This window comes from Prescottella subtropica (genome assembly GCF_005434945.1).
GTDB lineage: Bacteria > Actinomycetota > Actinomycetes > Mycobacteriales > Mycobacteriaceae > Prescottella > Prescottella subtropica.
In genome coordinates, this window is sequence record NZ_SKCH01000030.1 from 1 (window position 1) to 42,651 (window position 42,651).

A 42,651-nucleotide genomic window follows, 5' to 3' on the forward strand; every position below is an offset into this window, starting at 1 on the left:
GGTCGTAGCCGAGTCCGATCATCCGGCGGGCGGCGGTTTCGGTGAGTCCCAGGATGCCGGCGACCTCGACGTGCGCGGACTCGCCTTCCCGGGATTCGTTGCGGCCGGCCTGCTTGTCCTCGGTGCAGCGGGCTTCGAACAGGTCGGTGACCGCGTCGATTTCGGTGAACTGTTCCCGCGCGATCCGCGCATGCAACACGCGTAACGCGTCGGCTGCATCCGTAGCGTCGGGAACCACCCCTTGTTCGAACATAGTTTCGATTCTAGGGCACGCCACCGACAGGCATCGGTGAATCCGCGGATAGGGATGCGACGATGACCCGCATGGTCCTCGAGCATGCGCTGCTGAACGTCCGAGCCGGCCTCGAAGCGGACTTCGAGTCGGCGTTCGAGGAGGCGAAGTCGATCATCTCGACGATGCCGGGGTTCGAGCGATTGACGCTGTCGCGCTGCGTCGAGCGGCCGGGAACGTATCTGCTGCTCGTCGAATGGGAGACGCTGGACGACCATGTCGAGGGCTTTCGTGGCTCACCGGAGTACGAGCGGTGGCGTCGACTGCTGCATCACTTCTACGATCCGTTCCCACTCGTCGAGCACTACGAACGGGTGCTCACTGAGCCCATGCCCGATGCGGGTAGGGCGGGGGAGGGTGAGGCGGAGTCGCGCTCCTGACGGGTGACTACCTCAATACCACTTGCCCGGCTGCTCGCCGGTGTCGAAATCGCCTGCGCGGACGCGTAGTTCGGTGAGGATGCGGATGAGGGCGTCGAGTTTGTCGGGGGCGAGGCCGGGTTCGGCGAACACGGTTGCGTTGAGGGCTTCGGTGGCGCGGCGGGACAGGTCGCGGCCGGCGTCGGTGATTTCGACGAGCGTCGTGCGACGGTCGGTGGGGTGCGGGACGCGGCGGACCAGGCCGGCTTTCTCGAGGCGGTCGACGGCATTGGTGACGCTGGTGGGATGCACCTGGAGGCGGGCGCTGGCTTTCGCCATGGGCAGTGCGCCGCTGCGCGTGAACGTCAGCAGTGTGAGTAGTTCGTAGCGGGAGAACGTGAGCCCGAACGGTTTGAGGGCCTCGTCGACGCGGGCCATCATGATCTGCTGCGCCCGGACCACCGATGTCACCGCGGCCATACCGTCCGCGACTGCGCCCCAACCGTGGCCGGTCCACTGGCGGTGCGCTTCCTCGATCGGATCCAGCGGCAACGGTGACGGCATGGCTCGATCATCCCACGCGGGTGAACCCGGGCGTAATCACGCGTACGGGCCGGGTTCCCGAAGGAGACCCGGCCCGGACGAAGCGTTATCGGATCAGCTGAAGGTGCTGACCTGCTCGAAGAGCTTGTAGGCGATCGACACGATGTTGATGACGGCGCTGAGCATTTCCATGTTCAATCCTTCAGGGTGATGCGATGAAGTGGTGGCGGACGGCCACCGCAGGAAAAACTAGCATTCCGGACAACCGGTCGGATGCGGCGACTCGCCCGAATGTTCGTTCAAATGTGTGACGTGCGTGACGCCGCGACCAGCGCCCGCCCGTCCTCGAAACGCAGGAAGCCCGCTGCGACAGCCCGATCGGCGGCCGCCGTCACCGCGGTGACGTAGTCGTCCGGGCTCGGGTACAGCGCCGCGAGCGTGTCCGCGTCCAGACGTACCGTCGCACCGTTGTGCGGTACCTGCACCGTCTCACCGGTCAGCGTCGCGGTCGGTGCGTCCACGGCCGGTGTGCGGACGCCGCCGACGGCGTTGCCGAACCGGTCCCGCACGATCGTGCCGTCGACGGACTCGATCGGATCCGCGGTGGCCGGCGCGACACCGTCGGCCACCCATGCCCGCAGCGCCCGTAGCGCCGCCGACACGACCTGCGCCTGCTGGCCGTCGTTGACGATCGGGATCACCGCCGACAGGTCCCGGATCGTGCCGAACTGGGCCGTGTACTGCGGGTACAGGATCCGCAGCGCATGTGCGTCGGAATGGGCGGCGCCGGCGATCTCCCACGTCCGGAGCAACTCGGTGTCCGGTTGCCGGGCGGCGACGAACGACCGTTCGGGTGTGCCGCCGAGTTCGAACAGTTCGGTCTCGGTGACGATCTGGAACACCGGCACATCCAGATCGGTGCGGATCCGGGCGGGGGAGACCACGGCGGGCCCGTCCGGCCCGTCGAGCATCGGGACCCCCGTGCCGGAACCGAGGGGCGCCCCGAAACCGGCACGGCTGTGGATCACGATGCCGTCGAACACCTCGTCCAAAGGTTGGATCGCGTTGGCGTACGTGAGCATCCGCATCGCCGACTGGGACTGCCCGGTGGCGAGCAGATACTCGACGTCGAGCCCGGCGAGGGGATCGGCGCCCCGCGGCGCCCGCAGCGCGGTACCGGCCTGGGAGAAGATGTCGTACGAGTAGGCGTCACCCGGATGGTGCAGGGGACCGTACCGCAGCGGATTCCACGCCTTGTGTCCCACCGCATTCGGCCCGAGTGGGCTGCCGCCGGTGCTGTTCACACCGGCGGCCTGCGCCGACACCCCCACCCATGCGTATCCCTGCAGCAACTCCGAATGCATGTATCCGAAGTCCACGTCCACGTCGACGCCGCCGCTGATGTTGAGCCACTCGACGACGACGGTGCCGTTGAACCGCTCCGGATCGGCCGGCCGCCGCACCAGTAGTCGGGTCCGGTACGGGGCCTGCCCGGCCTCGGTCGCCGACCACCGCCCGTCCGGGCCCCACTCGCCGTCCTCGCGGTACGCCGTGGCCGTACCGCTGAGGAAGAACTCCTGCTCGAGGTAGCCGGCGGCCGTCAGATCGACGGACGTTGCGGTGGCCGGTGTGCCGTGGATCCCGGTGGTCGAGGGATTGTCGGTGTCGAATCGTCGTGCGTGCAGGAACATTCGGATCGAGCCTCTCTACCCGGGGCTGCGCCGCCCGCATCCCCATCCATGAAATCTAACGCTAGATGTGGTGCCGATCACACAAACTCTCGTTGGATGGGACGTCCGGATCGGTTCAGCTGCCGAAACGCTCGTTCACCTCCGCGGCGGTGAGCCCGTAGTCCTCGAGGGTGTACCGGTGCGCCGGCGCGCGGCCACCGGTCCGGCTCTCCGCATGCATGGCCTCCATCGACGCCCGGGCCTGCTCGGAGAACGGAATCGAGAACTGCGAGTAGATCTTCTCGACGGTGCCGAGCGGATCGCCGACGAAGTCGCCGTACTCGACGTCGACGAACTGCGCCGGGTCGTACTTCGCGCGGGCCGCGGTGAAGTCGTCGAGGCCCCGGGCCCACAGGTCCAGCTGGCTGCGGCCGATCACCTCGCCGCGGAACCGGTTCGACCACCCGTCGGTCGCGTGCTCGGCGAGACTGCACATCGACGGGATGATCGTGGTCGGCGGGCGGTGCGTCTGCACGACCAGTGCATCCGGGTACACCGCCATCAACTCGTCGAGTGCGAACAGGTGACTCGGATTCTTGAGTACCCAGCGGCGGTCCCGATCGGGCAGGCCGATCAGCTGCAGGTTCTTCTTGTGCCGCGCATACGCGTTGGTCCAGTCCTGACCCTCGAGCCACGTCGAGTACGTCGGCAGGTGGGCCAGGCACTCGTACGACACCGACTTGAACGTCTGCCGCAGCAACTGCCAGCACTCCTCGACCTCACCGGCCGACATGTAGTGCACGCCCATGAACTCGGGGTGCTCGACGTGATGCTGCCCGAACTGCTTCTCGATCGCCGCGAACACCGGGTTCGACTCCCACGTGTCCCGCGGCGGACGTGGCTGCGGCATCTCCGTCAACCACATCTCCAGACCCTGATGGCCCGGGTCCGCGGTGAGCAGACGGTGCAGCGCGGTGGTGCCGGTGCGCGGCAGTCCGGTCACGAAGATCGGACGGTCGATCGCGACGTCGGCGTGCTCGGGGAACTGCTTCCACGCCGCCTCCGACAGCAGACGGGCGACCAGAGCGCCACGCAGGAAGACGCGGGAGATCTTACTGCCGAACGGCGTCAGATCCTCGTCCCGCGCATACGATTCCAGCAGGACACCGAGGGCCTCGGTGTAGTCGTCGACACCGAAATCGGTCAGGCCGGTCATCTTCGTCGCGGACGCGTGCAGGTCCTCGACGGTACCGACAGTCGTGCGTTCGGTCATTATTCCCTCTCAGTGTTGTCCGGTCGTTCCGCAGGCTCCACTCCTAGTGATGGAATTCGCCGCAGTTGACGTCGAGGCACTGCCCGGTGATCGCGGACGCCATCGGCGACGACAGGAAGATCACCGCGTCGGCGACCTCCTCGGTGGTCGGCAGACGCTTGAGATCGCTGGCCGCGGCGGTGTGTTCGTAGATCTGCTCGATCGTGATCCCGAACTTGTTCGCCTGATGTTCGAAGTACTGCTTCAGGGTGTCACCCCAGATGTAGCCGGGAGCAACGGAATTGACGCGGATACCCTGCGGGCCCAGTTCGGTGGCCAGGGACTGCGACATCGCGAGCAGCGCCGACTTCGCCAGCTTGTAGCTGCCGTACCGTTCCTGGGAGTGCCGCACCACCATCGAATTGACGTTCACGACGGAGCCCTTCGACTCGGCCAGTGCCGGCGTGAACAGTTGCGTGAGCCGCAGTGCGCCGAGGACCGTCAACTCGACGGCGTCCCGGATGTGCTGGAAGTCGGTGCGCGCGAACGGCTTCATCGACGGCACCCTGAATGCGTTGTTGATCAGACCGTCGACCCGGCCGTAGGCGTCGAGTGCGGTGGCCGCCAGGTTCTCCGCCGACGCCTGATCGGTGATGTCGGTGGACACCGTCACGGCGCGGCGGCCCAGGTCGGCGACCTCCTTGGCGACCTCGTCGAGGCGTTCCTGGGTGCGGGCGGCGAGTACCAGGTCGGCGCCGGCTTCGGCACAGCGCAGCGCGAGGGTGCGGCCGAGTGCCGGTCCCACGCCGGAGACGACGACGATCTTGTCCTGCAACAGATTCGACATGTGTTTACCCCAGCATTCGGTCGGCGACGGCGGCTCGGCGCGCCGCGATGCGGGCGGCGTAGTCCTCCGGCGTGATGGTGTTGTGATCGTGGAACGGCAGGGCCGCGGCGACGTCGTCGACCTTGACGACCTCGACGGTCGGGCCGTCGGCGGGCGTGAACGCGCGCGACGTGCGCTGCCACCGGAACTGCAGGTAGCCGCGGGGGTGGCCGAGGGCCTCGAGCCAGTTGGTGACACCGGGATTGCGTTCGGACAGGACCATCCGGATCATGCCGTCCGGATCGACCTGGGCCTGAGCGTTGTTCAGCGACGTCTGGTGGTCCAGGTAGTCCAGCGAGATGTACCACAGGCTACCCAGCTGGAAACCCTGGTACGGCGCATCGGATTTCGGGACGGTGATGATCATCGCCTCGTCGTCGGCGAGTTCGTAGTGGCCCACCGACGAGTACTGTGTGGCCAGCCCTCCCGGCGTCAGGCGCGGCGCGGTCATGGTGTTGACCGGCAGGGTGTCGTAGAACCACTGCGGGAACTGCAGCCATGTCTTGACCCGTCCGACCAGTGCCTTCCCGGCGCGGGCGAACCGCTTCTCGGTCTCCTCGCGGGTGAGCGCCGGCGGCGGCACCCCGATCCGGTCGGCGCGTTCGATGCGGATGGTGCCGCGCCGCTGGCTCCAGTCGCTGTACACCTCGCGGACCACGAGCTGCGACGATCCGGGCGCGAGCGTGAAGTGGTTGCGGCGGCCGTCCGCCGGACCCGGGCCGAACGTGGCGACGAAGCTGCCGTCGTCCTCGAGGTGCAGTTCGCGGTCGTCGAACGCGATCTCGCTGCCCGGCACGTTGGCGTTGGTGTAGTTGCCGCTGAGTACCTGGAAGCTCAGATCCGCGGTGGTGCCGCGGGTGCCGGTGACGATGTACTCGGCGTCGTCGTTGATCCGGGTGCCGAAGTACAGCGTGTCCGGGTTGTCGAGTCCCATCTTCGTGAACGGGCCGGTCCCGGAGAGGAAACTCGGATGGGTCTTCTCCGTCGCCCACGCGGCGTGCACGGTCGCGAGGATGCCGCCGGCGAGGTACTGCATGCCCTCGAGGAGGTCCTGTTCGGACCGGATGTGGGGGGCGTCCGCCACGAGCTTCTCGGCCTCGGCGATCGCCTCGGCGAGTGGATCCGTCAGCACATCGTGCTCCTTCGATCAGGTGGTACAAATATGTACCCAAGTGGTAGATCGCGTCGTGATCCGACGATAGAACGTGTTTCAAGGAGTGGTCAATGATCTCTGCAGAATCCACCGGTGCCGCCGAACCCGGCGGCCGCCGTTCCCCGCCCACCGCGCGGGTCGTGCAGGTGATCGACTACCTGGTCGCGCGCCCCGACCAGCGGTTCGGGCTGTCCGAACTCGCCCGCACCCTGGGGATCAGCAAGCCGACATGCCTGGGCATCGTGTCCGAACTGGCCGCGGCCGGGTACCTCACCCGCGACCCGCGGGAGAAGACGTACGGCCTCGGACCCGCGCTCATCGCGGCCGGTCGGGCCGCGCAGCGCGGCTTCGCGGTCGGTGCGATCGCCCGCGCCCACCTCGAGGGGCTCGCCGCCGAGTACGGCGCGGTGTGCACGGCGTCCACCGTCGTCGGCGACCAGGTGACGATCCTCGAGAACGTCACCCCGCCCGGAGTGGCGCTGGGGCGCACCGCCGCCCGGGCCGGACAGTCCTACCCGTTCGCGCCGCCCGTCGGACTCATGTACGTGATCTGGGACGGCGACGACGACCTCGAGGCGTGGCTGCGCCGCGAACCGGCCCTGCCCGTCGTGCTCGACCGGGATCTGCTCGCCCGTGTCGTCGACGACTGCCGTCGCGCCGGCTATCTCGTCGAACGGCTCACCCCGGTCGGCCGCAAACTGTTCTCGCTCATGGCCGGGGTCGCCGGGCGGGACCTGCCGGCGGAACTGAAGGAGTTGATCGGCGAGGTCGTCTCCAGCCTCGGCGAGCGCGTCTACCTCGCCAGCGAGACCGCGGCCGACGTCGACTATCCGGTCAGCCTCGTCGCCGCACCCTGCTACGACAGCGACGGGCGTCAGGCGCTCGTGCTCACTCTCGACGTCGGCGGATCCGTCAGTGGTGCCGAGATCGCCCGGCGCGGCGCGGCCCTCGTCGCGGCCGCCGATGCGGTGACCGCGGAGATCGGGGGCCGCCCGCCGGTGCGTGCGTGAACCATTGACCGCGGGTGGAACGCGTTCTATTCTCGGCGCACAGGAGCATTATGAACCGAATCGGTACAAATATGAACCGAATCTCCGTGGAGGAGTTGCGCGTGACATCCCCGACATCCCCGCCCGCCTACGAGCTGACGCACCTGCAGGCGCTCGAGGCCGAGGCGGTCCACATCTTCCGTGAGGTCGCCGCGACGTTCGAGCGTCCCGGCCTGCTGTTCTCCGGCGGCAAGGACTCGGTCGTGATGCTGCATCTCGCGGCCAAGGCGTTCTGGCCGGCGCGCGTGCCGCTGCCGGTGATGCACGTCGACACCGGCCACAACTTCGACGAGGTCGTCGAGTTCCGGGATCGGACCGTCGACCGTCTCGGCCTGCGCCTCGTGGTCGCGAGTGTCGAGGACGACATCGCCGCCGGCAACGTCGTCGAGGAGACGGGTCCGCGGGCGAGCCGCAATCGGCTGCAGACGCATTCGCTGCTGCGCGGTATCCGGGAGAACCGGTTCGACGCGGTGTTCGGCGGGGCCCGCCGCGACGAGGAGAAGGCCCGCGCCAAGGAACGCGTCTTCAGTTTCCGGGACGAGTTCGGGCAGTGGAATCCCAAGGCCCAGCGCCCCGAACTGTGGAGCCTGTACAACGGCCGGCACCGCAAGGGTGAACACATCCGGGTGTTCCCGCTGTCCAACTGGACCGAACTCGACATCTGGCAGTACATCGCGGAGGAGAACATCGAGCTGCCGGACATCTACTACGCGCACCGGCGCCGGGTCGTCGAACGTGACGGAATGCTGTTGGCGCACACCCGGTTCCTGACGCTCCTTCCAGGCGAAGAGTCCCGGGAGGAACTCGTCAGATTCCGCACCGTCGGCGACGCCACCTGCACCGGCTGCGTCGAATCGAGTGCAGCGACCGCCGACGAGGTCGTGACCGAGGTCGCGGCCAGTCGCATCACCGAACGGGGCGCCACCCGCGCCGACGACCGGATCTCCGAGGCCGGCATGGAAGATCGCAAGAAGGAGGGGTACTTCTGATGGTGCACACCCGGCAACTACTGCGCGTCGCGACCGCGGGCAGCGTCGACGACGGCAAGTCCACCCTCATCGGACGGCTGCTGTACGACTCCAAGTCGATCTTCGAGGACCAGCTCGAGGCTGTCGAACGCAGCAGCCGTGACCGCGGCGCCGAGCACACCGACCTGGCGTTGCTCACCGACGGGCTGCGTGCCGAACGCGAGCAGGGCATCACGATCGACGTCGCGTACCGCTACTTCGCGACGCCGCAGCGCAAGTTCATCATCGCCGACACCCCCGGCCACGAGCAGTACACCCGCAACATGGTCACCGGGGCGTCGACGGCGGACCTCGCGCTGATCCTCGTCGACGCCCGCAAGGGCATCCTCGAGCAGACCCGTCGGCACGCGTTCCTGTCCACGCTGCTCGGCATCCCGCACCTGGTGCTGTGCGTCAACAAGATGGACCTCGTCGACTGGTCGCAGGAACGGTTCGAGGAGATCAAGGACGAGTTCGCGCAGTTCGCCACCAAGCTCGACGTCCGTGACCTCACGTTCGTCCCGGTGTCGGCGCTCGAGGGCGACAACATCGTCACCCGCACCGAGAACATGCCGTGGTACGAGGGGTCGTCGCTGCTGCACCACCTCGAGGAGGTGCACATCGGCTCCGACCGCAACCTCATCGACGCCCGACTGCCCGTGCAGTACGTGATCCGCCCGCACCAGCAGACCGATGCCGACCTGCACGACTTCCGCGGCTACGCCGGCACCGTCGCGAGCGGCGTGTTCAAGCCGGGCGACGAGGTGGTCGCGTTGCCGTCCGGGTTCACCTCGACCATCTCGGCGATCTGGGGGCCGGGCGGGCAGCCCGTCACCGAGGCGTTCGCGCCGTCCGCGGTGTGCGTGCAACTCGCCGATGAGATCGACATCAGCCGCGGCGACACCCTGTGCCGGCCGAACAACCGGCCGCTCGTCGGGCAGGAACTCGACGCGATGGTGTGCTGGCTCACCGAGGCGTCGTCGCTGCGACCCGACGCCCGCTACACCGTCCTGCACACCACCCGTGCCACCAAGGCGCAGGTCGCGCGGCTCGACTACCGGCTCGACGTCAACACCCTGCACCGCGACGAGACGGCACAGTCGCTGTCGCTCAACGAGATCGGACGCATCCAGCTGCGCACTCAGCAGCCGCTGATGTTCGACCCGTACCGACGCAACCGGGTCACCGGCAGTTTCCTGCTGGTCGACGACGCCACCGGCAACACCGTCGCCGCCGGCATGATCACCGGGCCGACCCTGTCGGACTCGAAGGTGGTGTGGCACGCGGCCGCCGTCTCCCGCGACGAACGCGCCACCCGCGGCACGACGGTGTGGCTGACGGGACTGTCCGCGTCCGGGAAGTCCACGGTGGCAGTCGAACTCGAACGACGCCTCATCGCCGCCGGGGTACCCGCCTACCGGCTCGACGGCGACAACCTGCGGCACGGGCTCAACGCCGACCTCGGGTTCGGGGCACAGGATCGTGCCGAGAACGTCCGCCGGGTCGGGGCCGTCGCGCACCTGCTCGCCGACGCCGGACTAGTCGCGGTCGCGTCCCTCATCAGCCCGTACCAGGAGGATCGGGAGAAGGTGCGACGCCTGCACGAGGAGGCCGGACTGCCGTTCGTCGAGGTGTTCGTCGACACCCCGCTCGCACAGTGCGAGGCCCGCGACCCCAAGGGCATGTACGCCAAGGCGCGCGCGGGGGAGATCACCGGGTTCACCGGTGTCGACGACCCGTACGAGGCCCCCGGGAACGCCGAGGTGGTGCTGCGCCCCGACGATGGCGATCCGGTCGCGCAGGCCGCGAAGATCATGGAGTATCTGGGGCTGTGCTGACCGACACCGAACTGGCCGCCGACCTCGCCGCCCGCGCCGGCACCCTGCTGCTCGAGTTGCGGTCCCGCGAACTGGGGGAGACGCCGCTCGACCCGGCCGCAGCCAAGGCACTGAGCCGCCACGGCGACCACGCCGCGAACACCCTGCTGCTCGCGGAACTCGCGGCGGCCCGCCCCGGCGACGCCGTCCTGTCCGAGGAATCCGCGGACGACGCTGCCCGCCTGGACAATCCGCGGGTATGGATCATCGATCCGCTCGACGGGTCCCGCGAGTACGGGCTGCCCGGACGCGCCGACTGGGCCGTGCACGTCGCGCTGTGGGAGCGTGACGGGGAACGGGGCAGCGGCATCACCGCGGCCGCCGTCGCGCAACCCGCACGAGACGAGGTGTACGTCAGCGGCGTCACCCGGGCAGCGACCACATACAGGGACCGCCCGCGGATCGTGGTGAGCGACAGTCGTCCCCCCGACTTCGCGGCCGAACTGGCCCGGAAAGTCGACGGCGAGATCGTGCCGATGGGATCGGCGGGGGCGAAGGCGATGGCCGTGGTGCGCGGCGACGCCGACGCCTACGTGCACGCCGGCGGGCAGTGGGAGTGGGATTCGGCGGCCCCGGTCGGGGTCGCCCTCGCCGCCGGACTGCACTGCTCCCGCATCGACGGCACCCCGTTGCGCTACAACGAGGCCCACCCGTACCTGCCGGACCTGCTGATCTGTCGCCCCGACCTGGCGCAGCCACTGCTCGACGGGATCGCCGAGCTCACCGGCACGGCACCGCAGGACAGCCCCCGGGTCGCGATGGCCCGCGAATACGTCCGCGCCCTCGTCACCCACGACGCGAGCAAGGTGCGACTCGCCCGGCACTGCCGCCGCTTCGAGAACGGGCAGGCCACCGGCGAGTCCGGCGACGAGATCCGCGGAATGCTCGAGACCGGGGCGCAGTACCGGCCCATCACCGGTGTCCGCGACCTCGAGTTCCACGAGTGGGGCACGGACGTCGTCGCCCGCTTCCTGCTCGACATGACCGCCGGCCACGACACGCTGACGGTCGCGATCACGGAGCACTTCGCGATCGGCGGCGCCGAGATCGACGCGGTCACCGCGGTCATCGAACCACCGCGGTGACCGCCGACGTCAGAACCGCAGCGTCATCGGCCCCGGATTCCACAGGCCCGACCGGGATTCGGTGACGGTGGTGAGCTCCGCCGGCACCGCCGACTCGTGGCGCGGCGTGAACTGTTCGAGCTGACCCCAGTCGCGGCGCCAGTCGTGGTTCAGGTACGACGGGATCGTTCGTGCCTCGAGCAACTGGTCGGTCCAGCCGAGCGGGCCGCCACCGAAGTGGTCCTGCCACAGGTTCGTCGAGATCGCGCCGGCACGGTCCGGCATGATCCGGAACTGCGGGACCTCCGCGACCCCACCGTGGTGGGTGAACGGCTGCTGGCACGGGAACTGCAGGCCCACCGCCCAGTCCGCGAGGACCGGGGTGTCCGAGCCGACGACGTCGTTCAGGATCTGCGTCTGCGGCACCCGCGGGGGAGTGACGGCCAGCCACTGATCGGGGTCCCGGTTGTCGTCGGACGCGACGATACGGACCGCATCGGCCTCGATCGGCAACTGCTCCAGCGGGACCCGCAGGTTCCGCCACGACGGTGCCGGACCGATGTCGAGCGGGGCGACCTGTCCGAGGACGGTCACCGAGCCGCCCGGCTGCCGGACCCCGTACTCGACGGCCAGCTCCTGACCGGGGGTGACGATGCCGTCGGGATCGACGGTCCGGATGCGTCCGGCCGCGGCGATCGACACGAGATCGCCGCGGGTGCCGTTCTCGCCGACCGCCGGCAGCCCGTACCAGCCGCTGACGAGGGTCGCCGCCGTCTGGTCGCCGCGGCTGTAGCTGCCGAGGACCGGGGTGGTCGCGGGATCGAGGCCGTACGGCAGGGCCACACTGCTGCGGTTGACGCCGGTCGCGCCCTCGCCGCCGCCGGTACCGGCCGAGGAGTCGGTGGCGGTGGTGTTGTCGTTCGTGTCCACGAGGTTCGGTGCCGCCGTCGACTCGTCGCCGGCGTCGGCCTTGAGGTCGGAGGCCACACCGTTCGGGGTGAACCCGGTCGACTCGGAACCGGCCAGCGCGAGCGCGACCTCCCCCGACAGGGGACGCAGCATCGACGCATTGGGGTCCATCTCGAGCAGGACGTCGTTCGCCAGACCACAGTTCTGTCCGCGCAACGCGTCGACGTTCGAGCGGGCCAGCGAGTACGCCGGATACTGCGACACCGCGCCCTTCGCGAGCGACAGGATCTCGAACAGCACGACGGCCGCGGCCGCGATCGTCAACGGTGGCAGCGCCCAGATCCGGCGACTGCGGGAGCCCGGCGCGGGGACGGCAGATTCCCGCAGATGGCACCAGGCGGCGACCGCGAGCATGCCGATCGACCCGGCCAGCAGCAGCGTGGCGGCGCCGATCCCGCTGACCGACGGTGGCTTGTCCCACCACGGCACGCCGTACGCGGAGACGTACCACCAGCCGTTCGGGCCGTTGAACGTGATCGCGAGCAGGAACAGCACCGCGGCCGCGAACAGTGCTCGGTTCCGGGGTGACCGGAGGACCGCGGTGCCGACGGCCACCGACGCCAGGACGGCGAGAGCGCCCGCCAGACCGGCGTAGATGCCGAGATGATGCGTCCACTTGGTGGGGGTGAACATCATCAGTGCGACCGCGCCGAGGGTGATCGCGATGATCCGGCGGGACGGCCCGGACGCGGTGCCCGGGATGCGTCCCCCGTTCCGCAGAATCGTGACGATGCCGACGACGATCGCCAGGAACATCGCGAAGATGCCGAACCGGCGGGCCAGGGAGCCGTCCGGGGCGATGTTGAGCAGCCACTGGTAGCGCAGGAACTCGGTCGTCCAGTTCTCGTTCGGACCGGCGGCGACGTGCGCGTCCTGCATCACCGGGACCGCGGCCAACGTCTGGTCGGCGAAGATCGCGACCAGGATCGCGGTGCCGGACGCGACGATCGGCAGCAGCACCGCCGCATAGCCGACGGTTTTCGCGCGGGCGACGACGATCCGCAGCAGCGGACGCCCCCCGGCGAGCAGGGCCGCGAAACAGATGAGCCCGGACGGTCCCACCGACAGCGTCGCCGCCGCCACCAGGATCGCCACGGCCGCCGGCAGCAGCCGCCGCGTCGCGATCGCCCGCTCGATCGAGCACCACGTCAGCAGCACACCGGCCGCGACGATCGGTTCCGGGCGCAGCCCGTTGTTGTACGGCAGCCACACCGCGAGGAACCCGAGGGCGCCGGTCCACAGCGCCAGCCGGCTCGTACGTGCCGCGACACCCAGACGCGGCACCACCTCACGGCTGAGCACCATCCAGGTCACGATGCCCGCCAGCAGTGCCGGCAGCCGCACCCAGATGCTCGCGCTCCAGATGTCGTCGAGCAGACCGAAGATCTGGTAGTAGGGGGTGCCGAACGGGGTCTCGGGCACCCCGAAGTAGCGGAAGTAGTTCGACATGTAACCCGACGACTGCGCCGACCGGGCCATCGTGAACTGGTAGCCGTCGTCGGCGGTGGTCGCACCGATGAAATGCCACAGCACGAGCGTGCCGATCACGGCGGCGTCGACACGCCCGAACCGCCACCAGCGGGAGGGCAGGAACCGGCGGGACCGGCGGCCGTCCGCGCAGTCGATGCGATGCAGCGCCACCAGACTCAGCAGTGTCGCCAGGACGGCGACGATCATCGCGACCAGCTTGATCGCGGTCGGTGACGACGAGAACCGGGTATCGAGTTCGGCGTGCACCGACAACCCGGCCGGGGCTGCACCGTCGAGATCGGTGAAGACCCCGACCATCTGCGGGCGGACGTCACCGTCGACGGTCTTCGTCGCAGCCGACTCGGTGACCGACGAACCGGTGATCGACGCGACGGTGCGGGTCGCGTCCGACGAGATCTCCACCGCACAGTCCGGGCCGGACAGCTGCGACAGCGGCACCGACAGCAGCGACGTGTCCCGCAGGATCACCTCGAACCGTGCGGGCGCGTCGTCCGTCGCGGCCACCGTCCTCGCGACGAGACCGTACTTCTCGGCACCGGGTGCCCCACCCGGCATCGTCGAGGCGACCAGGCCGCCGGAGGAGAGACCGCGGACCGTCGCGCACGGAATCCGCGCATCCAGCGACATCGGCGCATACGACACCAGCGGCGCCTGCACACTCGTCGTGACATCGTTCTGCGGCCACGACAGCGACGACTGCTCCTGCTGCACCGGTAGCAGCGGGATCGCCACCGCGCACAGCACACCGATCACCGCCGCGACGATCGCGACCAGGCGGGCACGGCGCAGATCCCACCACGACGGGTGCCCGTCGTTCGTCGGTTCCGGTTGTCTCTTCACGGGCAGCGGTTGCGTCCCCACCATGCTGTCGACCACGAGAAGCGATGGTAACGGCAATCCACCCGGTAGAAATTCGTGCATGAAGGTCTACACCGGAACCGATGCCGCAGCCGATCTCGCCACCGTCGCCGCCACGGCCCGCCGCGCGGAGGCCGCCGGATACGACGGCCTGCACGTTTCCGAAACCGTGCACGACCCGTTCCTGCTCGCCCTCGCCGCTCTGCAGGCAACCGAACGGATCACGGTCCGCACCTCCGTTGCGCTGGCGTTCGTCCGCAGCCCGGTCGCGGTCGCCTACACCGCGTGGGACCTGGCGGCAATGTCCGGCGGACGCTTCCACCTGGGTCTCGGCAGCCAGATCCGGCAGAACATCGAGGAGAGGTATGCGGCGTCGTGGTCGGCGCCTGCACCCCGCATGCGCGAGTACGTCCGCACACTCCGGGCGGTGTTCGAGACGTTCCGCACAGGCGAGTTGGTGCCGGAGGTCGGGGAGCACTACCGGTTCACCCGGATGCAGCCGTACTTCAACCCTGGACCGGACGCCGACACGCCGGCACCCCCGATCTACCTCGGCGGCGTCGGACGACGCATGTGCACGGTCGCGGGGGAAACCGCGGACGGGCTGATCACCCACCCCACCAACACCGACACCCGCTACCTCGTCGACGAGTGCCTGCCCGCACTGCAGACCGGGGCCGGTGCCCGACCGCTCGACACGTTCGAGGTGGTGGCGGGACTGCAGGTGGTCACCGGCGCCACCGACGACGCCGTCACCGCCGAACGCGAACGCCGCCGCCGACTGTTCGCGTTCCTCTACTCCACCCCCGCCTACCGCGGCGCCCTCGAACGGCACGGCCACCCGGACCTGCAGGACACGCTCGCGGACCTCGTCCGACACGACCGCTGGGACCGACTCCGCGACGTCGTCACCGACGACATCCTCGGGACGTTGGTGCCCACCGCCCGCTACGACCGCCTCGCCGACGTGATCCGCGAACGCCTCGAACCGGTCCGCGCGTTCGGCGTGTCGACCGGGGTGACCCTCGCATTGCCGGAGAATCCGGACCACGACCGGTTCGTCGCCGACGTCGTCGCCGAACTGCAGCAGATGTAGACCGGAAGAGGTGCGGAAGTGGTTCGTCTCGCGCGTGTCGTGGGAATCATCGCGGCCCTGCTGTGCGGGCTGCTCGCCGGACGGGTGCTGTGGTCGCCGCTGCCTCCGAATCCGGGGGCGGACAGCGTCCTGCCCGCGGTGCTGTTCGCCGGCGGTTCCGGGACGGCGGTCGCTGCACTGCTGGCGGTCGCCGTCACGGCCGCACTCACCCGGCGCCGGTCGATCACACTCACCACGGTGGGGACGGTGGCGGGCTTGCTGCTACTCGCCCTGCCCGGTGCGATCGACTACCCGTCGGAGTCGGCGGTGCTTCTGTACTCGAATGCTGTTGCCGCAGGGTTGATCCTGGGAGCGGTGGCGCCACCGTCGGCGCGGTACGCGAGCACCCAGGCGGGCCTGGCCGGGGGACTGCTCGCCGCCTTCCTGCTGACCGAGGGGGTCGAAGGTCGAGGTGTCCACGGGGCCGACTTCGGGTGGATCGCCTACACCCCGCTGACGTCCCTGAGTCGGTGGGAACCGTCGGTGCTCGTCCCGGTGTGGCTGCCGACTGTGGCCGCGGTCCTGGTGGTTCTCGGCGCGCTGCTCGACCGCCGGACATCGTGGACCGCGCGGATCGATTCCCGGGTACTCGTCGCAGCCCTGGCACTGCCGGTCGCGGCGTTCGCTGCCCACTGGATCCTGGCCGACACCGGGGCACGGCCGGTCGCGTGGGTCGGGTACGTGGTGGTCGCCGTCGCCGCCGTGGTCGCGATCGCGTGGCGACTGCCCGGGCGGGACGGGCGCGTCCTGTTCGCTGCCGGTGCTGTGGTGGCTGCGTCGCTGGGGACGGCGACGTCCGAGTCGTGGGTGCTGGTCGTCTCCGCGGTACTGCTGGTCGGAGGACTCGCCGCGGGGCTGAGGTTCCCGGTGCCGCCTGCCGGATTCGCCCTGCTGGCGGTGGTGGCCGCCGCGGATCTCGTGGCAGGGGAATCGTGGACGGAGGTTCCTGCGGCCGCGGTCACCTTCGTCCTTCCGGCCGCCGCCGGCTACGTCGTCGGCGCGTGCCTGCCGACGTCCGCGCCCGCGTCGACGGTCGGGCTGTCGTTGCCGTTCACGGTGGGGGTTCCCGCTGCCGCGACGGCGGCCTGGGTGGTCACGGCGCGGTACGCCGACTACCGGCCGGGATCGGTGTTCGAGTGGTCCGGCGGCGTCCCGCCCGGTGCTGCCGTCGCCGCGATTGCCGTCGTCGTCGTGTGCGGTGTCGGCGCGTGGGGTCTGGACCTGCGCTCCGGCAACCGTGAAAGTCGTTGACGGCCCGACGGATCCGCGGCGGAAGCACGGAGAAAAGGCCGAAGGCCCCACTCTCTGTCGAGAGTGGGGCCTTCCGTGTGCCCCCGGCAGGATTCGAACCTGCGGCCTTTCGCTCCGGAGGCGAACGCTCTATCCCCTGAGCTACGGGGGCGCACCGGAGTTATCCGGTGTGCCAGTGGGCGGAGTTAGCGTAGCGCATTCTTCGTGATCATCCACATCGCCTGGTAGATCGGCGTTTCTCGGGCCTCTTCGACCCTCTCGGTCTCGCGTTTCGCGCACTTGTCGTGACGAATCCGGGACGGAATCCAGCAACAAGTGCGCGAAACGCGAGGGGTGAGTGACCGTCAGTTCATGGGCAGCGGGGACGCGCCACGCTCGGCGAGCATGCTCGTGATGAGATCCGACTCGCCCTTCTGCGTCGCGACCATCTTCTCCGCGAGATTGCGCACCGCGGCGACATCCGCGTACTGCGCCGCGTACTCCATCATCGGCAGCCCGCCCTGGTGGTGCCGCAGCATCAACTGCAGGAACATCACGTCGAGTTCGGTGCCCGACGCCTGCCCGAGTGCCGCCATCTCCTGCGGGGACGCCATGCCGGGCATCGCGCCGCCGCCCGACGACGCGGCGGCGTCACCCGACTGCGTCGTCGTCCCGTGGCCGGAATGCCCGCCGTGCCCTCCGTCGGTCTCGGTCATCCACGTCATGTAGCCGTCGGTCGGCATCGGCGCCCTGTCCCACAGCGCCAACCAGCCCTGCATCTGTCCCACCTGGTTCTGCTGGGTGGTCAGGATGTCGTACGCGAGGTTCTTCACGGGCTGGTCGCCGGACTTCGTCAGCGCGATCGTCGCCATGTCGACGGCCTGGTTGTGGTGCACCGTCATGTCCTGGGAGAACCCGACATCCACCGAATCCGCGGCCGGGACCGGGGTGGTCTCGCCGCCGACGGGAAGCTTCACCAGGAAGCCGAGGGCGAACCCGATGGCCAGGACGCCGATCAGGCCGATCACGGTCAGCGCGGTCCGCTGACCGCGCGGATTCGACACCGGTTCGGTCTCGGTCATGTCAGCCGTTCCCGCCGGTGGCCGGGGCCTGCGGTATCGGCAGTCCGGCGGTGCCGCCGGCGCCACCGACCTCGTTCGGATCCGGGGTGATGTCGCCGCCGTCCATCGGGACGGCGTCCGGGCCCGGGGCGCTCGGGTCGAACGGCGGCGGGTTCGCCGGATCGAACGAGCCGGGGATCGTCGAGCAACTCGCACCGACCTCGGGGTAGGCGTAGCGGTTCAGGCGCAGCGACTTGATGAACTGGTCGATGCGCTCGTCGTCGGCGTTGTCCACCTTCAACTGGTGGCCCCACGACTGCAGCGAGATCGGGGAGTCCATGCCCGGGTACGGCGACATCAGCATGTAGCCGTCCCGCGCGCCCGCCCGCTCCTCGAGCTTCTGACGCTGCGCGTCGTCGATCTTGTCCGGGTTGTACGTGATCCAGATGGCGCCGTGCTCGAGCGAGTGGACGGCGTTCTCGGTGCGGATCGGATCCGGGTAGACCGTGCCCATGCAGGTGGCCCACACGGCGTCGTGCGGTCCGCCGAACGGCGGGGTCCGGTCGTAGGCGACACGCTGGTCGGGGGTGATGTGCACACCGGCCGGGTAGTCGATCTTCAGGACGCCCTCGATCTCGGACGACGGATCCTGGTTCGACTCCGACGGCGTGAACTTCGCCACCGCCTGCTGGTCGCGGTACTTCGGCACGATGTTGATCGCGAGGACGGTGATGAGGGCGACGACGGCGACGACCGCGCCGATCGTCAGCCACGGAATCTGCCGCGGTGCCCCGCTGCCCCGCTTGGACGTGGGCACACCGCCCTGTTTCTTCCGGGAGGCTTTGATCGCCTTGGCTGACTTCGACCCCGTGTTCTTGCCGCCGGGACCACGATTTTCCGAACCGTTGGGCATCTGTTGCGTGCTCTTTCGGTGATTGGACAAGGGCGTCCTCGAGGGGTATGGCGCCTCGTGGGCCACACCACTGTACGGTCCGCGCCTGAGAGAATCCTCGGAAGCCGCCACGGGGGCGGTGAGGGGACCGTGATCCTGCTGATCGGCACTGGTGGTCCGGTACGGAGTCGCACGCCATAAGATTGACTCCTGTGACTCCAGCCGACCTTGCCGAACTGCTCCGAGGGACCGCCGCGAAAGTGCTCGCCGAGCACGGACTCGACGTGTCCGTACTGCCCGCGACACTGACGGTCGAGCGTCCCCGCAACCCCGAGCACGGTGACTACGCCACCAATGTGGCGATGCAGGTCGCCAAGAAGGCCGGCGCCAACCCGCGTGAACTCGCGACGTGGCTCGCCGCTGCGCTGGCGGCTGCCGACGGGATCGAGTCGACCGATGTCGCCGGCCCCGGATTCATCAACATCCGCCTGGCCGCGGACGCGCAGGGCGCGATCGTCGGCAAGGCGCTCGAGGCGGGTGCCGCGTACGGCAACGGCGACGCACTGGCCGGGAAGCGCATCAACCTCGAGTTCGTGTCCGCGAACCCGACCGGCCCCATCCACCTCGGTGGCACCCGGTGGGCGGCCGTCGGTGACGCGCTCGGCCGGATCCTGGCCACGCAGGGCGGCGACGTCACCCGCGAGTACTACTTCAACGATCACGGCCGGCAGATCGACCGGTTCAGCAACTCGCTGGTCGCGGCCGCGCTCGGTGAGCCGGCCCCCGAGGACGGCTATGCGGGCGACTACATCGAGGACATCGCCGCCCAGGTCCTGAAGCAGGCGCCGAACGCGCTCGATCTGCCCGAGGACGAGCGCCGCGAGGCGTTCCGTGAGGTCGGCGTCGAGTTGATGTTCGCGCACATCAAGCGCACCCTGCACGACTTCGGCGTCGACTTCGACGTCTACTTCCACGAGAACTCGCTGTTCGAGTCGGGTGCCGTGGAGCGGGCCGTCGACACCCTCAAGGGGTCGGGCAACCTGTACCACGAGGACGGCGCCTGGTGGCTCAAGAGCACCGACTACGGCGACGACAAGGACCGCGTCGTCATCAAGTCCGACGGTGACGCCGCCTACATCGCCGGCGACATCGCCTATTTCCAGGACAAGCGGTCCCGAGGCTTCGACCTGTGCATCTACATGCTCGGCGCCGACCATCACGGCTACATCGGACGCCTCAAGGCCGCCGCGGCCGCGTTCGGCGACGATCCGGACACCGTCGAGGTCATGATCGGCCAGATGGTGAACCTGGTCCGCGGTGGTGTCGCGGTGAAGATGAGCAAGCGGGCCGGCACCGTCATCACCCTCGACGACCTGGTCGAGGCGATCGGCGTCGACGCCGCCCGCTACTCGCTGGTGCGCTCGTCGGTGGACCAGAGCATCGACATCGACCTCGAGCTGTGGGCGAGCACCACCAACGAGAACCCCGTCTACTACGTGCAGTACGCGCACGCCCGCCTGTGCTCGATCGCCCGCAATGCCGCCGAGCTGGGCCTGAACTCGGCGAACCCGAACCTGGGTCTGCTCGTCCACGACCGTGAGGGCGACCTGATCCGCACGATCGGCGAGTACCCGCGCGTCGTCGCGAAGGCCGCCGACCTGCGTGAGCCGCACCGCATCGCCCGCTACCTCGAGGAGCTCGCGGGCACCTACCACCGCTTCTACGACGCCTGCCGCATCCTGCCGCAGGGTGACGAGGAGGCCGGCGACCTGCACACCGCGCGTCTGGCCCTGTGCGACGCGTCCCGTCAGGTCCTCGCGAACGGTCTGGGACTGCTCGGCGTCTCCGCCCCGGAGCGGATGTGAACGGGCATCCCGCCGGTCCCCGGCACGCCGAGATCCCGCACGCCCCGGGTCTGCCCGCCCGCCCGGCGAACCCGTCGGAGATGACGACGCTGCCGCCGCACGTGTGGCCCCGCGGCGCCGCGCGCGGCACCGACGGTGTCGTCACCCTCGCCGGTGTCCCGGTCACCGACCTCGCACAGCAGTTCGGCACCCCGCTGTTCGTCGTCGACGAGGACGACTTCCGGTCCCGCTGCCGGGAGATGGCCGCCGCCTTCGGTGGCGCCGAGCGCGTGCACTACGCGTCGAAGGCGTTCCTGTCCGCGGAGATCGCCCGCTGGGTGCGCGACGAGGGCCTGTCGATGGACGTCGCGTCCGGCGGTGAGCTCGCGGTCGCGCTGCACGCCGGGTTCCCGGCCGAGCGGATCACGATGCACGGCAACAACAAGTCCGTCGCCGAACTCGAGACCGCGGTCTCCTCCGGTGTCGGGCACATCGTGATCGACTCGACGGTCGAGATCGACCGGCTCGATGCGGTCGCGGCCCGTCACGGTGTCGTGCAGGACGTGCTGATCCGGATCACGGTCGGTGTCGAGGCGCACACCCACGAGTTCATCGCCACCGCCCACGAGGACCAGAAGTTCGGTTTCTCGCTCTCCGGTGGCAAGGCCATGGAAGCAGCTGCCGCCGTACTCGCGGCCGGGAACCTGCGCCTGATCGGCCTGCACAGTCACATCGGGTCGCAGATCTTCGAGGTCGACGGCTTCGAGTTGGCCGCGCACCGGGTCATCGGGCTGATGCGCGACATCGTCGACCGCTTCGGCACCGAGAAGACCGCGCAGCTGACCATCGTCGACCTCGGTGGCGGCCTGGGCATCTCGTACCTGCCCAGCGACACCCCGCCGCCCGTCGACGAACTCGCCGGCAAACTCGCGCGCATCGTCGCCACCGAGTCGGAGGCGGCCGGACTGCCCGTCCCGACGCTCATGGTCGAGCCCGGCCGCGCGATCGTCGGACCCGGCACGGTCACGCTGTACGAGGTGGGGACGATCAAGGACGTCACCCTCGACGGCGACGCCACCCGCCGCTACATCAGCGTCGACGGCGGCATGAGCGACAACATCCGTACGTCGCTGTACCAGGCGGAGTACGACGCCCGGCTGGTGTCGCGGGACAGTATCGGTGAGCCGGTCGTCGCGCGTGTCGTCGGCAAACACTGCGAGAGCGGTGACATCGTGATCCGGGATGCATGGATGCCCGACGACCTCGGTCCGGGAGACTTGCTCGCGGTCGCATCGACCGGCGCATACTGCTACTCGATGTCGAGCCGGTACAACCTGCTCACCCGCCCGGCGGTGGTCGCGGTGCGTGGCGGCGAAGCCCGCCTAATCTTGCGTAGGGAAACAGTGGAAGATCTGCTCAGCTTGGAGGTTACGGAGTGACCAACGAATCGGCGCAGCGCGCCATCGGGGTGGCTGTTCTCGGCCTCGGGACCGTGGGCAGCGAGGTGGCCCGGATCATTCGGGACCACCAGGCGGACCTCGAGGCCCGAGTCGGTGCACGACTGGAACTGCGTGGTGTCGCAGTGCGCCGCATCGACGGTGACCGCGGCGTGCCGCAGGAACTGTTGACGACGGACGCCGAGGCGCTGGTGACCCGCGACGACGTCGACGTCGTCGTCGAGGTCATCGGCGGTATCGACCTGCCGCGCACGCTCGTACTCGCGGCCCTGAACGCCGGCAAGTCCGTCGTCACGGCGAACAAGGCACTGCTCGCGGAGTACACCGGGGAGCTCGCCGAGGCCGCCGAGCGACAGAACGTCGACCTGTACTTCGAGGCCGCGGTGGCCGGTGCGATCCCGGTGATCCGTCCGCTGACGCAGTCGCTCGCCGGTGACCGCGTCGACCGCGTCCTCGGCATCGTCAACGGCACCACCAACTTCATCCTCTCCGCGATGGACGAGACCGGTGCCGACTACGCGGACACGCTCGCCGAGGCCGGCCGACTCGGGTACGCCGAGGCCGACCCGACCGCCGACGTCGAGGGCTTCGACGCCGCATCGAAGGCCGCGATCCTCGCGTCCATCGCGTTCCACACCCGCGTCACCGCCGGCGACGTGTACCGCGAGGGCATCTCGTCGATCTCCGCGGACGACCTCGACGCCGCCAAGTCGCTCGACTGCACCATCAAGCTGCTGTCGATCTGCGAGCGCATCGTCGACGCCGACGGCGGCGAGCGTGTCTCGGCGCGCGTGTACCCGGCACTCGTGCCGCGGTCGCACCCGCTGGCCGGGGTCAACGGCGCCTACAACGCGGTGGTCGTCGAATCGGCCAACGCGGGCCGGTTGATGTTCTACGGGCAGGGTGCCGGCGGTGCACCCACCGCGTCCGCCGTCATGGGCGACGTGGTGATGGCGGCCCGCAACCGGGTCCAGGGCGGACGCGGTCCGCGCGAGTCCCGGTACGCGGACCTGGCCATCGCGCCGATGGGCGACATCCCCACCCGCTACTACGTCAACATGCAGGTTGCGGACCGGCCCGGTGTGCTCTCCGCGGTCGCCGCCGAGTTCTCCACGCGGGGCGTGAGTATCTCGACGGTGCGGCAGGAGGGTGCCGGCGACGGGGCCCGGCTGGTCGTCGTCACCCACCTCGCGACCGACGCGGCACTGTCGGAAACCGTTGCCGCGCTTGCCGAACTCGAATCCGTAACCGCTGTGACCAGCGTGCTCCGACTGGAAGGTACCGCCGAATGACCGCCGTTCCCCACAAGGCCGTCCACACCCCGTGGCCCGGACTGATCGAGGCGTACCGTGACCGGCTCGCGATCGGTGAGAACTGGAAGACCGTCACCCTGCGCGAGGGCGGCACGCCGCTGCTGCCGGCCGGGCACCTGTCCGAGCTCACCGGCTGCGACGTCTACCTCAAGGTCGAGGGCCTCAACCCCACCGGCTCCTTCAAGGACCGCGGTATGACGATGGCCGTCACCGACGCGCTCGCCCGCGGCCAGCAGGCCGTGCTGTGCGCGTCGACCGGCAACACGTCCGCGTCCGCGGCCGCCTACGCCGCCAAGGCGAAGATGGGCTGCGCGGTGCTGGTCCCGCAGGGCAAGATCGCGATGGGTAAGCTCGCGCAGGCCGTCATGCACGGTGCACGGATCATCCAGGTGCAGGGCAACTTCGACGACTGCCTCGAACTCGCCCGCAAGACCACGTCCGAGTTCCCGACCATCGGCCTGGTCAACTCGGTCAACCCGGTGCGTATCGAGGGCCAGAAGACCGCCGCGTTCGAGATCTGCGACGCGCTCGGCAAGGCCCCCGACGTGCACGCGCTGCCCGTCGGCAACGCCGGCAACATCACCGCCTACTGGCGCGGCTACTCCGAGTACTTCGCCGACGGCATCACCTCGGTCCGTCCGCGCATGCTCGGAGTCCAGGCCGCCGGTGCCGCGCCACTCGTGCACGGTGCCCCGGTCAAGGATCCGGAGACCATCGCGACCGCCATCCGCATCGGTGCCCCCGCGTCGTGGGACGGCGCGGTGGCCGCGAAGGAGGAGTCGAACGGCGCGTTCCGCGCCGCCACCGACGAGGAGATCCTCGAGGCGTACCGGCTCATCGCCGCGACCGAGGGCGTGTTCGTCGAGCCCGCGTCGGCGGCCAGCGTCGCCGGCCTGCTCGCGGCCCGCAAGGAGGGCTGGCTGGATTCGGGCCTGACCGTCGTGTGCACGGTCACCGGAAACGGCCTCAAGGACCCGGACACCGCGCTCGCGGGTATGCCTGTGGTGCAGCCGATTCCGGTCGACCCGGTCGCTGTGGCGGCCGCCCTCGAGTTGGCGTAGTGGCCTCGGCTCCCGACACGGCAGTGGACCAGTCGATGACACAGACGCTTCCCACCGGACTGACGGTGACCGCGCGGGTACCCGCGTCGAGTGCGAACCTCGGGCCGGGTTTCGACTCGCTCGGTCTCGCGCTGGGCCTGTACGACGAGATCACCGTCACCACGACGGATTCCGGTCTCACCGTCCGCGTCGAGGGCGAGGGCGCGGACGATGTGCCGTGGGGTCCGTCCCATCTCGTCGTCCGCGCCATCGAGCGTGGACTCGAGGCTGCCGGGTTGTGGGCCGAAGGCCTGGACGTGGTGTGCCGGAACGTGATTCCGCATTCCCGCGGACTCGGTTCGTCGGCGTCGGCCGCGGTCGGCGGACTCGCCGCGGCCAACGGTCTGGCGCGCAAGGCGGCCCCGGAGTTGGCGTTGACCGACGACCAGTTGGTGCAGCTGTCGTCCGAGTTCGAGGGGCACCCCGACAATGCGTCGGCCAGCGTCCTCGGCGGGGCGATCGTGTCGTGGAGCGAGGCCGGCGCCGAGGAGTCCGAGCGTCGCTACCGTGCGGTGCGCCTGTCCGTGCACCCGGACGTGCGGGTCGTCGCGCTCGTCCCGTCCGAGCGGTCGTCGACCGCGTTGACCCGCGGACTGCTGCCGGAGACGGTGCCGCACCGGGACGCCGCGTTCAACGTCAGCCGCGGCGCCCTCGCGGTCGTCGCGCTCACCGAACGTCCCGATCTGCTGATGGCGGCCACCGAGGACCGACTGCACCAGTCGCAGCGGGCGGCGGCGCTGCCGCTGACCACCCGGTGGATCGCGAAACTGCGGGCCGCGGGTATCGCCGCGACGGTGTCGGGCGCCGGGCCGACGGTCCTGGCGCTGTCGACTCGGCCGTTGCCGGCCGAACTCGCTGCGGAGGCAGAGCAGGAGGGCCTGCGGGTTCTCGACCTCGAGGTCGCGGACGGCGTCCAGGTGCACTGACGGAACACACGCCCAGGATGGGTTACTCGCCGGTTCTTGCCGACTCCGGCATCGACAGCTATCCTGGGCGTGTCCGTTCATCGTGCGCTTCAGTCGCCGGTGCTTCACCAGGGCGATCACTCCATTTTCTTCGGGGGATACCTGGCACGATCCTCGCGTGGTTCTCTTCTGCGCTGATCGACAACAGCACCCGCCTTCTCCGGCGGTGTGATGGGGGACAAGCCGCAATTCCATCCAGCGGATACGGCACATCCGAGTTCAGTCAACTGAATTGCGGGACGAACCCTCGACTCTGCGCAGCGCGAGCGAGGGAAGGAAAGGACCTCCGTGACCGATACGGACCTGATTGCCACGCCCGTTCCGGATTCCCCGGTGAAGACCGCGGGTGCCGAGGCAGGCAATTCTTCACAGACCTCCGGCGCCGCCGTGCGTGAGGGCGCGGTCGCCGCGTCGACCAAGCGTGCCGACGCCCGTCGTGGTGCCGGACTCTCCGGGATGGTGCTGACCGAACTCCGCGTGCTCGCGGGTGAACTCGGGATCAAGGGCACGTCCGGAATGCGTAAGGGCGACCTGATCGCCGCCATCAAGGAACGTCAGGGTGGCGGCAGTGCCGCACCGGCTGCGAACACCGCACCGGCGCCGGTCGTCGAGCAGGCACCCCGCAAGGAGCGGGCGGCCGAACCCGCCGCCGAGACCACCACGGACGCGTCGGACACCGAGCAGGCGCCGCGTCGCAGCCGTCAGCGTCGCGGTTCGTCGCGTCGCGCCGGTGCTCCCGAACAGGCGGGTGCCGTCGAGACCGCGGAGGCCGGCGAGGCCAAGGCCGAGTCGCGCACCGAGGCCAAGGACGGCGAGTCCACGCAGGCCGACGCCCGTGACCAGGGTCGCGACCAGGGCAAGGACCAGCAGTCCGACGAGCGCGGTGGCCGCCGCGAGCGCAGTGATCGTGGTGACCGCAGTGATCGTGGTGACCGTGGCCAGGGCGGCAACGGCCCGCGTGACGGCGGCCGCGGCGAGCGTCGCGACGCAGACGACGAGGAGGGCGGCCGCGGACGTCGTGGACGCCGCTTCCGTGAGCGTCGCCGTGGACGCGACCGCGGCGAGGGCGGCGAGGTGCGGGAGGGTCGCGAACCCGAGATCCGCGAGGACGACGTCCTGCAGCCGGTCGCCGGCATCCTCGACGTTCTCGACAACTACGCGTTCGTGCGGACGTCCGGTTACCTGGCCGGCCACAACGACGTGTACGTCTCGATGAATCTCGTCCGCAAGAACGGTCTGCGCCGCGGTGACGCGATCACCGGTGCCGTGCGGGTGGCCCGCGAGGGCGATCAGAGCAACCAGCGGCAGAAGTTCAACCCGCTGGTGCGCCTGGACACGGTCAACGGCCACGAGCCGGAGGCGGCCCGCAAGCGCCCCGAGTTCAACAAGCTCACGCCGCTGTACCCGAATCAGCGGCTGCGTCTCGAGACCACGCCGAACATCCTGACGACCCGGGTGATCGACCTGGTCATGCCGATCGGCAAGGGTCAGCGTGCGCTCATCGTGTCGCCGCCGAAGGCCGGTAAGACCACGGTCCTGCAGGACATCGCGAACGCGATCACGGTGAACAACCCCGAGTGCTACCTGATGGTCGTCCTCGTCGACGAGCGTCCCGAAGAGGTCACCGACATGCAGCGGTCGGTGAACGGCGAGGTCATCGCCTCGACGTTCGACCGTCCGCCGGCCGATCACACGTCGGTCGCCGAACTCGCCATCGAGCGGGCCAAGCGTCTCGTCGAAGCGGGGCGTGACGTCGTCGTGCTGCTCGACTCGATCACCCGACTGGGTCGTGCCTACAACAACAGTTCGCCGGCATCGGGACGCATCCTGTCCGGTGGTGTCGACTCGACGGCGCTGTACCCGCCGAAGCGGTTCCTGGGTGCGGCCCGCAACATCGAGAACGGCGGCTCGCTGACGATCATCGCCTCCGCGCTGGTCGAGACCGGTTCCACCGGCGACACCGTCATCTTCGAGGAGTTCAAGGGCACCGGCAACGCCGAGCTCAAGCTCGACCGCAAGATCGCCGAGCGCCGGGTGTTCCCGGCGGTCGACGTCAACCTGTCGAGTACCCGCAAGGACGAGCTGCTGATGAGCCCGGACGAGTTCGCCGTCGTGCACAAGTTGCGGCGCGTGCTGTCGGGTCTGGACCCGCACCAGGCGATCGACCTGCTCGTCGATCGGCTCAAGAAGTCCAAGAGCAACGTCGAGTTCCTCATGCAGGTCGCCAAGACCGCGCCCGGGGCACTCGAGGACTGATGTTCGATCGTCCGTCCGGCGGGAATCTTCTCGCCGGGCGGGCTGTTTTAGGAGAACGCGTCGTCGATCTGGCAGAATGTTCGACCGCGTGACAACACTGTCCGGTCCCGGTTCACGCCCTCGAACGGCGAGGACGACCCGGCGGCCATCGAAAGGGACACCATGAAGGCTGGCATTCACCCCGAATACGTTGCAACCACCGTTGTGTGCGGTTGCGGCAACACGTTCGAGACCCACAGCACCGCGACGAGCGGACGGATCACCGTCGAAGTTTGCTCGCAGTGCCACCCGTTCTACACCGGCAAGCAGAAGATCCTCGACACGGGCGGACGCGTCGCCCGCTTCGAGGCTCGCTACGGCAAGCGCGCCACGAAGACGGCTGCTGCCGAGCAGTAGCTGTCCCGCCGACGCCCGGTCCTGCAATGTGCAGGCCGGGCGTCGGTTTTTTGTCTCCCTCCCGCGTTTCGCGCACTTTTCGCGGCCACTGGGGCAGATTCACATCGACAAGTGCGCGAAACGCGGAGAGCAGGAGCCAACCATGGCAGGGACGACGCAGCCGTCGGCGATCGACGACATCCTGGCCGAGCATGCGGGTCTCGAGCAGCAGCTCACCGATCCGGCATTGCACAACGATCCGGCCGCGGCCCGCAGGGCGGGGAAGCGTTTCGCCGAACTCGCCCCCGTCATGGCGACCTACCACAAGCTCCGGGCCGCGCAGGACGATCTCGACGCGGCGCGTGAGCTGGCCGCGGACGATGCCGCGTTCGCCGCCGAGATCCCGGGCCTCGAGGAGACGGTCACCGAACTCGACAAGGTGCTCACCGATCTGCTGGCGCCCCGTGACCCGCACGACGGCGACGACGTCGTCCTCGAGCTGAAGTCCGGTGAGGGCGGTGAGGAGTCGGCACTGTTCGCGTCGGATCTGGCGCGCATGTACGTCCGGTACGCCGAGCGTGCCGGCTGGCGGGTGGAGATCCTCGACGCCACCGTCTCGGACCTGGGCGGCTACAAGGACGCCACCATCTCCATCAAGTCGAAGGGCGACGCCCGCGACGGTGTCTGGTCGCGGCTGAAGTTCGAGGGCGGCGTGCACCGGGTGCAGCGGGTTCCGGTGACCGAGTCGCAGGGCCGTGTCCACACGTCGGCGGCCGGTGTCCTGATCTACCCGGAGCCGGAGGAGGTCGAGGAGGTGCAGATCGACGAGTCCGATCTGCGTATCGACGTCTACCGCTCGTCGGGCAAGGGCGGCCAGGGCGTCAACACCACCGACTCCGCGGTCCGCATCACCCACCTGCCCACCGGCATCGTCGTCACCTGCCAGAACGAGCGTTCGCAGTTGCAGAACAAGGCGCGTGCGATGCAGGTCCTCTCGGCCCGCTTGCAGGCGGCGGCCGAGGAGGCCGCGGACGCCGAGGCGGCGGCCGGACGGCAGACGCAGATCCGTACGGTGGACCGCTCGGAGCGGATCCGCACCTACAACTTCCCCGAGAACCGGATCGCCGATCACCGCATCGGGTTCAAGGCGCACAACCTCGACGCGGTGCTCGACGGCGAGATGGGCGCGCTGCTCGATGCGCTCGGTCAGGCCGACCGCGACGCGCGTCTCGCCGCGGAGTGAACCGGTGAGCCGACAGCCGTTGCGCCTGGCGATCATCGAGGCCGCCGCCGAACTCGAGCGGGCGGGGGTGCCGTCGGCGCGGGTCGACGCCGAACTCCTTGCCGCGCACCTCCTGGGTGTCGAACGCACCCGGCTCGGCCTGGTGCCGCTCGTGGACCCCGAGGTCGTCGACGAGTACCGGCAGCTGGTGGCGCAGCGGGCGGCGCGAATCCCGTTGCAGCACATCACCGGAACGGCGTCGCTCGGTATTCTCGACCTGGCGGTCGGGCCGGGTGTGTTCGTGCCGCGGCCGGAGACCGAACTGCTACTGGCGTGGGCGCTCGACCGTCTCGCCGCGAGCGGAACCCGCGCCCCGGTGGTGCTGGACCTGTGCACCGGGACCGGTGCGCTCGCACTGGCGATCGCGCAGGCCCGGCCGGACGCCGTCGTGTACGCGGTCGAACGCGAGACGAGCGCGCTCGCATGGGCCCGACGGAACGCGGACCGGCGCCGGGACGCCGGCGACACCCCGATCCGTCTCGTGCAGGGCGACGTGACGGATCGGGCGCTGCTCACCGAACTCGAGGGCGGCGTCGACCTTGTCGTCTCCAACCCGCCCTACATCCCCGAGGGTGCGGTCCTCGATCCCGAAGTGGCCGACCATGATCCGCACACCGCGCTGTTCGGGGGAGTCGACGGCCTGTCCGTCATCAAACCGATGATCAACAATGTCGCGCGGTGGTTGCGGATCGGCGGTGCGGTCGGCGTCGAGCACGACGACACCAACGGGGGACAGGTCGCGGACCTGTTCCGGGCACGCCGGGTGTTCGGCAACGTCGTCGAACATCCGGATCTCGCGGGCCGGCCCCGCTTCGTGGTCGCGCAGCGCGTCGCGACGGAGGTCGAGGCGGCACGATGAAAGCCGTCCGGCGGTGAGTGGAAGGATGAGAGCGTGAGCACTGTCTACGACTGCAAGGACCCCGACAACCGCGAAGCCGGACTGACCGCGGCCAAGAACGCGCTCAAGGCCGGTCGCCTCGTCGTCCTCCCCACCGACACCGTGTACGGTCTCGGCGCCGACGCCTTCGACGGCGACGCCGTCGCGAGCCTGCTGCGCGCCAAGGGCCGCGGCCGGGACATGCCGGTCCCGGTGCTCGTCGGGTCGTGGACCACGATCGACGGTCTCGTGTATTCGGTGCGCCCGCAGGCCCGGGATCTGATCAAGGCGTTCTGGCCGGGTGGCCTGAGTGTCGTGGTGCAGCAGGCGCCGTCGCTCGCGTGGGATCTCGGCGACAGTCGCGGCACCGTGATGCTGCGGATGCCGCTGCATCCGGTGGCCCTCGAACTGCTGCGCGAGGTCGGGCCGATGGCGGTGTCGAGTGCCAACATCTCGGGACGGCCGGCGGCGACGACGGTCGAGGAGGCCCGCGACCAACTCGGTGGTGCGGCGAGTGTCTACCTCGACGGCGGCACCGCGACGCACGCGGTCGCGTCGACGATCGTCGACCTCACCGGTGACGAGCCGCGGATCCTGCGTGCGGGTGCCGTCCCGACCGGGGACGTCGCCGACGTGCTCGGGGTGACCGCCGAGAGCCTGCTGCCGGAAGGCCGCTGACCGTGCTGGCCCTCGCCCAGGCCGGTAACGGTGCGGGTGTGCCGCTGCGTGAGCTGCTGCTGGTGCTGCTCACCGCGGCGGTGGTCACCTATCTCGGCACGGGTCTGGTCCGGCTGGGCGCGATCCGGTTCGGTGCGGTCGCGGTGCCCCGCGACCGTGACGTGCACGTCGAGCCGATTCCGCGACTCGGCGGTGTCGGCATGTACATCGGCATGTTCGTCGCGCTGCTGTTCGCCGGCCAGCTGCCGGCACTGACCCGGGGTTTCGAATTCTCCAGTGACATCAATGCGGTGCTGGTCGCCGGGTTCGTGATCGTGCTGGTCGGTTTCGTCGACGACCGCTGGGGCCTCGACGCGCTCACCAAGTTCGTCGGCCAGGTCACCGCATCCGGGATCCTCGTGGTGATGGGCCTGAGCTGGTACATCATCTACCAGCCGTTCGACGGCACCACCGTGATCCTCGACCAGTTGCAGGCCGGGCTCGTCACCGTCGCGGTCGCGGTCGTGACGATCAACGCGATGAACTTCGTCGACGGACTCGACGGGCTCGCCGCCGGACTGGGGCTGATCGCGTCGCTCGCGATCTGCGCGTTCTCGGTCGGGCTGCTGCACGATCAGGGCGGTGACGTGAGCGTCTACCCGCCCGCAATGATCGCGGCGGCCCTCGCCGGAGCCTGTCTCGGATTCTTGCCGCACAACTTCCAGCCGGCCCGGATCTTCATGGGCGACTCCGGGTCGATGCTGATCGGACTGACCCTGGCGGCGGTGTCGACGAGCGCGTCCGGACGGATCAGCCCGAACGCGTACGGGTCGCGGGACCTGCTGGGTCTGCTGTCCCCGGTGCTGCTCGTGTGCGCCGTCATGTTCATCCCGATCCTGGACCTGCTGCTCGCGATCGTCCGTCGGACACGGGCGGGTGTCAGTCCGTTCAGCCCCGACAAGATGCACCTGCACCACCGGCTGCTGCAGATCGGGCATTCGCATCGCCGGGTCGTGCTCGTGATCTACCTGTGGGTCGCGGTCCTCGCGTTCGGTGCCGTGGGCTCCGCACTCATGGACCGCCGCATCGTGGTGCTGCTCGTCGCCGGTGGTCTCGTGTTCGCGCTCCTGGTGACCGCGGTGCCGTCGTGGCGGGATCTGCAGAGTCAACGCCGCAGGTAGTGGGCGGGGGAGGGTGCCCCGGTGTGCGCTTCCTCTAATCTGGGCAGCGTGAATTCCACCCCAGCATCGTTCTCCACCGATCCCACCGCAGCGCTTCGACGTGGACTGCGTTACGGGCTGCTCGGGCTGCTCGTGCTCGCTGTCGGAGGTGTGATCGTCGGAAGCCTGGTCGCGGGAGTCTCCGGCGTGTGGGGTGCTCTGCTCGGTGCCGCGGTCGGCGGCGGCTTCATCCTGTGCACCGTCCTGGCCGTGCTCCTGACCGCGAAGCTGCCGGCGACGACAGCGGGTGCGGTCCTGCTCGGCAGCTGGCTGCTCAAGATGATCCTGGCGATCGTGGCCCTGGCGCTCCTGGACTCGCTCGACTTCTACCACCGTCCGACGATGGTGGCGGTCATCGCGCTGTCCCTCGTCGTCGTCCTGGGGGCCGAGACGTACGGTGTGCTCCAGACCAAGGTTCCGTACGTGACCCCGGAGTCGGACGACGAGCCCGGCACCGTTTGACGCCCGATCCTGGAACACGTTCCAGGTAGAATCGGGGGGCCGTCTACACAACGTCGTAGATGTCTTGATAGGGTCTGGACCAAGCAAGTGCGCTGACACCGGCACAGTCCCGACGGGCTGTCGCTTCGGCTGTGCTTGCAGGTAGCCGGGGCTGCCGAAATTGTCCGAATTGAAGATTCGGGCGGAACTGCCCCCTGGTTGCCGAGTCGACGACAGTCGCCGACACCGACAGACGCCAGAACCGGTTCGCCCGAGTCTCCAGCTGCTGACGAATACGCGAGCCGACCTGGTCGACTTGTTAGATCGTCAATGTCCGATCGAACCGCAGACAGGGATGCCTGCGGCCGACTACGGGAGAGACCGCTGAGCGTCACCTTCATGGCCGCGGGTGAATATCATCCGCCGTCACTCGATGATTTCTACCCGCCTGCAGTGCTGTTCGAGGGCACCGCCTTCGAGCTCGACCGCCTGATGCTGATCCGTCTCGTGATGTCGGCGCTGGTCGTGCTGTTCTTCGCGATCGCGATGCGGAGCCCGAGGCTCGTGCCGCGCGGTGTCCAGAATGTCGCCGAGTACGCGCTCGATTTCGTTCGAATCCAGATTGCCGAAGACATCCTCGGCAAGGAGCAGGGCAAGCGCTTCCTGCCCGTCATCACGACGATCTTCTTCATCGTCTTGGCGAGCAACCTCGCGAGTGTCGTTCCCTTCTTGAACATCTCGCCCAACGCGAAGATCGGCATGCCGCTGGTCCTCGCAGCGCTGGCCTACATCACCTTCAACTACGTCGGCATCAAGAAGCACGGCTTCTTCAAGTACGTCAAGTCCAGCGTCGTCGTTCCCGGCGTCCCGCCGGCCCTGCACGTGCTGCTGATCCCGATCGAGTTCCTCTCGACCTTCGTGCTCCGGCCGTTCACGCTGATGGTCCGACTCATGGCCAACATGCTCGCCGGCCACATCCTGCTGGTGCTCTTCTTCGGCGCCACGCAGTACTTCTTCTTCACCTCCGGTGGGTTCCAGGCGATCTTCGGCGTTCCGTCGATCCTCGCCGGTATCGCCATGACGTTCTTCGAACTCCTGGTGATCGGCCTGCAGGCCTACGTCTTCGCACTGCTCACCGCGGTGTACATCGACCTGGCTCTGCACGCAGACTCGCACTGACCACACACAGATAGACCTGACCCACTCGCCGACCGGCGGTGGGCAACAGAAAGGGAACGGAACACCACATGAGCGTTGCGCTTCAGGCAGTTGAGGTCCTCGCGCAGGAAGAGACCACTTTCAAGGGTCTCGGTGCGGTCGGCTACGGTCTCGCGGCCATCGGCCCCGGCATCGGCATCGGCATCGTCGTCGGCAAGGCGATCGAGGGCATGGTCCGTCAGCCCGAGATGGCCGGCCAGGTGCGTACCACGATGTTCCTCGGTATCGCGTTCACCGAGGCCCTGGCGCTGATCGGTCTCGTCGCCGGCTTCATCTTCTAAGAACACACCATGTCAACCACCATCGCATTGCTCGCGGCCGAGGGGGAGAGTCACAACCCCCTCCTGCCCGCGACGTATGACATCACTTGGTCGATCGTTGCCCTGGTGGTCGTCGGGTTCGTCTTCTGGAAGTTCGTCCTTCCGATGTTCCAGAAGGTTCTCGCCGAGCGCACCGAGCAGATCGACGGCGGCATCAAGCGCGCCGAAGAGGCTCAGGCCGAAGCCAAGGCCGCGCTGGAGCAGTACCACGCCCAGCTCGCCGAGGCCCGGACCGAAGCCGCGCAGATCCGCGAGGAAGCACGTACTCAGGGCCAGCAGATCATCTCCGAGATGAAGGCGCAGGCACAGGAGGAGAGCGACCGTATCGTCGCCGCCGGTCACAGCCAGCTGACTGCACAGCGTCAGCAGATCGTGACCGAGCTGCGGGCCGACCTCGGCAAGACCGCGGTCGACCTGGCGGAGAAGGTCATCGGAGAGTCACTCGCCGACGACGTCAAGCGCGCCGGAACGGTCGATCGCTTCCTCAACGAGCTGGACGCTGTCAGCGCCGATTCCGCAGCAGGAAAGTGAGCACCATGTACGCAGCGAGCCGTGAAGCCCTGACGCAGACTCGTGCTGCGCTCACCGCGGCGTTGGATTCCGTTTCCCCCGGCGCGGCCACCGCGGCCGCGGCGCAGGCCGGATCCGAGCTGTTCTCGGTGGTCGAGGTTCTCGACGGTCAGCGCACTCTCCGTAGTGCGCTCGCCGACGCGTCCTCGCCTGCCGCTGGTCGTCAGGCCCTGGCCCGCAACGTGTTCTCGGGGAAGGTCGGCGCCGAGGCGCTGGCAGCCCTCGAGGCCGCAGCGGGCCAGGACTGGTCGTCCTCGGCAGATCTGCTGAACTCCCTGGTCACGCTCGGACGTGAGTCCCTGCTTCGGGCTGCGGCCGACCAGAACCAGAGCGACGCGGTCGAGGACGAACTCTTCCGCCTCGGACGCATCGTTGCCGGAAACCCGCAGCTGGAGCAGGTTCTGTCGGATCGTTCGAGGACGGCCGCCGGTACGCGAGAGCTGCTGTCGAAGCTGCTGTACGGCAAGGTCACCGCGATCATGGAGGCCCTGGCCGTCCAGGCTGTCGGACGCCTGAAGACCGCGCCGGCGGATGCTTTCGACGAGCTGTCGGCTCTGGCCGCCGCCCTGCGGAACAAGGCCGTCGCGCATGTGCGCAGCGCCTCCGCGTTGTCGAACGAGCAGGTCGATCGGCTCACTGCGACGCTGACTCGCACCTACGGAAAGCCCGTCACCGTGCACGTGGAGATCGAGCCCGATCTCCTCGCCGGCATGGTCGTGCGGGTTGGCCACGAGGTCATCGACGGGAGCGCGGCCGGTCGCCTCGCTGCCCTGCGTAAGACCTTCAAGTAGCCGACGACCGAACATATACTCCCGATCTTTTCGAAGACCAGATACCGAGAGCAGGAAAAACATGGCGGAGCTGACGATCTCCTCCGACGAGATCCGTAGCGCGATCGAGAACTACACCGCGAACTACTCACCGGAGGCCTCCCGCGAGGAGGTCGGCGTGGTGTCCGACACCAGCGACGGCATCGCTCACATCACCGGCCTGCCGTCGGCGATGGCCAACGAGCTGCTGGAGTTCCCGGGCGGCGTGCTCGGTGTGGCCCTGAACCTGGAGGCCACCGAGATCGGTGCCGTCATCCTGGGTGACTACGAGCACATCGAAGAGGGTCAGGAAGTCAAGCGGACCGGCGACGTTCTGTCGGTGCCGGTCGGTGACGGCTACCTGGGCCGCGTCGTCGACCCGCTGGGTCGCCCGATCGACGGCCTCGGCGACATCGAGACCACGGAGACCCGCGCCCTCGAGTTGCAGGCCGCCACGGTGCTCGAGCGTCAGCCCGTCGAGGAGCCGCTGCAGACCGGCATCAAGGCGATCGACGCCATGACCCCGATCGGCCGCGGCCAGCGTCAGCTCGTCATCGGTGACCGCAAGACCGGCAAGACCGCGGTCTGCGTGGACGCCATCCTGAACCAGAAGGCGAACTGGGCGACCGGCGACCCGAAGCAGCAGGTCCGCTGCATCTACGTCGCGGTCGGCCAGAAGGGCTCGACCATCGCCGGCGTCAAGGCTGCTCTCGAGGAGCAGGGCGCGATGGAGTACACCACCATCGTCGCCGCGCCTGCGTCCGACTCCGCCGGCTTCAAGTGGCTCGCGCCGTACACCGGTTCCGCTATCGGTCAGCACTGGATGTACCAGGGCAAGCACGTCCTCGTCGTGTTCGACGACCTGACCAAGCAGGCCGAGGCGTACCGGGCCATCTCGCTGCTGCTGCGTCGCCCGCCGGGACGTGAGGCCTACCCGGGTGACGTCTTCTACCTGCACTCGCGTCTGCTGGAGCGTTCGGCGAAGCTGTCCGACGAGCTCGGTGGCGGTTCGCTGACGGCCCTGCCGATCGTCGAGACCAAGGCCAACGACGTCTCGGCGTACATTCCGACCAACGTCATCTCCATTACCGACGGCCAGGTCTTCCTCGAGTCCGACCTGTTCAACAAGGGCATCCGCCCCGCGATCAACGTCGGTATCTCGGTGTCCCGAGTCGGTGGCGCCGCGCAGACCAAGGGCATGAAGAAGGTCTCCGGTTCGCTGCGTCTCGAGCTGGCCCAGTTCCGTGAGCTCGAGGCCTTCTCGGCCTTCGCCTCGGACCTCGACGCGGCGTCGAAGGCGCAGCTCGAGCGTGGTCAGCGTCTGGTCGAGCTGCTCAAGCAGGACCAGTACTCGCCGATCGCGGTCGAGGATCAGATCGTGTCGATCTACCTCGCCGGTGAAGGCGTGTTCGACTCGGTTCCGGTCGGCGACGTCCGCCGCTTCGAGACCGAACTCCTCGACGATCTGCACCGCAACGCGGCCTCCGCGTACGAGCAGATCAAGGGCGGCAAGGCTCTCGACGACGCGTCCATCGCGACGCTGAAGGCTGCCACGGAGAAGTTCAAGACCGGCTTCCTCACCTCGGACGGCCAGCGCGTCGTCAACGAGGCCGAGGCTCAGGCGCTGGACGCTTCCGCGGTCGGCCAGGAGAAGGTCACCGTCAAGCGCACCACTGTCAGCAAGTGAGCGTGGTCCTCATGACTCAGCGTCACCCGAAGGGAGAGTGATCGGTCGATGGCAAGCATCCGCGAACTGCGTTCTCGCATCAAGGCGACCAACTCGACCAAGAAGATCACCAAGGCGCAGGAACTGATCGCGACCTCGCGTATCACCAAGGCGCAGGCGCGCGTCGCGGCTTCCAAGCCGTACGCCGAGGAGATCACCAAGGTGCTGACCGAGCTCGCGAGTGCGTCGGCATCGCTCGACCACCCGCTGCTCAACGAGCGCACCGCACCGAAGCGGGCTGCGGTTCTGGTCGTCACCAGTGACCGCGGTATGTGTGGCGGCTACAACTCCAACGTCCTCAAGGAAGCGGAGGAGCTCCTGCAGCTGCTGCGTTCGGAGGGCAAGGAGCCGGTCGTCTACATGCTCGGAACCAAGGGCCTCACGTACTACACGTTCCGTAATCGTGCGCTCGGCGGTGCGTGGACCGGCTTCTCTCAGGAGCCGGGCTACGCGGACGCTGCAACGGCGAGCCGGCATCTGGTCGAGCTGTTCATGGCCGGTTCCGGTACCGAGGTCGAAGCGGCGAACGGCGAAGGCACGATCGAGGGCGTCGACGAGCTCCACATCGTCTACACCCGTTTCGTGTCGATGCTGACGCAGGCCCCCGAGGTCCGTCGGATGGCGCCGCTCGAGGTGGACTACACCGACGATCACATCGATCTCGGTGACGACATGCTCACCGACGGCCGGCACGAGGGTCAGAACGGCCCGACTGCGGTGTACAACTTCGAGCCCGAGGCCTCGACGCTGCTGGCGGCACTGCTGCCGAAGTACATCAGCACGCGGATCTTCGCCGCGCTGCTGGACTCCGCTGCCTCGGAATCCGCCGCCCGTCGTACCGCCATGAAGGCGGCCACCGACAACGCGACGGAGTTGGCCAACACCCTGAGCCGGCAGGCGAACCAGGCCCGTCAGGCTCAGATCACCCAGGAAATCAGCGAGATCGTCGGCGGCGTTGACGCACTCGCATCGAGTGCAGGAAGTGACTAGAAGCACATGACCGCAGCAGTAACCGATAGCAACGCCGGTGCGGCGTCGGCACTTGCCGGCCGCGTCGTGCGCGTCATCGGCCCCGTCGTGGACGTCGAGTTCCCGCGCGGTGCCGTTCCCGCCCTGTTCAACGCGCTGCACTCGGAGGTCACCCTCCCGACTGTGGCCAAGACCCTGACCCTCGAGGTCGCGCAGCACCTGGGTGACAACCTGGTGCGCACCGTCTCGATGCAGCCCACCGACGGCCTGGTCCGTGGCGCGGCTGTCACCGACTCGGGTCGCTCGATCTCGGTTCCCGTCGGCGACGTCGTCAAGGGCCACGTGTTCAACGCCCTGGGCGACTGCCTCGACGCGCCGGGCACCGGTCGCGACGGCGAGCAGTGGAGCATCCACCGCAAGCCGCCGGCCTTCGACCAGCTCGAGGGCAAGACCGAGATCCTCGAGACCGGCATCAAGGTCATCGACCTGCTGACCCCGTACGTCAAGGGCGGCAAGATCGGTCTGTTCGGTGGTGCCGGTGTCGGCAAGACCGTTCTGATCCAGGAGATGATCACCCGTATCGCGCGTGAGTTCTCCGGAACGTCGGTGTTCGCCGGCGTCGGTGAGCGCACCCGTGAGGGCACCGATCTGCACCTCGAGATGGAAGAGATGGGCGTCCTCCAGGACACCGCCCTTGTCTTCGGCCAGATGGACGAGCCGCCGGGAACGCGTATGCGCGTCGCCCTGTCCGCACTGACCATGGCGGAGTACTTCCGCGATGTGCAGGGCCAGGACGTCCTGCTGTTCATCGACAACATCTTCCGCTTCACGCAGGCCGGTTCCGAGGTCTCGACCCTGCTGGGTCGTATGCCGTCGGCCGTGGGTTACCAGCCGACGCTGGCGGACGAGATGGGTGAGCTCCAGGAGCGCATCACCTCGACCCGTGGTCGCTCGATCACCTCGCTGCAGGCGATCTACGTCCCCGCCGACGACTACACCGACCCGGCGCCGGCCACCACGTTCGCGCACCTCGATGCGACCACCGAGCTCTCGCGTCCGATTTCGCAGATGGGTATCTACCCGGCTGTCGATCCGCTGACGTCGACCTCGCGCATCCTGGAGCCCGGTATCGTCGGTGCCGAGCACTTCCGGGTCGCCAACGAGGTCAAGCGGATCCTGCAGAAGTACAAGGAACTGCAGGACATCATCGCGATTCTCGGTATGGACGAGCTGCAGGAAGAGGACAAGGTCCTCGTCGGCCGCGCGCGCCGTATCCAGAAGTTCCTCGGCCAGAACTTCATCGTCGCCGAGAAGTTCACCGGTGAGCCCGGCTCGGTCGTGCCGCTGCGCGACACCATCGAGGCGTTCGACCGCGTCTGCAAGGGCGAGTTCGATCACCTGCCGGAGCAGGCGTTCAACAGCTGCGGTGGACTCGACGACGTCGAGGCCGCTGCCAAGAAGATCGCCGGAAAGTAGGCCGACATGGCGGAAATGACCGTTGAACTCGTTGCCGTCGAGCAGCGTCTCTGGTCGGGATCGGCGACGCTGGTCAGCGCTCAGACGACCGAGGGCGAGATCGGCATCATGCCCGGGCACGAGCCGGTCCTCGGCCAGCTCGTCGAGGGCGGCGTGGTCGCGATCACGACCGTCGACGGTGAGCGCGTGGTCGCCGCCGTGCACGGTGGCTTCCTCTCGGTGACCGCCACCACGGTGACGATCCTCGCCGAGTCGGCCGACATGGCGCAGGACATCGACGTGGCCGAGGCCAAGGCGGTGCTGGCCGAGGGTGGCGACGATGTCGCTGCCGTCACGGTCGCCAAGGGCCGGCTGCGTGCGGTCGAACGCGCCTAGGTAGTCAGTTCACGACGAGCCGCGACGGGAGCCGACGAGCAGTGACGATCGGGATGGTTGTTCTCATCATTCTGGTGGTGCTGCTCGCGGCCTCCGTCGCGGCTCTCGTGTATCGGTTGACGATGCTGCGCCGCGGCGGTACTGCGGCGATCCTGCGGGTCACGCCGGCGCCGGGTGGTAGCGGCTGGCGGCACGGTGTGGTGCGCTACGGCGAGAGCTCGCTGGTGTTCTACAAGCTGTCGAGTCTGCGGCCCGGTCCGGACACCCGGATGAGCAGGCAGGGGATCGAGGTCGGTTCCCGGCGGGGTCCGGTCGGCGACGAGTACGACATCATGACCGACGAGATCGTGATTCTCGACGTCACCGACGGTGACCGCACGTACGAGATCGCCCTGGACCGGGGTGCGTTGACCGCATTCCTGTCGTGGGTCGAGTCGCGGCCGTCGGGGCGGTCGATGCGCGGCCGCCCGGCAGGGTGAGACACGAACACATGCACGAAAGGGAGGCCGTGACGGCCTCCCTTTCGTTGTTTCTGCGTGTGGGGGTTACTCGGAGCGGCCGGCGCCGGGCGCCCACAGCACGTCGCCGTCGGGATTGGCGACGCGACTGAGGATGAACAGCAGATCCGACAGACGGTTGAGGTACTTCGCGGGTAGGACGCTGGTGTCGTCGGGGCTCGCCTCGACCGCGGCCCACGCGGAGCGTTCCGCGCGTCGGGCGACGGTGCGGGACGTGTGCAGGAGCGCCGCGAGTGGGGTGCCGCCGGGCAGGATGAACGAGTTCAGCGGTTCGAGTCGCTCGTTGAACGTGTCGCACCACTGCTCGAGACGATCGATGTAGGTCTGCGTGACCCGCAGCGGCGGATACTTCGGTTCGGCGACCACCGGGGTGGACAGGTCGGCACCCGCATCGAACAGGTCGTTCTGGATCTGCCGGAGGACGTCGACGACCTCCGCGGGCGGGTCGCCGAGCGCCAGTGCGACGCCGATGCTCGCGTTGGTTTCGTCGCAGTCCGCATAGGCGACGAGTCGGGCGTCGTTCTTCGACACGCGCGAGAAGTCGCTGAGTCCGGTGGTCCCGTCGTCGCCTGTCCGGGTGTAGATCCGGGTGAGATGCACAGCCATGGCGCTACGGTACCGCTCAGCACACGCTGCATTCCCCTGGCTAGGCTGTGCGATTGTGAGTGAACGCTTTCTTGTCACCGGCGGAAACCGACTTGTCGGTGAGGTGTCGGTGGGTGGGGCGAAGAACAGCGTCCTGAAGTTGATGGCCGCGGCCCTGTTGGCCGAGGGCACGACGGTGATCAGCAACTGTCCCGACATCCTGGATGTTCCGCTGATGGCCGACGTCCTGCGTGGACTCGGCTGCGAGGTCGTCCTCGACGGGGACGTCGCGACCATCACGACGCCGGCGCAGCCCAAGTACCACGCGGACTTCGAGGCCGTCCGGCAGTTCCGGGCGTCGGTGTGTGTGCTGGGACCGCTGGTGGCGCGTTGCCGGAAGGCGGTCGTCGCCTTGCCCGGTGGCGACGCCATCGGATCGCGTCCCCTCGACATGCACCAGTCGGGTCTGCGCCTTCTGGGTGCCCGCAGCGAGATCGAACACGGATGTGTCGTGGCCGAGGCGGACGACCTGCACGGGGCCAACATCCGACTGGCGTTTCCGTCGGTCGGTGCCACCGAGAACATCCTGATGGCCGCGGTCCTCGCCAAGGGCGAAACCGTCATCGACAATGCTGCGCGCGAGCCGGAGATCGTCGACCTCTGCACGATGCTGAACCGGATGGGCGCGAAGATCGCCGGTGCGGGTTCCACCACCCTCACGATCCGGGGTGTCGAACGGTTGGAGCCGACGTCGCATCGGGTGATCGGGGATCGGATCGTCGCCGCGACGTGGGGGATCGCTGCCGCCATGACAGGCGGAGACGTGACGGTCCACGGCGTCAACCCCAAGCATCTCACCCTGGTGCTCGACAAGCTGCGATCCGCGGGATCCCGGATCACGGTCGCGCCGAACGGTTTCCGGGTCGAGCAGGACGGGCGCCCGCAGGCGGTCAACTTCGCGACGCTGCCGTACCCGGGGTTCCCGACGGACCTGCAGCCGATGGCCATCGGCCTGGCGGCGGTCGCGGAGGGCACCTCGATGATCACCGAGAACGTCTTCGAAGCTCGTTTCCGTTTCGTCGAGGAGATGATTCGACTCGGCGCCGACGCCCGCACCGACGGGCATCATGCCGTGGTCCGCGGGGTTGCCGAGTTGTCGAGTGCGCCGGTCTGGTCGTCGGACATCCGTGCCGGCGCCGGCCTTGTCCTCGCGGGACTGGTCGCCGACGGCGTCACCGAAGTCCACGACGTCTTCCACATCGACCGCGGATACCCCCGGTTCGTGGAGGATTTGTCCGGACTCGGTGGCGATATTCGCCGTGTGAACGACTGACAGCCCCGTTTTATGGCTGTTGACCTGGCGATTTGGTGTTTGTCGGATGGTTCGCGTAACTTATTCCAGGTCAGAGCGACACGGACACCGACCCGGACGCGATCTTCACAGGTCAGCGAGGGAAAACGAGGTTGTACGGGGAGCGCCTGACGGTCTCCGAGTTTGACTGGTGTTCAC

The 42,651-nt window shown here is 68.5% G+C and carries 38 protein-coding genes, 1 tRNA gene and 1 pseudogene; 29 read left to right on the plus strand and 11 right to left on the minus strand.

The genetic code is table 11. The features are described 5' to 3' along the window. Positions 1 to 253, minus strand: a pseudogene (locus E0497_RS18385) (HNH endonuclease signature motif containing protein); the annotation flags it as partial. Between the two features lie 71 nt (positions 254 to 324). Here E0497_RS18385 and E0497_RS18390 point away from each other — a divergent pair. Further along, the gene (locus E0497_RS18390) at positions 325 to 672 is read left to right on the plus strand and encodes an antibiotic biosynthesis monooxygenase family protein (RefSeq protein WP_137726283.1); all 348 of its coding nucleotides are present in this window, start codon (positions 325 to 327) and stop codon (positions 670 to 672) included. 12 nt (positions 673 to 684) lie between these two features. On the opposite strand, the gene E0497_RS18395 is transcribed toward E0497_RS18390, so the two are convergent. From E0497_RS18395 to E0497_RS18415, 5 genes are all read right to left on the minus strand, one after another. Further along, positions 685 to 1,215: a MarR family winged helix-turn-helix transcriptional regulator gene (locus E0497_RS18395; protein ID WP_137726248.1), complete on the minus strand. Its 531-nt coding sequence runs from the start codon at positions 1,213 to 1,215 to the stop codon at positions 685 to 687. Between the two features lie 278 nt (positions 1,216 to 1,493). Continuing rightward, positions 1,494 to 2,885 carry an alpha/beta hydrolase domain-containing protein gene (locus E0497_RS18400; RefSeq protein WP_137726249.1) on the minus strand — a complete coding sequence of 464 codons (1,392 nt, stop codon included), beginning with the start codon at positions 2,883 to 2,885 and terminating at the stop codon, positions 1,494 to 1,496. Positions 2,886 to 3,000: 115 nt separating this feature from the next. Then, positions 3,001 to 4,137 carry a sulfotransferase family protein gene (locus tag E0497_RS18405; protein ID WP_137726250.1) on the minus strand — a complete coding sequence of 379 codons (1,137 nt, stop codon included), beginning with the start codon at positions 4,135 to 4,137 and terminating at the stop codon, positions 3,001 to 3,003. Between the two features lie 43 nt (positions 4,138 to 4,180). After that, positions 4,181 to 4,963 (minus strand): SDR family oxidoreductase, encoded by a 783-nt coding sequence (locus E0497_RS18410; RefSeq protein ID WP_137726251.1) that lies wholly within the window; start codon positions 4,961 to 4,963, stop codon positions 4,181 to 4,183. 4 nt (positions 4,964 to 4,967) lie between these two features. After that, on the minus strand, positions 4,968 to 6,134 hold the full coding sequence (locus tag E0497_RS18415; RefSeq protein WP_137726252.1) for a hypothetical protein: 1,167 nt from the start codon (positions 6,132 to 6,134) through the stop codon (positions 4,968 to 4,970). Positions 6,135 to 6,226: 92 nt separating this feature from the next. Here E0497_RS18415 and E0497_RS18420 point away from each other — a divergent pair, with 92 nt between their 5' ends. From E0497_RS18420 to E0497_RS18435, 4 genes are all read left to right on the plus strand, one after another. Continuing rightward, complete coding sequence (locus tag E0497_RS18420) at positions 6,227 to 7,165, plus strand: IclR family transcriptional regulator (protein ID WP_137726253.1); 939 nt, start codon at positions 6,227 to 6,229, stop codon at positions 7,163 to 7,165. Between the two features lie 101 nt (positions 7,166 to 7,266). After that, entirely contained in the window at positions 7,267 to 8,193 is a 927-nt protein-coding gene (gene cysD, locus E0497_RS18425; protein ID WP_421958361.1) for a sulfate adenylyltransferase subunit CysD, read from the plus strand. Beyond that, a complete protein-coding gene (cysC, locus tag E0497_RS18430) occupies positions 8,193 to 10,049 on the plus strand; it encodes an adenylyl-sulfate kinase (protein ID WP_137726255.1) in 1,857 nt (618 codons plus the stop codon). The genes cysD and cysC overlap by 1 nt, the downstream gene beginning before the upstream one ends. Next, positions 10,043 to 11,173 (plus strand): 3'(2'),5'-bisphosphate nucleotidase CysQ, encoded by a 1,131-nt coding sequence (locus E0497_RS18435; protein ID WP_137726256.1) that lies wholly within the window; start codon positions 10,043 to 10,045, stop codon positions 11,171 to 11,173. The genes cysC and E0497_RS18435 overlap by 7 nt, the downstream gene beginning before the upstream one ends. Positions 11,174 to 11,182: 9 nt before the next feature. Here the strand turns inward: E0497_RS18435 and E0497_RS18440 are convergent, their stop codons facing one another. Continuing rightward, complete coding sequence (locus tag E0497_RS18440) at positions 11,183 to 14,476, minus strand: arabinosyltransferase domain-containing protein (RefSeq protein WP_137726284.1); 3,294 nt, start codon at positions 14,474 to 14,476, stop codon at positions 11,183 to 11,185. A 55-nt stretch (positions 14,477 to 14,531) separates the two neighbouring features. Here E0497_RS18440 and E0497_RS18445 point away from each other — a divergent pair, with 55 nt between their 5' ends. Then, a complete protein-coding gene (locus E0497_RS18445; protein ID WP_137726257.1) occupies positions 14,532 to 15,566 on the plus strand; it encodes a TIGR03617 family F420-dependent LLM class oxidoreductase in 1,035 nt (344 codons plus the stop codon). 18 nt (positions 15,567 to 15,584) lie between these two features. Beyond that, positions 15,585 to 16,856 (plus strand): hypothetical protein, encoded by a 1,272-nt coding sequence (locus tag E0497_RS18450; protein WP_137726258.1) that lies wholly within the window; start codon positions 15,585 to 15,587, stop codon positions 16,854 to 16,856. A 78-nt stretch (positions 16,857 to 16,934) separates the two neighbouring features. On the opposite strand, the gene E0497_RS18455 is transcribed toward E0497_RS18450, so the two are convergent. From E0497_RS18455 to E0497_RS18465, 3 genes are all read right to left on the minus strand, one after another. Continuing rightward, a tRNA-Arg gene (locus E0497_RS18455) sits at positions 16,935 to 17,007 on the minus strand. A 193-nt stretch (positions 17,008 to 17,200) separates the two neighbouring features. Next, positions 17,201 to 17,917, minus strand: coding sequence for a DUF305 domain-containing protein (locus E0497_RS18460; RefSeq protein ID WP_137726259.1), 717 nt, complete (start codon positions 17,915 to 17,917; stop codon positions 17,201 to 17,203). Position 17,918: 1 nt separating this feature from the next. Next, complete coding sequence (locus E0497_RS18465) at positions 17,919 to 18,809, minus strand: DUF3105 domain-containing protein (protein WP_137726260.1); 891 nt, start codon at positions 18,807 to 18,809, stop codon at positions 17,919 to 17,921. Between the two features lie 191 nt (positions 18,810 to 19,000). Here E0497_RS18465 and argS point away from each other — a divergent pair, with 191 nt between their 5' ends. From argS to E0497_RS18570, 21 genes are all read left to right on the plus strand, one after another. Continuing rightward, positions 19,001 to 20,653, plus strand: coding sequence for an arginine--tRNA ligase (gene argS, locus E0497_RS18470; RefSeq protein WP_137726261.1), 1,653 nt, complete (start codon positions 19,001 to 19,003; stop codon positions 20,651 to 20,653). Further along, positions 20,650 to 22,071 (plus strand): diaminopimelate decarboxylase, encoded by a 1,422-nt coding sequence (lysA, locus tag E0497_RS18475; protein WP_137726262.1) that lies wholly within the window; start codon positions 20,650 to 20,652, stop codon positions 22,069 to 22,071. Before argS ends, lysA begins: the two co-directional genes overlap by 4 nt. Further along, positions 22,068 to 23,381 (plus strand): homoserine dehydrogenase, encoded by a 1,314-nt coding sequence (locus tag E0497_RS18480; protein ID WP_137726263.1) that lies wholly within the window; start codon positions 22,068 to 22,070, stop codon positions 23,379 to 23,381. The genes lysA and E0497_RS18480 overlap by 4 nt, the downstream gene beginning before the upstream one ends. After that, the gene (gene thrC / locus E0497_RS18485) at positions 23,378 to 24,463 is read left to right on the plus strand and encodes a threonine synthase (RefSeq protein ID WP_137726264.1); all 1,086 of its coding nucleotides are present in this window, start codon (positions 23,378 to 23,380) and stop codon (positions 24,461 to 24,463) included. Before E0497_RS18480 ends, thrC begins: the two co-directional genes overlap by 4 nt. A gap of 35 nt (positions 24,464 to 24,498) precedes the next feature. After that, on the plus strand, positions 24,499 to 25,428 hold the full coding sequence (gene thrB, locus E0497_RS18490; RefSeq protein ID WP_137726265.1) for a homoserine kinase: 930 nt from the start codon (positions 24,499 to 24,501) through the stop codon (positions 25,426 to 25,428). A 327-nt stretch (positions 25,429 to 25,755) separates the two neighbouring features. Then, on the plus strand, positions 25,756 to 27,723 hold the full coding sequence (gene rho / locus E0497_RS18495) for a transcription termination factor Rho (protein WP_137726266.1): 1,968 nt from the start codon (positions 25,756 to 25,758) through the stop codon (positions 27,721 to 27,723). Positions 27,724 to 27,885: 162 nt separating this feature from the next. Further along, positions 27,886 to 28,119, plus strand: coding sequence for a 50S ribosomal protein L31 (gene rpmE / locus E0497_RS18500; RefSeq protein ID WP_137726267.1), 234 nt, complete (start codon positions 27,886 to 27,888; stop codon positions 28,117 to 28,119). Positions 28,120 to 28,261: 142 nt separating this feature from the next. Then, entirely contained in the window at positions 28,262 to 29,341 is a 1,080-nt protein-coding gene (prfA, locus tag E0497_RS18505) for a peptide chain release factor 1 (RefSeq protein ID WP_137726268.1), read from the plus strand. Positions 29,342 to 29,345: 4 nt separating this feature from the next. Next, positions 29,346 to 30,239: a peptide chain release factor N(5)-glutamine methyltransferase gene (prmC, locus tag E0497_RS18510; RefSeq protein ID WP_137726269.1), complete on the plus strand. Its 894-nt coding sequence runs from the start codon at positions 29,346 to 29,348 to the stop codon at positions 30,237 to 30,239. 33 nt (positions 30,240 to 30,272) lie between these two features. Then, complete coding sequence (locus E0497_RS18515; protein ID WP_137726270.1) at positions 30,273 to 30,935, plus strand: L-threonylcarbamoyladenylate synthase; 663 nt, start codon at positions 30,273 to 30,275, stop codon at positions 30,933 to 30,935. Continuing rightward, positions 30,932 to 32,095, plus strand: a complete 1,164-nt coding sequence (locus tag E0497_RS18520; RefSeq protein WP_137726271.1) for an MraY family glycosyltransferase — start codon at positions 30,932 to 30,934, stop codon at positions 32,093 to 32,095. The genes E0497_RS18515 and E0497_RS18520 overlap by 4 nt, the downstream gene beginning before the upstream one ends. A 48-nt stretch (positions 32,096 to 32,143) precedes the next feature. Beyond that, the gene (locus E0497_RS18525; protein WP_421958362.1) at positions 32,144 to 32,596 is read left to right on the plus strand and encodes a Cg1360 family ATP-synthase-associated protein; all 453 of its coding nucleotides are present in this window, start codon (positions 32,144 to 32,146) and stop codon (positions 32,594 to 32,596) included. Positions 32,597 to 32,974: 378 nt separating this feature from the next. Beyond that, positions 32,975 to 33,754: a F0F1 ATP synthase subunit A gene (atpB, locus tag E0497_RS18530; RefSeq protein ID WP_170313008.1), complete on the plus strand. Its 780-nt coding sequence runs from the start codon at positions 32,975 to 32,977 to the stop codon at positions 33,752 to 33,754. A gap of 68 nt (positions 33,755 to 33,822) precedes the next feature. Continuing rightward, entirely contained in the window at positions 33,823 to 34,074 is a 252-nt protein-coding gene (locus E0497_RS18535; RefSeq protein WP_137726273.1) for an ATP synthase F0 subunit C, read from the plus strand. A 9-nt stretch (positions 34,075 to 34,083) separates the two neighbouring features. Next, the gene (locus E0497_RS18540; protein ID WP_137726274.1) at positions 34,084 to 34,644 is read left to right on the plus strand and encodes a F0F1 ATP synthase subunit B; all 561 of its coding nucleotides are present in this window, start codon (positions 34,084 to 34,086) and stop codon (positions 34,642 to 34,644) included. Between the two features lie 5 nt (positions 34,645 to 34,649). Then, positions 34,650 to 35,474: a F0F1 ATP synthase subunit delta gene (locus E0497_RS18545; protein WP_137726275.1), complete on the plus strand. Its 825-nt coding sequence runs from the start codon at positions 34,650 to 34,652 to the stop codon at positions 35,472 to 35,474. 61 nt (positions 35,475 to 35,535) lie between these two features. Further along, on the plus strand, positions 35,536 to 37,179 hold the full coding sequence (atpA, locus tag E0497_RS18550; protein ID WP_137726276.1) for a F0F1 ATP synthase subunit alpha: 1,644 nt from the start codon (positions 35,536 to 35,538) through the stop codon (positions 37,177 to 37,179). 48 nt (positions 37,180 to 37,227) lie between these two features. Further along, on the plus strand, positions 37,228 to 38,208 hold the full coding sequence (locus tag E0497_RS18555; RefSeq protein ID WP_137726277.1) for a F0F1 ATP synthase subunit gamma: 981 nt from the start codon (positions 37,228 to 37,230) through the stop codon (positions 38,206 to 38,208). 6 nt (positions 38,209 to 38,214) lie between these two features. Further along, a complete protein-coding gene (atpD, locus tag E0497_RS18560) occupies positions 38,215 to 39,663 on the plus strand; it encodes a F0F1 ATP synthase subunit beta (protein WP_137726278.1) in 1,449 nt (482 codons plus the stop codon). A gap of 6 nt (positions 39,664 to 39,669) precedes the next feature. Then, positions 39,670 to 40,038: a F0F1 ATP synthase subunit epsilon gene (locus tag E0497_RS18565; RefSeq protein ID WP_137726279.1), complete on the plus strand. Its 369-nt coding sequence runs from the start codon at positions 39,670 to 39,672 to the stop codon at positions 40,036 to 40,038. Positions 40,039 to 40,091: 53 nt separating this feature from the next. After that, positions 40,092 to 40,517, plus strand: coding sequence for a DUF2550 domain-containing protein (locus tag E0497_RS18570; RefSeq protein WP_137726280.1), 426 nt, complete (start codon positions 40,092 to 40,094; stop codon positions 40,515 to 40,517). Positions 40,518 to 40,583: 66 nt separating this feature from the next. Here the strand turns inward: E0497_RS18570 and E0497_RS18575 are convergent, their stop codons facing one another. Next, positions 40,584 to 41,162, minus strand: coding sequence for a cob(I)yrinic acid a,c-diamide adenosyltransferase (locus E0497_RS18575; RefSeq protein ID WP_137726281.1), 579 nt, complete (start codon positions 41,160 to 41,162; stop codon positions 40,584 to 40,586). A 55-nt stretch (positions 41,163 to 41,217) separates the two neighbouring features. Here E0497_RS18575 and murA point away from each other — a divergent pair, with 55 nt between their 5' ends. Then, entirely contained in the window at positions 41,218 to 42,474 is a 1,257-nt protein-coding gene (gene murA, locus E0497_RS18580; protein WP_137726282.1) for a UDP-N-acetylglucosamine 1-carboxyvinyltransferase, read from the plus strand. The last annotated feature ends 177 nt before the right edge of the window (positions 42,475 to 42,651 follow it).

Excerpts from the sequence above, each read along its gene's own strand:
- E0497_RS18390 (WP_137726283.1), top strand. The coding sequence starts at position 325 with ATGGTCCTCGAGCATGCGCTGCTGAACGTCCGAGCCGGCCTCGAAGCG.
- E0497_RS18395 (WP_137726248.1), bottom strand. The coding sequence starts at position 1,215 with ATGCCGTCACCGTTGCCGCTGGATCCGATCGAGGAAGCGCACCGCCAG.
- E0497_RS18400 (WP_137726249.1), bottom strand. The coding sequence starts at position 2,885 with ATGTTCCTGCACGCACGACGATTCGACACCGACAATCCCTCGACCACC.
- E0497_RS18405 (WP_137726250.1), bottom strand. The coding sequence starts at position 4,137 with ATGACCGAACGCACGACTGTCGGTACCGTCGAGGACCTGCACGCGTCC.
- E0497_RS18410 (WP_137726251.1), bottom strand. The coding sequence starts at position 4,963 with ATGTCGAATCTGTTGCAGGACAAGATCGTCGTCGTCTCCGGCGTGGGA.
- E0497_RS18420 (WP_137726253.1), top strand. The coding sequence starts at position 6,227 with ATGATCTCTGCAGAATCCACCGGTGCCGCCGAACCCGGCGGCCGCCGT.
- cysC (WP_137726255.1), top strand. The coding sequence starts at position 8,193 with ATGGTGCACACCCGGCAACTACTGCGCGTCGCGACCGCGGGCAGCGTC.
- E0497_RS18440 (WP_137726284.1), bottom strand. The coding sequence starts at position 14,476 with ATGGTGGGGACGCAACCGCTGCCCGTGAAGAGACAACCGGAACCGACG.
- E0497_RS18445 (WP_137726257.1), top strand. The coding sequence starts at position 14,532 with ATGAAGGTCTACACCGGAACCGATGCCGCAGCCGATCTCGCCACCGTC.
- E0497_RS18460 (WP_137726259.1), bottom strand. The coding sequence starts at position 17,917 with ATGACCGAGACCGAACCGGTGTCGAATCCGCGCGGTCAGCGGACCGCG.
- E0497_RS18465 (WP_137726260.1), bottom strand. The coding sequence starts at position 18,809 with ATGCCCAACGGTTCGGAAAATCGTGGTCCCGGCGGCAAGAACACGGGG.
- thrC (WP_137726264.1), top strand. The coding sequence starts at position 23,378 with ATGACCGCCGTTCCCCACAAGGCCGTCCACACCCCGTGGCCCGGACTG.
- thrB (WP_137726265.1), top strand. The coding sequence starts at position 24,499 with ATGACACAGACGCTTCCCACCGGACTGACGGTGACCGCGCGGGTACCC.
- rpmE (WP_137726267.1), top strand. The coding sequence starts at position 27,886 with ATGAAGGCTGGCATTCACCCCGAATACGTTGCAACCACCGTTGTGTGC.
- prfA (WP_137726268.1), top strand. The coding sequence starts at position 28,262 with ATGGCAGGGACGACGCAGCCGTCGGCGATCGACGACATCCTGGCCGAG.
- atpB (WP_170313008.1), top strand. The coding sequence starts at position 32,975 with ATGGCCGCGGGTGAATATCATCCGCCGTCACTCGATGATTTCTACCCG.
- E0497_RS18535 (WP_137726273.1), top strand. The coding sequence starts at position 33,823 with ATGAGCGTTGCGCTTCAGGCAGTTGAGGTCCTCGCGCAGGAAGAGACC.
- E0497_RS18540 (WP_137726274.1), top strand. The coding sequence starts at position 34,084 with ATGTCAACCACCATCGCATTGCTCGCGGCCGAGGGGGAGAGTCACAAC.
- E0497_RS18545 (WP_137726275.1), top strand. The coding sequence starts at position 34,650 with ATGTACGCAGCGAGCCGTGAAGCCCTGACGCAGACTCGTGCTGCGCTC.
- atpA (WP_137726276.1), top strand. The coding sequence starts at position 35,536 with ATGGCGGAGCTGACGATCTCCTCCGACGAGATCCGTAGCGCGATCGAG.
- E0497_RS18555 (WP_137726277.1), top strand. The coding sequence starts at position 37,228 with ATGGCAAGCATCCGCGAACTGCGTTCTCGCATCAAGGCGACCAACTCG.
- atpD (WP_137726278.1), top strand. The coding sequence starts at position 38,215 with ATGACCGCAGCAGTAACCGATAGCAACGCCGGTGCGGCGTCGGCACTT.
- E0497_RS18565 (WP_137726279.1), top strand. The coding sequence starts at position 39,670 with ATGGCGGAAATGACCGTTGAACTCGTTGCCGTCGAGCAGCGTCTCTGG.
- E0497_RS18570 (WP_137726280.1), top strand. The coding sequence starts at position 40,092 with ATGGTTGTTCTCATCATTCTGGTGGTGCTGCTCGCGGCCTCCGTCGCG.
- E0497_RS18575 (WP_137726281.1), bottom strand. The coding sequence starts at position 41,162 with ATGGCTGTGCATCTCACCCGGATCTACACCCGGACAGGCGACGACGGG.